This is a genomic window from Enterobacter cloacae complex sp. P15RS (assembly GCF_014895905.1).
Classification (GTDB): Bacteria; Pseudomonadota; Gammaproteobacteria; order Enterobacterales; family Enterobacteriaceae; genus Enterobacter; species Enterobacter quasihormaechei.
In genome coordinates this window covers 56,722-101,977 of record NZ_JADBQL010000018.1, presented here as the reverse complement: position 1 = coordinate 101,977, position 45,256 = coordinate 56,722, and the positions used below count along the sequence as shown (strand labels likewise).

Sequence of the window (45,256 nt, the reverse complement as noted above, 5' to 3'; positions counted from 1 at the left end):
GAGTAGTGTGGTTATTCGCTGGTTTTACGCATTTCATGTATCAAATTTATAACATTTTAAAATTGGTATTTATGTTAGTTTTTGATTTATATGGATTTCTATTGGTGTAGGTGTATTGGTTTGACCTTTGATGATTTAACTTTTTTTAAATTAATGTGAATGGGTGAAACATTCCTGCTAACACCAATGTGTTATTAATGTTACCGCAGGGATTAAATAGTTTATTAACTAACGTAATATCTTTGGAAACTAAAAAAAGCATTATATTACTTCCATGACATCGGCAAAAAATACGAAATAAAACGATCCCGATACCGAATTCTTAATTTTAAAGTTTGGAGTTTCTATTATGAGCACTAACGAACGAATTTTAAGCCCCTTCACATTACCGAATGGTACTGAACTCAAAAACCGTTTGTTAATGGCCCCAATGACAACCTGTACCGGTTATTACGATGGCACCGTGACCAGCGAGCTGGTGGAGTACTATCGCGCCCGCGCTGGCAGCATCGGCACCATTATCGTTGAGTGCTGTTTTGTTGACGATCTCGGCCTGGCGTTCCCGGGTGCAATTGGGATTGATAACGACGAGAAAATCGCCGGGCTGGCGAAAATCGCTGACGCTATCAAATCCAAAGGCTCTAAAGCCCTTCTGCAAATCTACCACGGCGGCCGTATGGTCGACCCAAAACTGATTGGGGGTCGCACGCCGGTTGGCCCAAGCGCGGTTGCCGCGCCGCGTGACGGTGCCGCGACGCCGGTTGCCCTGACCTCAGAAGAAGTGGAAGGCATGATCGGCAAGTTTGGCGACGCCGTACGCCGCGCGATTCAGGCTGGCTTTGACGGCGTCGAAATTCACGGGGCGAATACCTATCTGATCCAGCAGTTCTACTCCCCGAATTCCAACCAGCGCGACGACGAGTGGGGCGGCAGCCGCGATAACCGCGCGAAATTCCCGCTGGCGGTGCTGGACATTACCCACAAGATGGTGCGCCAGTACGCGGACGACGCGTTCATCATTGGCTACCGTTTCTCTCCGGAAGAGCTGGAAGTCCCGGGCATTCGCTTCGAAGACACCCTGTATCTGCTGGAAAAACTGGCCGCACGCGGGGTGGATTATCTTCACTTCTCCCTTGGTGCCGCCCTGCGTCCATCTATCGTCGACACGCAGGATCCGACGCCGCTTATCGAAAAATACTGCGCGATGCGTTCTGACACGCTGGCACAGGTACCGGTAATGGGCGTCGGCGGCGTGGTGAATGCTGCCGATGTGAATGAAGCGCTGGATCATGGCTACGACCTGATTGCCGTAGGCCGCGCCACTATCGCCTACCCGGACTGGACCGATCGCATCGCGGCGGGCGAAAGCCTTGAGCTGTTTATGGACAGTACCCGACGCGAAGAGCTGAACATCCCGGAACCGCTGTGGCGCTTCTCGCTGGTAGAGGCGATGATCCGCGACATGAGCATGGGTGAATCGAAGTTCAAACCGGGCACCTTCGTTGAAAAAGTGCAGGACGATGCCAACGAGCTGGTGATCAACGTCAGTCTCGAAACCGATCGCATCGCTGATATCGAGCTGGCCTCAGGCCCGAGCGAAGACGTGGAGTTTGTCACCAGCTTCGAAGAGATCCGTACCCGCATTCTGGATGCCAATACCCCGCACGTGGACGCCATCACCGGCGCAACCAGCCAGAGCGAGGCGGTGAAAAAAGCAGTCTCGAAAGCGATGCTGAAATCCAGCAAAGCGCTGGCGGCAGAAGAGGGTGCAGACCCGAATGAAACCAGAAGCGTCGACGTGGTCGTGGTCGGCAGCGGCGGTGCAGGGCTGGCGGCGGCGATCCAGGCGCATGACGAAGGCGCGAGCGTGCTGATCGTTGAGAAAATGCCAACCATCGGCGGTAACACCATTAAAGCCTCGGCAGGGATGAACGCGGCAGAGACCCGCTTCCAGCGCGTGAAAGGTATCCAGGACAGCAAAGAGCTGTTCTACCAGGAAAGCCTGAAAGGCGGCGGCAACAAGAACAACCCTGAACTGCTGCGTCGCTTCGTGGAGAACGCGCCGGAGGCGATTGAGTGGCTGGCCACGCGCGGCATTATGCTGAACGACATCACCACCACCGGCGGGATGAGCATTGACCGTACGCACCGTCCGAAAGACGGTTCCGCGGTAGGCGGGTATCTGATCAGCGGCCTGGTGCGTAACGTCAACAAACGCAACATCGAAGTGATGCTGGATACTGCCGTCAGCGACATCATCTTTGAAAATGGCGAAGTCACCGGCGTGCGTCTGACCACCGAAGAGAACGAAACCCTCACCGTGGCAACCAAAAGCGTGATTGTCGCAACGGGCGGCTTCAGCGCCAACAGCCAGATGGTGGTGAAATACCGTCCGGACCTGGAAGGGTTCGTGACGACTAACCACAAAGGCGCAACCGGCGGCGGTATCGCGCTGCTGGAACGTATTGGCGCGGGCACCGTGGATATGGGCGAGATTCAGATCCACCCAACCGTGGAGCAGAAAACGTCGTACCTGATTTCCGAATCCATCCGCGGCGGCGGGGCGATTCTGGTCAACCAGCAGGGGAACCGCTTCTTCAACGAAATGGAGACCCGCGATAAAGTTTCGGCGCAAATCATCGCGCTGCCGGAGAAATACGCTTACATCGTCTTTGACGAGCATGTCCGGGCTAAAAACAAAGCGGCGGATGAGTACATCGCGAAAGGCTTCGTGACCAGCGCCAGCTCGCCAAAAGCCCTGGCGGAAGCGCTCGGGATGGATCACCACCAGTTCCTGGCAACGCTGGAACGCTACAACGGTTTTGTGGAAAAACAGCACGACGATGATTTCGGCCGCACCACCGCGCTGCGCGCGCCCATCAACGAAGGGCCGTTCTACGCCATTCAGATTGCACCGGGCGTACACCACACCATGGGCGGTGTGACCATCAATACCGATACCTGCGTGCTGGACAGCAACCACAACGTATTGCCAGGGGCGTTTGCTGCGGGTGAGGTTGTCGGGGGCATCCACGGCGGTAACCGCATCGGCGGTAACGCGGTGGCAGATATCATTATTTTTGGTACGCTAGCAGGACATCAGGCGGCTATGCGTTCGAAAACACGGTAAGGCTCCTGTTTCCCCGGCGGCGCGGTGCCTGCCGGGGCTACATATGAGGACTCATGTAATGCCTGATAGCCATCGCGTTTACAGCTACTCCGCCGTTCTGATGGGCTCGCCCATCCTTCTGAAACTCTTTTCCCACGACGAAGCGCTCGCCTCTCACGTGTTTCGCCTGATCAAACAGTACGAAGATCTCCTTACCGTCAACCGCGCGCATTCGCAGGTGATGAACATCAACCATGCTGCCGGTCAGCATCCGGTTGCCGTCAGTCGCCCGGTGTTTGACCTGATCCGCTGCGCGAAAGCGGCCAGCCAGATGGAAGACAGTGCGTTTAATCTGGCGATCGGCCCACTGGTCAAACGCTGGAAAATTGGCTTTAAGGGGGACGTCGTGCCGCCCGCAGACGAGATCGCTGCCTTGCTGAACATCACGCATCCTGCGGACGTGGTGCTGGATGAAGCCAGCAGTAGCGTGTTTCTCACTCGCCCAGGAATGGAGATTGACCTGGGCGCGATCGCCAAAGGCTATATCGCTGACAGGGTCCGGGACCTTCTGCGCAAAGAGGGGGTTGAGCTGGGGTTAATTAATCTCGGCGGCAACATCCAGACGTTAGGCTCGCCGGAGGGCGGCTGGCGCGTCGGCCTGAAAAAACCGTTTGCCGGAGACGCGTTGATTGGGTCGATGACGGTAGAGAACCGGTCGGTCGTGACGTCAGGCACCTATGAGCGCTACTTTGAGCAGAACGGCAAACGCTATCATCACATTCTTAACCCACGCACCGGCTACCCGCTGGATAACGAACTGGACAGCGTGACGATTGTGTCGAAAGACTCCATCGACGGCGATATCTGGACCACGCTAATCTACGGCATGGGCGTGGAGAAGGGGTGTGCCGCGCTGCGCTCTCGCCCCGATATTGAAGCCATCTTTGTCACCAAAACGAAAGAAGTGGTGATCTCCTCGATGCACCACTTCCGCTTTACCCTTCTGGACGACAGCTACCGCATTACTGGCAGTACTGTTTGAGCAGCCCGACCTGTTCCGGCTGTAAACGGTAGCGATACACCGGTCTGCCGGTCGCGCCGTAGTGAATGCTGGTAAACAGGATATTAATTTGTGCCAGCCAGATCAGGTATTTGCGGCAGGAAACGCGCGAAATGTTGACCGCATTCGCCAGATCGTCAGTGGAAAATTCCATTTCCGGATGGCTGTCGATCCACTGGCAAATCGTGCGCAGCGTCTGCGGGGTTAATCCTTTCGGTAATTTTTTGCTGTCGGCCAGCTCCGGCGCGCCGCCGTGGATCAGCCTGTCGACATCGGCCTGTTCATAATACTGATGCGACCCCATCAGGCTGCGCTTGGCTTTCCAGCCGTTCAGCGCCTCTTCGAAGCGCGGAAACTGGAACGGCTTAATCAGGTAATCCACCACGCCATAGTGCATCGACGTCTGGATCGTCGCGGCGTCGGACGCCGACGAGATCATGATGACGTCGATCGGGCGGCCCGACGCGCGGATGATGGGCAGCAGATCCAGCCCGTTATCCTGCTGCATATAGACATCCAGCAGCACCAGATCGATCGGCTGGCCAGGGTTTGCGATCAGCGCCTCGGCCTGGTTGAGCGTGGACGCGACGCCGCAGCAGCTAAAACCCTCAACGCGGTTTACATACAGACGGTTGAGGTCGGCTACCATGGCGTCATCATCGACAATTAACACATTTATCACGCGATATTCCTCTCGCTATCCCAGGGGATCTGAACAAAAAATTGGGTAAATACGCCAGGCTCCGACTCGACGGTAATATCGCCGCCCAGGTTCTGGATCTGCTGACGTGCAAGGAACAGCCCAACGCCGCGGTTTTCACCTTTTGTTGAGTAGCCCTTTGTAAAAATAGCCTCCAGCCGCTCGGGATCAATCCCGGGGCCGTCATCGCTGACCTCTCCGCTCAGCCAGCCGTTCTGGTAATGGAGCAGCAGGCCGATCTCGCCTTCCGGCTGACCTTCCATCGCATCCAGGGCATTTTCGATTAAATTGCCCAGCACGGTGATCAGCACCGCAACCTGCTCTTCATTGGTGGTATCGGGAAGCTGGCTCTCCTCCGCCAGCGTCAGGGTCACTCCGGCCTCTTTGGCGCGGTTAATTTTACCCAGCAGGAAACCCGCAATGACCGGCGATTTAACCTTGCGCTGTATCGCTCCGATGTCCGTCTGATAATTCTGCGCGGTCTGGATGATGTACTCCTCCAGCTTATCGTAGCGCTTCATGTGCAGCAGGCCGAGGATCACGTGCAGTTTGTTCATAAACTCATGCGTATGCGAGCGCAGGGCATCAACGTAATTGACCATGCCATCAATACGCTGCATTAGCTGGCTGATTTCGGTTTTATCGCGGAACGTGCTGATCGCCCCGATCACCTGATTCTGGCTTTTCACAGGGACCATGTTGCACAGCAGCAGCCGTCCGTTACAGCCGATCTCCTGATCCTGGCGAGCAATGCCGGTTTTTGACACTTCCCGCAGGCTGGCCAGCAGCGGTTCACTGCTGCTTTCGGAGTGCTGGCCCGAGGTCAGGAGTAAAATTTCTCTGGCGGTGTGGTTAATCATCGTCACGCGACCGTGCATATCCACGGCCATCACGCCTTCTCGCAGGGACTGTAACATGGCCTGACGCTGCTCAAAGAGGGCGGAGATCTCGTAAGGCTCCAGCCCGAAGAGTATGCGTTTCAGCACCCGGACCAGGCCCCATATCGCCAGTGAACTCATCAGAACGCTGAACAGGATGGTCCACACGGCGTTGAGCCGTCCGCGGGCAATCTGATCTTCCACCTTATTCAGCGAAATCCCTACCACCACTACGCCGATCTGGTCGTGCCGATCGTCATACACGGGCGTAAAGACGCGCAGCGCTTCCGCGAGCGCGCCGCGGTTAACGGAGACATTCTCTTTCCCTTCCAGGGCAGGCGTCAGATCGTCGCCGATAAAATGCAACCCTAACAGCGCTTCATTGGGGTGGGAATAACGAACACCGCGCAGATCGGTGACCACGGTAAACAGCAGGTCGTTGCGCTTCGTCACCGCCTGGGCAATCGGCTGGATGATGCCGGCCTGGGGTGAGGCCATCAGGCCACGCTTGATATCGGGGCTGTCGGCCAGCGTTCGGGCAATACCCAGCGCGGTATCCTTCACGTCATCGCGCGTGGCGCGGGTGATCTGCACGGAGTACAGCGCGAACACTACCAGCAGCACAGAGCCGATAATGGCGCACACCATCAGCGTAACCAGCGTATTCAGCTTCATAGGACGCTTGCGCATCGGGGGGAAGGGCCGCAAATCGCTCATTAACACTCCGCGATGAAAAAGAAAGGGCTAATTATCGCTGATGAAGGCCATTTCATAAAGCCATGTAAAGAGAGGCGTTTCGTGAGCCTCCTCTCAGGTGACCTATATAAAACACTTTATAGTGTGTGGGTACTCATAATAAGGAGGCAGTTTATGAGCATTATGCTTACCGGTACGGCCAGGGAAAGACGGCAGGCCAGCACGACGAACATCGACAGATTATCCACGCTGGATATGCTTAACGTCATTCATCAGGATGACGCGCAAATCGCTTCTGCACTTACCCCTCACATGACGATGCTGGCCCGCGTGGTAGATAACGCGGCGGCGACCCTGAGTCACGGCGGACGTCTGATTTTGACCGGCGCGGGCGCGTCCGGACGCGTGGCGGAGCAGGCGGCAGAAGCGTTCGCGCCGGGAAAACATCCCGTTATTGCGATCACAGCAGGCGATAACGCCGCAAGCTACGCGCGCGGCGTTGCCGATCTCCAGACCATTGATTTTGGCGAGCACGACATGATGCTGGCGCTGTCCGTCAGCGGCAAAACGCCCTGGGTGTGGGGCGCGATGCGTCATGCGTGGTCTCTGGGCTCAACGGTCGCGCTCATTACGGAGGATGCTCAAAGTGAAGCGGCGCAGCTGGCGAGCATGGTCATTGCGCCCGAGCTAGGGGCTGACGTGGTTGCCGGGTATGCCAACACCAAAGCGGGCATTGCGCAAAGCATGATTATGCATATGGTTACCACCGGTCTGGCGGTACGGACCGGACGGGTGTACAGCAACCTGCGCGTCGATCTGGAAGCAAGCAGCACCAAATGGGCCGAGCGACAGATTGCCATTGTGATGGAAGCCGGGGGATGTTCCCGGGCGCAGGCGAAGGCCGCGCTGGAAAGCTGTAACCACCAGTGTAAAACGGCGGTACTGATGGTGCTGACGGGACTGGATGCGTGGAAAGCCCATGAGCTGCTGGTGCAGAATAACGGGTTTATTCGCCTGGCCTTGCAGGAAGCGCCGTAAATAAAAAAGCCCGCATTGCGGGCTTTACTGTTTGTGCGGATTAGAACTGGTAGGTCATGCCGACGCCAACGATGTCATCGGTTGCAATACCGTTGTCATTGTAGAAGGCGTCATCTTCGTCCAGCAGGTTGATTTTATAATCAACGTAGGTGGAGAAGTTCTTGTTGAAGCTGTAGGTCATGCCCACGTCGATGTAGTTAACCAGATCCATATCGCCTTTCTGGCCCTGAGGGTTGCCAGCGTAGCCTGGATAAGTCATGTCTTTACCCTTAGAGTAAACCCATGCCAGAGATGGACGCAGACCGAAGTCGAACTGGTATTGTGCAACTGCTTCGAAGTTCTGAGTCTGATCCGCGATACCGTAATCACCGTATGGGGTCATGTTGCGCGTTTCAGCGTACATCATCGCGAGATAGACATTATTGGCATCGTATTTAGCCCCAAAGGTCCATGCTTCGGCTCTTTCACCGCCAGCAAAGTGGGCATCATTCCTACCCGCACTTACCTGGTCGTTGGTACGGTCAGAGGAAGAATACGCCGCACCCAGCGTCAGGCCAAAATCGAAATCATAGGTGGAAGACATGCCGAAGCCGTCGCCGTTCTGGAAACGAACGTCATCATGGCCGTTTTTGGTGCCTTCCTGATCTTCGTTTGCATTGGCGCCTTCATTCGCGCCCTGGTATTGCAGCGCAAAATTAAGACCGTCGACCAGACCATAGAAATCATTATTACGGTAGGTCGCCACGCCGTTAGTACGACCAACCATATAGTTGTCGGTCCAGGTGTAGGAATCACCACCAAATACCGGCAGCATATCGGTCCAGGCTTCAACGTCATACACGACGCCGTAATTACGGCCGTAATCAAACGAGCCGAAATCGCCATATTTCAGGCCCGCGAATGCCAGACGGTTAAAAGAGGTATCGCCAGCGTCTTCGGTGTCGTTTGCGTAGGTTTTATATTCCCACTGGCCGAAGCCGACCAGATCGTCAGTAATCTGCGTTTCGCCTTTGAAACCAATCTGAACGTAGGTTTCATCGCCGTCGTCGCCCGCGTTGTCTGAGAAGGTGTGGCGCGCATCAACCTTGCCGTACAGGTCGACCTTGTTGCCGTCTTTGTTGTACATCTCAGCCGCATTGGCTGCGCCAGCCATTAATAAAGCGGGTACAAGCATTGCCAGAACTTTTCTTTTCATTATATATTCCCTTTAAATATAAATTGTCTGAATATATGTAATTACTCTCCGTAATTACATGGCCGATACTATTCTATGGATAGTTATTTAGGTTCAAAAATAAATGTAATTAAAATAGTAAAGATATTACAAAATATTTCTTTTTATCTCTTTATTTTTCACGTGAATTAATGCTTTGAAAATATAGCGGGTAATTATTATTAAGTATTTCGCAATTCTATTTTTTAAAGTCTTCCATTTGGATATATTATAATTTCACGCTTTCGAACTACAGGACGTCATAATGGAACATGCGCAGTGGCAGCACCGCTTTGAACGCTGGCTCAATGAAAATCATTCTACCGAGGACGCGGCGCATGATATTGCGCATTTTCGCCGCGTCTGGATGACCGCGCAGACCATCATGGCCGGGGAGGGCGCCGATCCGCTGGTCGTGCTGGCCGCCTGCTACTTCCACGACATTGTCAGCCTGCCGAAAAACCATCCCGAGCGGAGTCAGTCCTCGCGGCTGGCGGCGCGCAAAACGCGCGAGATCCTGAGCGGCGCGTTTCCGGACTTTCCGGCAGAGCGCTATGCGGCAGTTGAGCACGCTATCGAGGCGCACAGCTTCAGTGCGGGCATTGCGCCGCAGAGTACAGAGGCGAAAGTCGTGCAGGACGCTGACCGGCTGGAGGCGCTGGGCGCCATTGGCCTGGCGCGTGTGTTTGCCGTGTCGGGGGCGCTGGGCGTCGCGCTGTTTGACGCCGACGACCCGTTTGCCGGGGCGCGAGCGCTGGATGATAAAACCTTCGCGCTCGACCACTTTCAGACCAAACTCCTGCGCCTGCCGGACACCATGCAAACCGCGCGAGGCCGGGAGCTTGCGCGTCACAATGCTGATTTCCTGATCCAGTTTATGGCGAAGCTGAGTGCCGAATTACAGGGGGATTACCTCGGAACAGATAGCCAGGTGCTGAACCATTTCCGTCGCAGTCTGCGATCCTGAACTGTGGTACTCTGTTTTCTGTCTTTATTGCCCGGTTAAGAGAATGCAGGAAAATCGATCAGTGACTGTGCCCGCGCCCGAGCGGGTTGAGAAATCAACGGCAGCCGTGCAGGCACTCCTGCGTCAGCTGCTGGAAATGTACGATGCTAAAACGCTGGCAAACCAGCTGGAGGCCCATGGCGAGAGCCACTGGAGCCCGGCGATACTCAAACGGCTGCTGATAAGCGACAGGGCAGGTCACCGCCTCAGCGACGGCGAGTTCCGCTACCTGCAAAATTTGCTGCCGCGTCCTCCTGCCGCGCATCCGAATTATGCTTTTCGCTTTATCGATCTCTTTGCCGGCATCGGCGGCATTCGCCATGGCTTTGAAGCCATTGGCGGGCAGTGCGTGTTCACCAGCGAATGGAACAAACATGCCGTGCGCACCTATAAAGCGAACTGGTACTGCGACCCCGACGCGCACCAGTTCAATGCGGATATTCGTGACGTCACCCTGAGCCATAAAACCGGCATCAGCGACGAAGAGGCCGCCGAACACATCCGTAACACCATTCCGGCGCACGATGTGCTGCTGGCCGGTTTCCCGTGCCAGCCGTTCTCGCTGGCTGGCGTATCGAAGAAGAACGCGCTGGGGCGCGCGCACGGCTTTGCCTGCGATACGCAAGGCACGCTGTTCTTTGATGTTGCCCGGATTATTGATGCCCGTCGCCCGGCGATTTTTGTGCTGGAGAACGTTAAGAATTTAAAGAGCCATGACGGGGGCAAAACCTTCCGCATTATTATGCAAACCCTGGATGAGCTGGGCTACGACGTGGCGGATGCAGAGGATATGGGGCCGGACGATCCGAAAATTATCGACGGCAAACACTTCCTGCCACAGCACCGCGAACGCATCGTGCTGGTGGGTTTCCGCCGCGATCTCAATCTGAAAGGCGACTTTACGCTGCGTGATTTGCCCTCGCTCTATCCGGCGCGTCGTCCGACGGTGGCCGAGCTGCTGGAGCCCGCCGTTGATGCGAAATTTATTCTGACGCCGGTGCTGTGGAAATACCTCTATCGTTATGCCAAAAAGCATCAGGCAAAAGGCAACGGCTTTGGGTTTGGCATGGTTAATCCGCTTAATCCCGACAGCGTGACGCGCACGCTGTCGGCGCGCTACTACAAAGATGGCGCGGAAATTCTTATCGATCGCGGCTGGGATAAGGCGCTGGGTGAAAAAGATTTCGACGATCCGCAGAATCAGCAGCACCGGCCAAGACGCTTAACCCCGCGCGAGTGCGCCCGCTTAATGGGGTTTGAGACGCCACAGGGCTACCGTTTTCGCATCCCGGTGTCGGACACCCAGGCCTACCGCCAGTTTGGCAACTCGGTGGTGGTGCCGGCTTTCGCCGCCGTCGCAAAACTGCTGGCCTCTCGCATCAGCAAGGCCGTTCAGCTTCGTCAGAGTGAGGCCGTCAATGGCGGACGTTCACAATAAGGCCACGCGCAGCAAGAACATGCGCGCCATCGGCACGCGTGATACCGCGATTGAAAAACGGGTCGCTGGCCTCCTGACCGCCGTCGGGTTTGAATTCAGGGTTCAGGATGCCACGCTTGCCGGGCGTCCTGATTTCGTGATCGACGCGTATCAGTGCATCATCTTTACCCACGGCTGTTTCTGGCATCATCACGACTGCTATCTGTTTAAAGTCCCGGCGACGCGCACCGAGTTCTGGCTGGAGAAGATTGGCAGGAACGTCGAGCGGGATAAACGCGACGTTTCGCAGCTTTACGCCCAGGGCTGGCGGGTGCTGATTGTCTGGGAGTGCGCGCTGCGCGGAAAAATGAAGTTGAATGATGTGGAACTGACGGAACGGCTGGAAGAGTGGATCTGCGGCGGCGGTCAGGCCGCGCAGATCGACACCCAGGGCATTCACCCGATCACGGTTTTTCCACCCCACACGGCGTGACAATTGGCTTCGCGGGCAGCAGATATTTACCCAGCGTGACCAGCACCACGGCAAAAACAATCACACCCAGCGCCAGCCATTCAATTGGCGAAAGCACTTCGCCAGCGAAACCGGTACCCAGCAGCACGGCAACCACCGGGTTAACGTAGGCGTAGCTGGTGGCAACCGCCGGGGAGACGTTGCGGATCAGGTACATATAGGCGTTGATGGCGATAATCGAGCCAAACAGCGCCAGATACCCGACGGCCAGGAAACCAGAGAGGCCTGGCATTGCCGTCAGTTTTTCTCCCGCCAGGGTGGAGGCAATCAGCAGCACGATCCCTGCCGCGAGCATCTCAATGGCACCCGCCATCATCCCGGAAGGCAGTTCAATGCGGGAGCCGTAGACCGAGCCGAAGGCCCAGCTCATGGAGCCGATCATGATCATCACCGCAGCCCACGGATTCCCGCTCAGGTTACCGCCGCTGTTAAGCATGATGATGCCCGCAAGCCCAATCGCGATGCCCAGCCATTCGAGCTTGCGGGTGCGGATCCCGAACAGACGACTAAAGCAGAGCGTAAACAGCGGCACGGTCGCGACAACTACCGCGGCGATCCCCGACGGCACGTTCTGATGTTCGGCAACGGTTACCGCACCGTTGCCCACCGCCAGCAGCAGCAGGCCGATCAGGGCGGCGTTAAGCAGGGGGCGCAGAGGCGGAAGCCTATGGCCGCGCAGCAGCAGAAACGTCAACAGCAGCACGCCGGCTGCAAGGAAGCGAACGCCTGCCATCATCAGCGGGGGCCAGCTCTCCACGCCAATGCGAATGACAAAATAGGTGGATCCCCAGATGATATACAGGGAGAAAAGCGCTCCAATGAGCGGTAATAAATGCCGGAAACGCATAGTCCCTCACGACGGAATAAAAAGGTCGCTCATAGTTAACGCCAAAACTATCTCGCTGGCGAGCGCTTTAATTGGGCTGGTTATGTGAAATTTTTGTTGACGCGAGGTGCCAGTTTCCGGGCGGTGAGTTTTGTTCCATACTATTCACTTAATTAGCAAAAAAAGAAGGATAGAGATTTTGGCAGGAAGTAGCTTATTAACATTACTGGACGATATCGCCACCTTGCTGGATGACATTTCGGTGATGGGAAAACTGGCGGCGAAAAAAACCGCCGGGGTACTGGGAGACGATTTGTCGCTGAACGCGCAACAGGTGACCGGCGTGCGGGCGAACCGTGAGCTGCCGGTGGTGTGGGGCGTAGCGAAAGGGTCCTTTATTAACAAGGTGATCCTCGTTCCGCTGGCGCTGCTCATCAGCGCCTTTATCCCCTGGGCCATTACGCCTCTGCTGATGATTGGCGGGGCGTTCCTGTGCTTCGAGGGCGCCGAAAAGGTGCTTCATATGCTTGCGGCGCGCAAAGAGAAAGACACCCCCGAGATGCGCCAGCAGCGTCTGGAAGCGCTGGCCGCGCAGGATCCAAAAACGTTCGAGCGCGATAAAATCAAAGGCGCGGTTCGTACCGATTTCATCCTCTCGGCCGAAATTGTGGCGATTACGCTTGGGATCGTCTCCGAAGCACCGCTGATGAATCAGGTTCTGGTGCTTTCGTTGATTGCCATTCTTGTCACGGTTGGGGTGTATGGCCTGGTCGGGCTGATCGTCAAGCTGGATGATATCGGCTTCTGGCTGGAAAAAAAATCCAGCGCCATTGCTCGCGGTATCGGCAAAAGCCTGCTGGTGCTGGCCCCGTGGCTGATGAAAAGTTTGTCGATAGTGGGAACCCTGGCGATGTTCCTGGTCGGCGGCGGTATTATCGTGCACGGCGTGGCCCCGCTGCATCATGCCATTGAGCATCTGGCGTCAGGTTATGGTTCGGCGATTGCCGCCATTCTGCCGACGCTGCTTAACCTCGTGCTGGGCTTTATCGTCGGTGTCATTGTGGTGGCAGTGGTTAAGCTGATTGGAAAAGTACGCGGCACAGCGCATTAATTATTGATGCGCTGCGGATGCAAAAAGGCTATTCCTCGTCTAAATTGAAAACGTTTCACCCTGATACAGGAGGCAGGTATGGTCTTTTTGGTCAGTGATGAAGTTAAGCCTAAAAGTGGTGGTCCAGGCATGATTGTCACCGGTTATTCCAGCGGAATGGTGGAGTGTCGGTGGCATGACGGATACGGCATTAAGCGTGAGGCTTTTCGAGAAGACGAGCTTCAGCCTGCGAATAACAGGCAAGAGCGCGACAAGGCTTAATCACACAACGCCCGGCCATGCCGGGCGTTTTACTGGCAGAAGACGTATCCTGTCGGATGGCGGGCGACAATCAGGGAGTGGGTGTGCAACACGATACCTTTGTTGAAAAACAATCTTTGTTGCAGTGGCTGCATAAGCGTAGCAATCCCGGTTTGATTGTTAATCTCTGTTTTATCGTTGTCCTGATCTTTTCCACCCTCCTGACCTGGCGCGAAGTCGTGGTGCTGGAGGAGGCCTACATCTCCAGTCAGCGTAACCATCTGGAAACGGTGGCCAGCGCGCTGGACAGACAGCTCCAGTTTAGCGTCAATAAAATGCTCTATTTTCGCCACAGCATGCTTGATGCGCTGGAGACGCCGCTGGCGTTTGGGGTTCTGCAAGAAGCGGTAAAGCGGTTTGAACGCGTGAGGCGCTCTCCCGTCTGGCAAATCGCGGTCGATCCAAAACGCACGTTACCGATTAACGGCGTTTCGGATGCGTTTGTTGAACAAACAACGCTGCTCAACCGCGATGACGATTACCTGGATAAGGAGATCTCCGCCGCCCTCGAAGTGGGCTATTTGCTGCGCCTGGCATCCACGAACTCACGTCACGAGGAGCGGATATTATACGTTTCTCGCGCGGGATTTTTTCTGGAAACGGATACGCCTCCCCATCACAGCGATATTGCACAGCGCTATTACCATCTGGTGACGCAGCCCTGGTTTACGCAGCAGACCGATCGTGAAAACCGGGCGCGGGCGGTTCGGTGGTTTATCTCTCCTCCCTCGGCCTTTGCCGGAAAAAAGCCGCTCATTACGGCCAGCGTGCCGGTTTACTACGATCATGTCTGGTATGGCGTGGTGGCGATGGATTTTACCTTTGCCACCATGCGTCAGCTGCTGGTGGAGGCAATGGACGACCATACGGAAGGGGAGTACCAGCTGTATGACAGCCGCCTCAACATGCTGGCGACCACCGAGAAGCCAGCGGACGAGGTGAATCATTTCAATGAGCTGGAATTAGCGCAAATCGCGCACGCCATAGAACAGGACACCGAGGGCGGTATTCGCCTGGGAAGCCGTTTTATCAGCTGGGCGCGCCTCGATCATTTCGACGGCCTCGTCCTGCGGGTCCATACCCTGGATGAGGGGGTGCGCGGAGATTTCGGCAGCATCAGCATTGTTTTGGCCCTGCTTTGGGCGCTGTTCACCGCGATGCTGCTGATTTCATGGCTGGTGATCCGGCGCATGGTGAGTAATATGTATTCGATGCAGAACTCGCTGCAATGGCAGGCCTGGCACGATCCGCTGACCCGGCTGAATAATCGTGGGGCGTTGTTTGAGCAGGCGAAAAGGCTGGCAAAGCAGTGTGAACAGCAGTCGCTGCCGTTCTCGGTCATTCAGATCGATCTCGACTGCTTCAAGAGCATCAATGACCGGTATGGGCATCAGGCGGGTGATAAGGTGTTGACCCACGCCGCCGGGCTGATTGCCAGTACCCTGCGCGCGAATGATATTGCCGGACGCGTCGGTGGCGAAGAGTTCTGCGTCGTGCTGCCCGGCCTGACGATTGAAGAGGCGGCAGACGTCGCAGAACAGATCCGCGAGCGTATCAACAGCAAAGAAATCCTGATTAAGAAAAGTACGACCCTGCGCGTGAGCGCGTCGTTTGGTGTTTCCTGCGCCCTGGAGAAGGGCGATTACCACTTCGAAAATCTGCAATCCGCCGCCGATGCGCGGCTGTATGAGGCGAAACAGCGCGGGCGTAACCGGGTTGTCTGGCAGGCTCACGACAAAAAGTGATCGAGCCCTTCACGCCAGCCGGCCGGTCCGGTGTGCTGCGTATGGTATACCCGCGCGGGATCGTTATTTTTCAGGCTGACACCCTCCCGGTTGAAGCCTTTCACCACCACGGCGAAGCCTACGCTGTCCAGCAGCGGCGCATCGTTGGGGCCGTCGCCCAGGCCCAGCGTCGTCGGCTCTTTACCTTCGTGCAGGCGATACTGGTCCACAAGCCAGTGAACCGCCACGTCTTTGCCGCAGGCGTTGTCCAGAATGTGCCAGAAGCGTGCTCCCTGGACGATCTTCAGCCCCTGCCGGGCCAGTTCGGTTGCGAAGCGCGTCATTTGTTCATCACCGTCACGCCAGATAAGCGTCACGGACGCCTCATGTTTGCGTGCAAACGCCGAACGAGGGCGGCTCAGCCCGGTCCATTCGGCGACCACGCGCTCATCCACATCATCAAAGGTGGTAAATTTCAGGTGCAGTTCCTGACGAACCCGGTCAATAAACTGCCGGATTTCGTCATGCTTTATTTCTGAGATGAACCGGGCGGCGTTTTCCCACCGTACGTCAGGCTGGATCACCGCGCCGTTTTCCGCAATGTAAGGTAGCCCGACAAGCCCAAGCTCCTGCTGGATGTCCTGCATCTCGGACGCGGTTTTGCTGCTGCACAGAATGACCGGTATCTGCTCATCCTGTAATCTCTCCAGCCAGGGGGCGGCAGGCTGCCAGTCAAACGTGTGAAAATCCAACAGCGTGCCGTCGAGGTCAGTAAAGACCAGCAGCGTCTCCTGAAGCGAAGGCATAAACTCTCCTGGAAGATGGCGTGTTTTATGAGAAAATTCTTAAAAAAGAGAGGCGTTGTCACCCCGTTGAACCGGTAACGATCCCGACAAACCCACACCCGACGCAGGTTTATACTCATAACAAAAATTCACATGTATAAAATATTATATTCGCTCAGAGAATATATGCTTGTAAGAAAATTCCGTTGGGGATAATGTCTTACCTGCATCAGATTTCCTGGTGTAACGAATTTACAAGTGCTTCTTGCATAAGCAAGTTTGATCCCGGTCATCCCCATGACCGGGATTTTTTTCGCCTTAGCGGTTCGTCTCCGAGACGCTAAAGTCATGGATATCCAGCTCGAACGCTTCAGCCAGTTCGCGGTAGGTATGGTAATCCCGACCGTTGACCACGACGCGGTCTGAATTATCCTCCGCACGATGAACTTCGGACTCACTGATTTCATTGATGGCGGCAAGCAGGGCATCGACGTCCACCTCAACCTCACGCTTAATGGTGTCGCTGTACTCTTTGTCGGTCTTCATTTCGGGCTCCTCATTTAACCGTCTCCACAGCTAAGTATAGACCGCACACAAAAACGCCATTCGCGCCGGGCGGCGATGCCAGGGAAGGTAATTTGTTCTACACTGGCTCAAAACCACAGGAGAAATGTATGAAGGTCAACGATCGGGTAACCGTCAAAACGGACGGTGGGCCGCGCCGCCCGGGTGTGGTGCTGGCGATAGAAGAGTTTAATGAAGGCACGATGTATCTGGTGTCGCTGGAAGATTACCCGCTCGGCATCTGGTTCTTTAACGAACTGGGCCACCCGGATGGGATCTTTGTGGAAACGGCGGAATAGGGCGGCGTCGGGGGCGTTGTCTCCCCGGCTCCGGCTGCTGAAAAGCAAAATCTCTGGCCAGGCCAGAGATCAAGGTAGGGTACAACATGGCCGTGCAACTTAGCGCATATTAACGAAAATCCCATTCGTCACATTATCTGTCAGGCGTACGACATGGTAAATCACTTGCTTATTATGCGTTTTAATTTTCCTTTTAATATTTCCTTTGTGTGACGATACTGTTTTTGCCTTGATATTCATCTGGTCTGAGATCTGAATTGTCCCTTGTCCTGCCATCCACATTCTTAACATACTTGATTCAGTTCTGCTTAATGATAGGGTGGGTAAGTTAATCGCACCTACATTCTTTACTTCTTTATTCAAATAATCGCCCAGAATGTCGTCAAGCGACTCTGGTTTAATCGATTTCGAACTGATTAATAAGTTTTTACGCACCAGCAAATACTCATCGAAATGAATATTGGCGATTGCCATAAAAACAATAAACAAGGTCTTAGGATGCTGATTAATGATCTGCTTAATGTGCTGACTGTTAGCGGGGTCGTGAATGAAACAGTCCTCATTAATAAACACCACGCCGGGCTTGTGGACGTCACAAGCGGCTGCGAGTTCTTCAACGGTGTGCGCATCGTTGATGTCTCTCTTTCTTACCCCTCTGCTTGCTAAGTACCCGGTTAACCCTAGCCGGGTGTAGCTGCATAAATCCATAATGATCGTTGACATGGCATACCCTCACTCAATGCGTAACGATAATTCACCATCTGCCTGAGAGCTCATAAACAGCCATACGGGATGGAAAAAAGCTAATAAAACCTGTGAGCATGACAAAGACTTTCAGGCGAACTCACTATCCCGTAAAGTTACGTATAATTTGCCAGGAATCATCTTAAAGTAAAGTAAATATTAAGTATTGTGAGGTGGTTAGAAACATTTAAACCGCGTCAGATATATCCTGGTAGATGTTTTTCGAGATTATTTTTAGGAATATCCTCAGAAAGACATTGCAAACGCTACGGGTTATTATTTGCGTGGTAGTTCGCTGACAATATCCGCTAACAGATTGAATATCTCGCTGAATAAATGTTCGCAGAAGGGGGCGATAAGGGGCATCAATAATGACATTAATAAAAGGCCAACCGTCAATGTCACTGGAAAACCGATGACGAAAACCGACAGCTGCGGGGCCATTCGGTTGAGTAAACCCAGTGCGAGGTTAACCGTGAGCAGCAGGGTAATGATCGGCAGCGCCAGCATCAGCCCGTTGAGGAAAATCAGCCCGGCGGCCCGCACCAGCGCCAGAAAGGCGTTGCTGTTTACCGGGTTGTCGCCAATCGGCAGCGTATGGAAGGTATCCACCAGCATGGAGATCAGCCACAGGTGGCCGTTGAACGAGAGAAACAACAGCATTGCCAGCAGGTCGATAATGCGCGCCAGCACGGGCATATTCAGATGGCTGCCGGGATCAACGAACGTTGCGAAGGAGAGGCCCATTTGCAAGCCGATCAGTTCCCCCGCCGTTCGTACCGCGGCAAAGGCGAGCTGCATCGTAAACCCGACCGCCACGCCAATCATCACCTGTTGCAGGGCAATCCAGATGGCATTCGGGGAAAAAATGGGAATATCCACCGCCGGCAGGGATGGGGCAACGATAACGGTGATAACGATGCCCAGCCCAATTTTGACGCGTTTAGGCACCGACTTTTCACTGAGAATGGGGGCGGTGGAGATCAGCGCCATGATACGCAGCATCGGCCAGAAATAGATCCCGAGCCACTGAACAAACTGATCGCTGGTGAAATGCAGCATCGTCCGTCAGCCGATGATGTAAGGCAGGTTGGTGAACAGGTTGCGCATATAGTCCAGCAGCAAATTCAGCATCCATGGCCCGGCGACGATAATCGCCACGAAGACGGCAATGATCTTAGGGATGAACGACAGGGTCATTTCGTTAATCTGCGTGGCGGCCTGGAGAATACTGATAATCAGACCGGTTACCAGCGCAACCAGCAGCAGGGGCGCGGCCACGGCAATCGCGACTTTCATCGCCTCCGTGCCCATCATCATGACCGATTCAGGCGTCATTGCGCGCTCCTCAACTGTAGAAACTCTGCGCCAGCGAGCTGACCAGTAGCTGCCAGCCGTCGACCAGCACAAACAGCATGATTTTAAAGGGCAGGGCAATGGTCGCGGGCGGAACCATCATCATCCCGAGCGCCATCAGGACGCTGGCGATCACCAGGTCGATGATCAGGAACGGAATGAAAATGGTGAAGCCAATCTGGAACGCGGTTTTCAGCTCGCTCGTGACATACGCTGGCAGCAGGATGCGCATCGGCACCGCTTCCGGCCCCTGTAGCTCCCCCGTGTTCGCGAGACGGGCAAACAGGGCTAAATCCGCTTCGCGCGTCTGGCGAAGCATAAATTCACGTAATGGCTGAGCCCCCTTTTCCAGGGCGACCTGCATGGAAATTTTATCTTCGCTGAACGGCTGGTACGCCTCGGTATAAATCTTGTCGATCACCGGCGACATAATGAAAAAGGTCAGGAAAAGGGCTAAGCCCAGCAGCACCTGATTGGGCGGCGCGGAAGGCGTGCCGAGCGCGTTGCGCAGCAGGCCAAACACGATGATGATGCGGGTAAAGCTGGTCATCATCAGCAGGATCGCCGGGATAAAGGTCAGCGAGGTGATGAACACCAGCGTCTGCACGGACAGGGACCAGCTTTGACCCCCGTTCGCCAGCGGTGTGGAAACCAGTCCCGGCAGTTGCGCATACACGGAGGGCGCGAACAGGCCCAGGCCTGCCAGCGTAAGGAATAACAGACGACGCATCAGGATCTCCCGGAACGCTTGAGCAAACTCTTCATAACGGACTGGAAATCCGCAGGGGCCGGGGCGTTTGCCTCTACCGCGGCAGGCGCAGGGGGCAGCGTGTGCAGGACGTTGATGCTGGAGGCGGTCACGCCCAGCACCAGTCGCGCATCTTCCACTTCCACAATAACCACGCGTTCGCGTGGCCCGAGCGTGGTGCTGGCGCTGACCTTCAGCCCGCGCGTGCCGGCCGTTTTCCCCGCCAGACCGAAACGCTTCGCCAGCCAGGCGGCGAGAAGGATAAAGGCAATAATACCAAACAGCGCGCCGCTCACCTGAAGCAGCGGTGAGCCGGGTACGGCGGAGGGCGCGGACATTGTTGCCTGGGTTTTCATGCTTAACGGCTCAGACGACGCATACGTTCGGAAGGAGTAATGATATCGGTGATACGTACGCCGTATTTATCGGCTACCACCACCACTTCGCCCTGGGCAATCAGGTAGCCGTTGATCAGAATATCCAGCGGCTCACCGGCTAAACCGTCCAACGCCACCACGGACCCCTGCGTCAGGCGCAACAGCTCTTTAATGGTCATGCGGGTGCGGCCCAGTTCAACGGTCAGCTTGACCGGAATGTCCATAATCAGGTCGATGTCCTGCAACGTGCCGCTGACGTCACCGCCGCCTAACTGCTGGAATACCGCGTCTGCCGCGCTTTTCGTCGGCGTCGTTTTTTGCTCGTTTAACGCGTCAGCCCACAGATCGTCCAGTGCTCCGCTGTTTTCATCGGACGGATTGTTCATGTCACTCATTTGGGCTGTTCCTCATTCAGCGAATTCAAAATCGGGTTGATCAAGTGCTCTACGCGTAACGCATACTGGCCGTTAATCGTGCCGTACTGGCTTGTCAGCACGGGTACGCCATCCACATGGGCAATAATGCGGTCGGGTTTGTCTATCGGCAAAACGTCGCCGGGTTGTAATTTCAGGATCTGCGATAACCGCATGGAGATATCGGCGAAGTTGGCCACCAGCTCCAGCTGCGAATGCTGCACCTGACGCACCAGGTTCTCACGCCAGTTCTGATCTTCATGGCGTGAGTTCTCCAGCGGCGGGTTCACCAGCAGTTCGCGCAGCGGTTCAATCATGCTGAACGGCAGGCAGATGTTGAACTCGCCCGTCAGGTTGCCGATCTCCACGTGGAACGGGGTGTTCACGACGATGTCGTTCGGGGAGGTGGTGATGTTGGTAAACTTCACCTGCATCTCGGAACGCACGTACTCCACTTCCAGCGGGTTAATCGCTTTCCACGCGTCGCTGTAGGATTCCAGCGCCAGCTTCAGCATGCGGTTAATCACGCGCTGTTCGGTATGAGTAAACTCGCGGCCTTCCACTTTGGTCGGGAAACGACCGTCGCCACCGAACAGGTTATCCACCGCGATGAACACCAGGCTTGGCGAGAACACGACCAGGCCGGTACCGCGCAGCGGTTTGAGATGGATCAGGTTAAGGTTGGTTGGCACCGGCAGGTTGCGGGCAAACTCATGGTACGGCTGAATGCGGATCGCCCCGACGGTGATATCCGGGCTACGACGCAGCAGGTTAAACAGCCCCATACGGAACTGACGTGCAAAACGTTCGTTGATGATCTCCAGCGCCTGTAATCGCTCGCGCACCACGCGACGCTGGGTATTAGGATCGTAGGGACGAACATTATCGTCGCCGGTTAAACTCGGCTTCGGATCGTCACTCTTATCGCTGTCGCCGTTGAGCAGCGCATCGATTTCTGCCTGAGAAAGAATACTGTCGCCCATGTCGTTACCGCAGAATGAAGGCTGTATACAGAACGTCAGTGACTTCCTGCTTAGGTTGGCCGTTGACCAGCGGGGTCGCCAGCGTCTGTTTGATGGCATCGACCAGCTTTTGCTTGCCTACATCGGTGGCGAGCGCGGAGGCGTCCTGACGAGAAAACAGCAGCAGCAGACGGCTACGCACTTCAGGCAGGTAGTCGTTCAGACGTGCCCGGGTCGCTTCATCTTTCAGGCGCAGCGTAATGCCCACGTACAGCACGCGATCCGCATCGCCCAGGTTAACGGTGAACGTATCCAGCGGAAAGAAGACCGGTGCCGGCGGAGGCGGCACGTCAGCCTTGGCGGCCGCGCCGGAGGGCTCCTGCTGCATACGCCAGTAACTGTAGCCTGCGGTGGCGCAGGCCGCGAGGGTAATCAACACCAGCAGCGGGATCCAGATGGAACGCTTGCTTTTTTTGGTGATAGCGGAGTCTGTCATCTGATACGAGCTTCCTGTTTCGGTACAGCTTAATACGGTGATTATCCCGTGTCCGGCTTAGGTCAAAGCGTGGAAAAGACGGAGATAATCACGTTACCTCTGGCGTTTAGGCAAAGATGTCTACGGCACGGCTGCCGCGCGCGGCGGATTGCAGGGCGGCAGGGGTTGGCAATAACTCTTCGCTCTCATCGTTAAACCCGCCAGGCTGACCGGAGCGTGAAGCGTGCTGTTGCTGCCCGGATGAAGACTGCTGCTGCCCGGCAAAGCCCTCGCTGCTGACGCTGCTTTGTGCAAGCTGAATACCGTTTTCCGCAAGCTGCGTGCGCAGGATCGGCAGGGCCGCTTCCAGCGCCGCGCGAACGTGGCTGTGAGGCGAAACCATCTGCAACTGCGCCTGGTTGTCATCCAGCTTAAGCGAAATTTGCACCTGACCCAGATCCTCCGGGTGCAGACGCAGCTCCGCGGTCTGCTGTCCCTGCTTTGTGAACAGGGTGATGTGCTGGCTCAGATTCTGCTGCCATTCGTGCGTGCCCAGCGGCTGGCTTAACACCGGTGCTGTCGCAACGGTTGCGGCAGGCTGGGGGGCAGGCAGATGGCTGACGACCGGGGCCAGCGTCGCGGTTGGGCTGGAGGCTGGCGACGCCGTGCTCGCTACGTCCTGCTTCTCCGCGACGGCGGCGACAGCTGGCGTAACGGATGCCGTGGCGGGCAGCGACGTATCGCTATCCTGAACCGGCGTTTTATCCTGACCCGGTAACGCGTGGCTAAGCGGCTGTTGCTGGCCGTTATCCGTCTGGGCTAGCGCAGAGGCAACGGCGGCGCGAGGCGCGATTCCCGTCGTACTTGCAGGCGTCGTCACCACCGGGGTGGCGATCTGCTGGTGCGGTAACATCGCCATCAGCGCGCTTAACCCGGCCAGCTCTTCCTCTTCGGTTGCGGTGTCGCTGCTTGCCTTCGCGTCCGTCTGGGTCAGCACCTTCAGCGCGTCCGTATTTGCTGTGGGCTTCAAGCCCGAGACGAGGCTTTGCAGGGAGAGGGCGGTATCCTCTCCGGTCAGTGTCTCCTGGCGGGAGAGCAGCTCGGCGATTTTGGCCTGGAGCGTGGTATCACCGCTTTTTTCCCGTGCCGCTGTCGACAGCTTGCTGCCCGCTGCTTTCAGATCGGCCAGCGTCAGCGGGGCATCTTTACCTTTGCCGGTGGCCTCCGTCAGCGCGCCAGCCAGCAGAGAAAGAAAATCCTGCGCGCCCTCAGCGCCTTTTCCGGCCAGCGTGCCGCCGGACGGGTCGCTGTCGGTCATCAGCAGTTGTTGCAGTGTGATCATTCTGGTTTCCTCATTGATGCGCGCTGGGCAAACTCATCCATTTTTTTCTGATCCAGACGGTTTTCCGCCAGGGTCGAGGCTGCAATTTGCCGGTCCTGTAAGGTTTGCCAGGCCTGCAACCGCTGTTTTTTCTCGCGCCAGAAGTTCAGCGCGGTATCGACTTTTTGCGTCCACTGGTTAAGCTGCTGGCGATGCTGCTCAATCGCCTTTTCCAGCGTCTGGATAAACTGCTGATAGTTGATCCAGCGCTGGCTACCAATGCCCTGCGTCATGTCGGTGTTAAGGTTGGTGCGGTATTCATGCTGATAGTCGATTAACATCTTCAACTGTTCTTCAGCCTGCTGGCACCCGCGCCGCATTGCGCCAAGCTGCAATGCAGCATCATCAACTTCTTTTTCAGCCAGATCTTTCAGCGTTGATAACGCGCTGTTTTGCGCCATGACCTTCGCCCTCCACCTGTGTTACACCTGCGGGAAAATCAGCTCCAGTGCCTGGAGGGAATCTTCCCAGTCGGCGCGTTCAAAAATACCTTGTTGCAGAAACGCCTCCAGCTGCGGCCACAGGGCAATCGCTTTATCGAGCATCGGATCGCTGCCTTTGGCGTACGCCCCGACGCTCACCAGATCGCGGTTGCGCTGGAAGCTGGAGAGCAGTTGTTTGAAGTTACGCACGCGGGCGTAGTGCTTCTCGGTAATCAGCGCCGTCATTGCACGGCTGATCGAGGCTTCAATATCAATGGCCGGGTAGTGCCCGGCTTCGGCCAGACGGCGCGACAGCACGATATGGCCGTCGAGGATCGCTCGCGCGGAGTCGGCAATCGGATCCTGCTGGTCATCGCCTTCGGTCAGTACCGTATAGAACGCGGTGATGGAGCCCCCGCCGCTGATGCCGTTCCCCGCGCGTTCCACCAGCGCGGGCAGTTTGGCAAATACAGACGGCGGGTAACCTTTGGTGGCCGGCGGTTCGCCGATGGCGAGCGCAATCTCACGCTGCGCCATCGCGTAACGGGTCAGGGAGTCCATGATCAGCAGCACGTGCTGGCCCCGGTCGCGGAAATCTTCCGCGATCCGCGTGGCGTAGGCGGCGCCCTGCATACGCAGCAGCGGCGACACGTCGGCAGGCGCGGCGATCACCACCGAGCGGGCGCGTCCCTCCGCACCCAGAATGTTTTCGATAAAATCTTTAACTTCGCGTCCACGCTCACCGATCAGGCCGACAACGATCACGTCCGCCTGGGTATAACGCGCCATCATGCCGAGCAGGACGGATTTACCCACGCCGGAGCCGGCAAACAGCCCCATACGCTGGCCGCGTCCCACGGTGAGCAGGGCGTTAATTGGCCGCACGCCGGTATCCAGCACGTGCTCTATCGGGGTACGTTGCAGTGGGTTGAAGGGTTGAGTGATCAGCGCGCCGGTTTCGGTGGTATCGGGGGAGGGCAGGCCATCGAGCGGTTTGCCGCTCCCGTCGAGCACGCGGCCCAGCAGCGCCGGACCGAGCGGCAGCTGTTTGCCGCTTTGCAGGCCGTCGCCGCTGATGTTTTTCGCATAGACGCGGGCGCCGGGCAAAATCCCTTCCACCTCTTCAAGGGGCATCAGGAACAGGCGATGACCGTTAAACCCGACCACTTCGCTTTCCACCTCGCGCGTGTCGCCCCCGTCCTGACGCTCAATCACGCAGGTGGCGCCGAGCGGAAGTTGCAGCCCCGTGGCTTCCAGCACCAGTCCGGTGGCGCGCGTCAGGCGACCATAACGACGAACGGACGGCAGCTGCGCCATCTTCGTTTCAAAATTGTCGAGCGTATTAAGCCAGCGCGTCAGGCGAGCGGTCATCAGACGACTCCCGGTGCCGCCAGACGGCACAGTTCCTGCCAGCGGGTCGCGACGCTGGCATCCAGATCGCCCTCATCCGCCGAGACCTTACAGCCCCCGTGATGAAGTGACGGATCGCCGCGCAGCCGCCACCCGTGCAGGCTCAGCGTCGCGCCGAGGCTCTCCTCCACGCGCTGCAAGTCATCAGGATGAACGCGCAGCTGCGGTTTGCCGCTGAACAGCGGCTCCTGCTGGAGCAGGGCCTGGATCTGCTTAATCAGCGCGGCGTTATCCACCACCGGCGTCTGGCCGATCACCTGACGGGCCGCCTCCAGCGCCATCTGCATCAGGCGCGAGGCAATCACGCTGTCCAGCGCATCCAGGGTATGCTGAAATTCGCTCACCAGCTGCTGCATGCGGGCATGTAGCGGCGCCTGCTGCTGGCGCGCCTGCTCGATGCCCTGCTCTAAACCTTTCGCCAGCCCTTCCTGATAGCCCTGCGCGTGCCCGGTCTGACGGCCTTCGTTCATCCCGGCGTTGAAGCCCTGCTCGTGCGCCTGCATTTGCATCTGGGCCAGCAGCTGGGCGCGCTGTTCCTCTTCACTCAGTTCCGGCAGGCCCGCATCGGTATCGCCCTCGTCGGACGACAGCGTGGCAGGGGTGAACTCTGCGGCAGGAGGGGAGAGGTCGTCAGGCGTCCAGCGCTTCCACGACAGTTCATCAGACATAGGTGTCGTCTCCGCTGCCAATCACCATCTCGCCGGTTTCCGCCAGACGACGAACGATAAGCAGGATCGCTTTCTGTTCGTTCTCCACCTGAGACAAACGCACCGGACCGCGGTTGGCAAGGTCGTCGCGCAGGATATCTGCCGCACGCTGGGACATGTTGCGCAGGAATTTCTCGCGCAGCGGCTGCTCGGCGCCCTTGAGGGCGATAAGCAGAGATTCCGAATCCACTTCCTGGAGCAGGCGCTGAATGCTGCGATCGTCCACTTCGACCAGGTTTTCGAACAGGAACATCTCGTCGATAATTTTCTGCGCCAGTTCGCCATCGAACTCGCGTACCGCCGTAATAACCGCTTCTTCCTGCTGGGTTTTCATCAGGTTGATGATTTCCGCAGCCGTTCTCACGCCGCCCATTTTGCTGCGCTTGAGGTTCTGGCCGTCGAGCAGGTTGTTCAGCACTTCGGTCAGCTCCGCCAGCGCGGCAGGCTGGACGCCGCCGAAGGTAGCAATACGCAGCATCACGTCGTGGCGCAGACGCTCGTCGAACAGCGCCAGAATATCGGCCGCCTGGCCCCGTTTGAGGTGGACCAGAATGGTGGCGATAATCTGCGGGTGCTCGTCGCGAATAAGATCGGCGGCGCTTTGCGGCTCCATAAAGTTGAGCGTTTCGATCCCGCTGGCGGTATCGCGCGTTTCGAGAATGTCTTCCAGCAGGCTGGCGGCGCGCTCTTCGCCCAGCGCCTTAACCAGCACGGAGCGCAGGTATTCGTTGGCGTTGACGTTGAGCGCAGCAAACTGTTCTGCTTCCTGTTCAAACTCCGCCAGCACTTCGGTCAGCTGCTTGTTGGAGATCTGGCGCACGTTGGCCATCGCCGCACTGAGGATCTGCACTTCTCTCTGGGAGAGGTGTTTAAACACCTCCGCCGCGCGGTCTTCGCCAATGGTCATCAGCAGGATGACGCTCTTATCGGTGCCTGTAAGCGTATTACTCATGTTCGTTACCCATCCAACCGCGGATGACCAGCGCGACGACGCGCGGATCGTTATCTGACATTTCGCGAATGCGCTGGCTCATCACCTCTGCGCCCATGCGCTGGTTAGCACGGCGCTGCTGCATCTGTTCATCTTTGCTGAGACGAACCTCGACCGCTTCTTCCTCGTCCTGACGCGTGCTCTTCTGTTCCAGCGCGGCTTTCTCGGCTTCAGCACGACGCTGAAGCTGAGGACGGACGCCTTTACGCCACAGCAGCCACGCGACAATCAGCACCAGCAGCCAGCGGCCTGCGGACATCAGCTGATCGAAGAACGCCTGCTGTTGCCAGAACGGCAGTTCGCCACCGGTTTCATCCACTGGGTTGAACGGTGAGTTCACGACGTTGAGGGTATCGCCACGTTTTTCAGAGAAGCCCATCGCTTCGCGGGTCAGGTTTTCGATCTGCTTCATCTGCTCCGCCGTGAGCGGCAGCGGTTTACCGTCCGGCAGCGTTTTGTAGTTCACGACAACGGCTACAGAAAGGCGCTCGATATCGCCCGTGTTCAGTTTGGTATGGCGGATGGTCCGGTCGACTTCGTAGTTGGTCGTTTCGTTACGGCTGCTGTTGCGCGGGCCGGCACTGTTCGCGGTCGAGGTCGTCTGCTGATTCGTTTGCTGACCGTTCTGCTGGTTTGCCGGCGGCGTGGAGATTGGCGCGGCGTTGGCAGGCGCAGGCTGGTTAGAGAGCGCACCCGGCACCCCGCCAGGATACTGGCCGCCGACCTGTTCCGTCTCATTGATCTGACGCGAGCGTAACACGGCGCGGGAGGCATCCCCGTTCGGAGCGTACTGCTCTTCGGTCTGTTCTTTATTCGAGAAATCAATCTGCGCGGTGACCTGCGCGTGCACGTTGCTGTTGCCAACCACCGGGCCCAGAATCGCTTCGATGCGACGCTGGAGACGGCCTTCCACATCGGCGGCATATTTCAGCTGGGCGTCGTTAAGATCGCGCCCGGCGGTGTTGGACTGCGTCAGCAGATGACCGCTCTGATCCACCAGCGTGACGTTACCCGGCGGCAGACCGGCTACCGCACTGGAGACCAGGTGCGTAACGGCGCTGATCTGCCCCTCATCCAGCGCGCGGCCAGGTTCGAGGTTAACGGTCACAGAGGCGGAAGGGGACTTTTGTTCGCGAACAAACAGGGACGGCTTAGGCATCGCCAGGTGCACGCGGGCACTCTTCACCGGGCCTAAGGTTTCAATCGTACGGGCCAGCTCGCCTTCCAGCGCGCGCTGGTAGTTAACCTGCTCGCTGAACTGGCTGATGCCGAATTTTTCCTGATCCAGCAGCTCAAACCCAACCGCGCCGCCTTTCGGCAGCCCCTGCTGGGCGAGACGCAGGCGAAGCTCGTGCACTTTATCTGCCGGTACTTCAAGCGCACCGCCGTTATCGGCAAAGCGATACGGGATGTTCATCTGGGTCAGCTGGGTGACGATGGCACCGCCATCCTGGTCGGAAAGGTTGCTGTAGAGCGTGCGGTAATCCGGGCTTTTTGCCCATAAGATCATCGCGACAATAATCGCAATGGCGGCAGCGCCTGCCACAATCAACGGGATCTTAGGGTTAGCGCGAAGGCGGTTCATCCACTCAAGTGATTTATTCTGCGGCGCTGTCGATGCTGCTGTCGCACTCATTGCGCACCTCTTAAATCCTGGTGGTTTACGTTATTCGTGTAGAGAAACAAAACTGACTCCCGGGTCGGCAAACACGACAAAAGTTCCATACTGATGGCCCAGCCATTATTTGATGATTCGGGATTTTCTATGCGTCAAATAACCTGGTTTTTTAACGCTATTTACCGCCTTTATCTTATTGACAATCTGTTAGTCTTGACCCCGTAAAAAACCATCCAGGGGAGAGTCATGGCTATACAGGGCATTGAAGGAGTACTCAGTCAGTTACAGGCAACGGCGATGACGGCCCGCAGCCAGAGCGTGGCTGACCAGCCACCGGGCATTAGCTTCGCCGGTCAGCTGCATGCGGCGCTGGACCGGATCAGCGACAAGCAAAACGCGGCCCGTACCCAGGCTGAGAAATTTACCCTCGGTGAACCCGGCGTGGCGCTCAACGATGTGATGGCCGATCTGCAAAAAGCGTCGGTGTCGTTGCAGATGGGATTGCAGGTGCGGAACAAGCTGGTGTCGGCGTATCAAGAAGTCATGGGGATGCAGGTTTAAACATTACCTATCTTACGCTGGCAGCCTGATGGCTTTAATGCCACAATATTTTTTTCTTCGCATGCAGGAAAGATGATGAAAAAAGTAGCAATTGTGGCTGCGATGCTGACGTTAGCGGGATGCGTTCAGGTCGAAAACTATCAGGAAGTGGTTAAGCATCCGGCACCTTCGCAACTGGCAGGTTACTGGCAGTCGAAAGGGCCGCAGAGCGCGATGGTGAGCCCGGAGGCGATTGCCTCGCTGGTGGTGACGCAAGAGGGAGATACCCTGGACTGTCGTCAGTGGCAGCGCGTTATCGCGGTGCCGGGTAAGATCATGCTGCGTTCAGATGATTATTATAACGTGACCGAAAAACGAGACGTCTATCCGCTGGATCGCGATGGAACCACGCTTGAGTATGACGGCATGGAGCTGCAAAAGGTTGACCGTCCAACGGTGGAGTGCGCAGATTATCTGAGCAAGAATCCGCTCGAGAGTAAGCTTCCGTAACCGTGTTTAGCCGGGTGGCGGCTTCGCCTTACCCGGCCTACAAAAACTAACGGTAAAAGCAAAACGGCAATCGTATTGCCGTTTTTAGGGTTTGCTCCCTTTCCCGTACTAGAGCGCGTCTTCAATCACCCAGACGCTGACGCTTCCCCCGTTACAGAAGAACGTCCCTTCGCCGTCCGCCGCCGTGGTTACGGTTTCCTCGCGATTGCCTAAAAAATCACGCCAGGTCTTATTGCCGTAATTCTCGCCGAGGCAGATTGTTTTCTCGCCGTCATCACCATTCGACAGCACCACCACGCAGCCCGGGTGATCCTCAGTCCCGCTGCGGCTAAACGCAATGCAGTTTGGATGATCGAAAAAGAGCGTCTGCACGCCGTGGGCAAAACGCTGACGGGCGAGTATCAGCTCGTGGAGCTGTTCAATTACGGGCATATCAATGTGATACGTCTCGCCGTCACCCCCGGTGTCGTCATAGCTGGCGCCAAAAAGATCCGGGTAGAACACGCTCGGCACGCCGTTTTCACGCAGCAGGATGAGCGCGTAGGCCAGCGGTTTAAACCAGGCTTCAACCGGGGCTTCCAGCGCCTGCAAGGGTTGGGTGTCATGGTTAGCCACCAGCGTCACGGCATGGAACGGATCGGCTTCCACCAGCGTACCGGTGAAAATCTGGCTCATGTCGTAGTCGCGGCCCTGGCGTGACGCCTCGTGAAATTTCATTTGCAGCGGCGCATCAAACAGCATGGTCTTGCCGTCTACCTGATCGATGTAGTGCTGCAATTTATCCACTTCGTGAGACCAGTATTCCGCCACGATAAACAGCGGCTGCGGGGCCACCTCCTGGACGTGCTCAATCCACTCTTTATAGAACCAGGCCGGGATGTGTTTTACCGCGTCCAGGCGGAAGCCGTCGCAGTGGGTTTGCTCCATTACCCAGCGCGCCCAGTATTTGATCTCTTCCGTCACCGCATGGTTGCGAAAATCAATATTTTCGCCCATCAGGTAATCGAAATTGCCCATCTCGTCGTCGACCTGATCGTTCCAGCCTTCGCCGGTGTAGTCGTTCACGATTTTGAAGATACCGTCCTCATTGGGGTTTTCAATGTGGTCGATACCGCTGAAGCATTTGTAATCCCAGACAAACTGCGAATACTGGCCGGCACGAACGGGGAAGGTGTAGCGCGTCCAGGCTACACATTCGATGATCTCATCGCTGATTTGGGTGCGATCCTGCGCATCCACGCGCTGGACGCGGACGGGTTCCTTTTCATCGGCGCCCATTTTATGGTTAACCACCACGTCCAGAAGCACCGCAATCTGGTTGCTTTTTAAGGCGTTGATGGCCTCCAGCAGCTGGGCTTTATCGCCGTATTTGGTGGCAACGCTGCCTTTCTGGTCAAACTCACCGAGGTCGAAAAGATCGTAGGAGTCATACCCGACGGAATAGCCTCCGGACGCGCCTTTGTACGCCGGCGGTAACCAGACCATATTGATGCCGATTTCGTTCAGGTTGGGGGCTAATGCCGTGACTTCTTGCCACAATTCACCGCCGGTGGGGTAGTACCAGTGAAAACATTGTAAAAGTGTTGGGTTGCGCATGCACCATCTCCATGAGGTCGCGAAACTCAAGTATGGAGCAGGTTTGGCAGAAATGCCTGGCGAACGAAACGGTTAACGCTTGCCCGCCAGTTAAATGGCTAATTAATATCGCTATTACTTTGCGGAACCAGGACATGACCGCCCTGATTACCGTAGGTGGAGAGCACGGTTTTCTGGATGGAGGATTGCCCAACCAGTTTCGCCAGCTCATCCATTCTGGCTTGCAGCAATGTTTTTACCTGGCCTTCGTTGTCCAGAATCACCCGCAGCGTCGGGCGAAGCTGTTCCTGAATCTGCATCGAAGGTTCACTTTCCTGAGTGAGACGAGCCAGTGAGTGCACCGCATTAACATAGTCGGTTTCACAGATGATCAGATCATCCCATAGTCCCTGCCGGGCCAGTCGCAACATCAACTGGCTCTGCTCAAGGAGTTGCTGATAAAGGGCATAAAGTTGCGGTGCGTTACTCATTAGACGGCGTCCTGCATCAGTTGTGGCGTACCGGCAACCTCCTTCCACCCGTCAGCGATATTGCGCAGCAGGTTTTCCACCTCTTCGATGGCGCTGGCGTCGTTATTCACGTTGGCGTGCAGGAGGCGACGTACCATATAGGCATAAAGGGCAATCAGGTTTTGCGTAAGCTCATCACCGTTATCTTCTACCAGGCCAACCTTCAGCCCGTTTTCGATAATGTTGATGGCTTTGGAGAGCGCCAGCCCTTTTGCCGGGATATTACCGTCTGCCAGGAACAGACGCGCGCGTACCAGCGCGCTGAGGGCTCCATCAAATAGCATGATAACCAGCTGCTGCTGGCTGGCGCTCATCACCGCGCTTTCAACTTCTATCTTTGCGTAGGCTTGCGTGCCTTTTGCGCCGTACATGTTATCCCCCTCGGGTCTGATTAGCGTTTACTACTTGTTGCTGGACGTGTTCTCGAACTGCTGCGTCAGGTAACTGCTGGTGTTGTTCAGCGAGGTCATCAGTACGTCCAGCTGGGTAAACTGGGCTTTGTACTGCGCCACTCTCGCGTCGATACGTTCGCTCACGGCGTTGTATTGATCCGTTAACTTGTTCAGTGTTTTGCTGACGCCATCTTTGGCCGCCTGGATAATGCCTTTACTGGAAAGCCAGTCAGTCAGATGGGTGGCCATGGTGGTGGTGATCCCGGTGGTTTTACCGTCACCTACAACCAAATCTTTCACCGCAGACGGGTTCTCCGTCAGCGTTTTTTTCAGCTTGTCGCTGTCCAGCTCCAGCTTGCCCGTGCTTGGATCGGAGGTAATGCCCACCTGTGACAGCGTTTTATAGGCAGTTCCGCCGACGGTGTTGCTCAGCATGGTTTTCAGCTGCGTCTGGATAGTACGCAGCGTGCTGTCCCCGAGCAGGGCGCCGTTGCTGGAATCCTGCGCATCTGTACCCGCATCAACCGCCGTATATTTGGTTAACGATGCAAAGCTGTCCTGAAGGGTGTTGTAGGCATCCACCCAGGCCTTCATCGCCGTTTCCGCTTTTGACGTATCTTTCGTTATCGTCAGTGTCTGGTTACCGGTGGTGACGTCGTTCAGGTTCAGGGTGATATCTTCCAGCGCATCGCTGATGGTGTTGCTGCTGTTTTCGATATCGACGTTATTCACCTTCAGCTTCGCGTTCTGCGCGGTGACGCTTTCCGTCATGCCGTTGCTGGCGTCGGTGCTGGTGCCGTTGTAACCCATAAAGGATTGCAGGGCGCTGTCGCCGCTTACGCTGATGCTGACCGCGTTGTCTGCCCCGGTTTCGGTGGAGGTGATGGACAGACGATACTGACCGTTACCGACGTTAATAATGCTGGCGGTCACGCCGGCGTCTGCTTTGTTAATGGCATCGCGAATGCCGTTCAGCGAGGAGTTTGCCGCGCTGATATCGACGGTCACCGGATCTTTACCGTTACCGGCGGTAAACGTGATCTTGCTGTCAGCCGTGGCAATGGCCGTTTTTGCATCTGCCTGCGTATTTTTGGTCGTCAGGGTTTGCGCCTGCGCCAGCTGCGACACGCTGATGGTGTACTTCCCGGCAATTGCGCTGCCGGTAGTGGTGGCGCTGAATGCCGTGGTGCTGCTCGCTGTGCTGGTCGCCGTAAACAGATCGGCTTTATTCAGTGCGGTGTTGGCGGTCTGAAACGCTTCCAGTGAACTCTTCAACGTGCCGTAAGCGCTCAGCTTGGCGGTATAAGATGATTGTTGTTTGGAAATCGGCGTCAGCTGTTCTTTTTCGGCCTTGGTCAGACTATCCAGAATGTCTGCTAACTTAAGACCCGATCCAATCCCCAATGATGAAATACTTGCCATATTTATTCCTTAATCTATCGACACGTAGAACGAATAGTGGGGTTATCGGCCTTAATGGGGGAAAGTTTACGGTTAATTTCTTTTTTTTAATGGCGGGAATAACGGTAATAGAGAAGAGCTTTTCCGTGGCTAAAAAAATTAACGCGATCCTGAAAAAATATCTAAAGGTTGGTTTGGACCAGACGATAACACCTTTGACGGCGATGAAGCCGAAGGGTGGAAACCCAAATCTAACCAAACAGATTTGATGAACAACAGGAATCGAAATCATGGCACAAGTCATTAATACCAACAGCCTCTCGCTGATCACTCAGAACAACATCAACAAGAACCAGTCCGCTCTGTCTTCTTCTATCGAGCGTCTGTCTTCTGGTCTGCGTATCAACAGCGCGAAAGATGACGCTGCGGGCCAGGCTATCGCTAACCGCTTCACCTCTAACATCAAAGGTCTGACTCAGGCTGCACGTAACGCTAACGACGGTATCTCTCTGGCGCAGACCACTGAAGGCGCACTGTCTGAAATCAACAACAACCTTCAGCGTGTTCGTGAACTGACCGTTCAGGCAACAACCGGTACTAACTCTGATTCTGACCTGTCTTCAATCCAGGACGAAATCAAATCCCGTCTGGACGAAATCGACCGCGTATCTGGTCAGACTCAGTTCAACGGCGTGAACGTGCTGGCTAAAAACGGCACCATGGCGATTCAGGTTGGCGCAAACGACGGTCAGACCATCAACATCGACCTGCAAAAAATCGATTCTTCAACTCTGGGTCTGAATGGTTTCTCTGTAACTAGTAATGCTTTGAAAGTAAGTGATGCTGTTACTCAAATTGGTGATGGTTCTGCTGCTCCAAAAGATGTTGATTTAAGTGCGGCAGCGACTGCATTGACAACTGCTACCGGAACCACTGTAGATGCCAAATCATTGTCCCTGCATAACGTATTGGATAAAGATGGTAACGCTACAGGAAATTATGTTGTTCAAAGTGGCGATGATTTCTATGCTGCATCAGTAACTACAGCGGGCGCAGTATCGTTAAATACTACCGATGTCACTTATGATGATGGTGCTAATGGTGTTACCGATGCTGAGCAGACAGGTAAACTGGTTAAAGTTGGCACTGATGATGGTGGTAACGCTGTAGGTTACGTAACTGTGCAGGGTAAAAATTATCTTGCTGCGGCTGGTAACCTTGCAAATGGTGCAACATCTGCTGCTACAGACATTGGTGATATTGCTAACGCTAACAATACTTCCGTATACAACGGTGCTGCTTCAGCAGACCCACTGGCTCTGCTGGACAAAGCTATCGCGTCCGTAGACAAATTCCGTTCTTCACTGGGTGCGGTACAGAACCGTCTGAGCTCTGCGGTAACCAACCTGAACAACACCACCACCAACCTGTCTGAAGCGCAGTCCCGTATTCAGGACGCCGACTATGCGACCGAAGTGTCAAATATGTCCAAAGCGCAGATCATCCAGCAGGCCGGTAACTCCGTGCTGTCCAAAGCTAACCAGGTTCCTCAGCAGGTTCTGTCTCTGCTGCAAGGCTAATCGCCTGATTACGCTAAAACCCCGCTTCGGCGGGGTTTTTTCTATCTACGTACACGCGTAACCCCCCAAATAACCCCTCATTTCACCCACTATTCACCCGATTAAAACCCCTCCAGAATCGGATAATCATGCCGATAACTCAACTAACGCAGGGCTGTTTATCGTGAATTCACTCTATACCGCTGAAGGTGTAATGGATAAACACTCGCTGTGGCAGCGTTATGTTCCGCTGGTGCGTCACGAAGCATTGCGCCTCCAGGTGCGTTTGCCGGCGAGCGTGGAACTGGACGATCTGCTACAGGCGGGCGGTATCGGGTTATTGAATGCAGTTGACCGGTACGACGCTCTGCAAGGAACGGCATTTACGACTTACGCAGTGCAGCGTATTCGTGGTGCGATGCTGGACGAGCTGCGCAGCCGCGACTGGGTGCCGCGCAGCGTTCGCCGCAACGCGCGCGAAGTGGCGCATGCGATGGGGCAGCTGGAACAGGAGCTGGGGCGCAACGCGACGGAAACCGAAGTGGCGGAACGTCTGGGCATTCCTGTTGAAGAGTATCGTCAGATGTTGCTCGATACCAATAACAGCCAACTCTTCTCTTATGATGAGTGGCGCGAAGAGCATGGCGATAGTATCGAGCTGGTGACGGATGAACATCAGCAAGAAAACCCGTTACACCACTTACTGGAAGGGAATTTACGCCAGCGCGTGATGGAAGCCATTGAAGCTTTACCGGAACGTGAGCAGCTGGTGTTAACCCTCTATTACCAGGAAGAGCTCAATCTCAAAGAGATTGGCGCCGTACTGGAGGTGGGGGAGTCACGGGTGAGCCAGCTGCACAGCCAGGCCATTAAACGCCTGCGCACCAAACTGGGTAAGTTATAGGTGAGTGATTCGCCTTGGTAATGCCGCACAACGTATTGACAACCAGGAGTTATCATGACGGTGCAGCAATCTAAAAGACGGCCTTTAAGCCGCTACCTGAAAGACTTTAAACACAGTCAGACGCATTGCGCCCACTGTAAAAAATTACTCGACCGAATCACGCTGGTTCGTCGCGGTGAAATCGTGAATAAGATTGCGATTTCCCGCCTCGACACGCTGATGGATGAAGCCGCCTGGCTTGAAGAGCAAAAAGAGTGGGTAGCGCTTTGCCGTTTCTGTGGCGATCTCCACTGCAAAGAGCAAAGCGACTTCTTCGATATTATCGGCTTCAAGCAGTTCCTGTTTGAACAAACTGAGATGAGCCACGGCACCGTGCGTGAATACGTGGTTCGCCTGCGCCGCCTGGGCCAGCATCTGACCGTGCAAAATATCTCCCGCGATCTGCTGACGACCGGCTATCTGGATGAAAATCTTGAGCCCTGGCTGCCCGCCACCAGTACCAACAATTACCGCATCGCGCTGCGTAAGTACGCGCAATATAAAGTCCAGATGCCGGGCGCCCTAAAGCAGAAAGTCCACGCCGGAACAACTTCTGATATATATTAAAAAAGAATAAGATGTAGCGCAGCCGCCTTTGACGTTGCAGGCGATTTATCTACACTACTCAAAAATTCCACTGTATCGGAGTACTTATGAAATTAGCACTTCTGGGTCGTCAGGCGCTGATGGGGATGATGGCCGTTGCGCTGGTCGCGGGGATGAGCGTAAAAACGTTCGCGGCAGATAATCTGCTCAATAAAGTCAAAGAGCGCGGCACGCTGCTGGTTGGGCTGGAAGGTACCTATCCTCCGTTCAGCTTCCAGGGCGACGACGGTAAGCTGACCGGTTTTGAAGTGGAGTTTGCGCAAGAGCTGGCAAAACACCTCGGCGTAAAAGCCTCTCTGAAGCCGACCAAATGGGACGGTATGCTGGCGTCACTGGACTCCAAACGTATTGACGTGGTGATTAACCAGGTGACCATTTCTGACGAGCGTAAGAAAAAGTATGACTTCTCCACGCCGTACACCGTGTCCGGTATCCAGGCGCTGGTGAAGAAAGGTAACGAAGGCAGCATCAAATCCGCCGCGGATCTGAAAGGTAAGAAAGTCGGCGTCGGTCTGGGCACCAACTACGAAGAGTGGCTGCGCCAGAACGTGCAGGGCGTGGACATCCGCACCTATGATGATGACCCGACGAAATACCAGGATCTGCGCGTAGGCCGTATCGACGCCATTCTGGTTGACCGCCTGGCAGCGCTGGATCTGGTGAAGAAAACCAACAATACCCTGGCTGTCGCGGGCGATGCGTTCTCCCGTCAGGAATCCGGCGTGGCGGTGCGTAAAGGTAACGAAGATCTGCTGAAAGCCATTGACGGCGCCATTGCCGAAATGCAGAAAGACGGCAGCCTGAAGGCGCTTTCTGAGAAGTGGTTCGGCGCAGACGTGACGAAATAAGTCTCTGACCGACAAAAAAAGGCGCTTTTAAAAGCGCCTTTTTTATTTCTCGCGCGTCTGCGTGCATAATGAAATAACAATTGTTTGCGTGACCGGAGGAACCATGTCACTACAGAATTTAACGCGCTTTCCCCGTCTGGAGTTTATCGGCGCACCCACGCCGCTGGAGTACCTGCCGCGATTTTCTGACTATCTGGGGCGCGATATATTCATTAAGCGTGACGATGTGACGCCCATGGCGATGGGCGGAAATAAGCTGCGCAAGCTGGAGTTTCTCGCCGCCGATGCCCTGCGCGAGGGCGCGGATACGCTGGTCACCGCCGGGGCCATTCAGTCTAACCACGTTCGCCAGACGGCGGCCGTGGCGGCAAAGCTGGGCCTTCACTGCGTAGCCCTGCTGGAGAACCCGATTGGCACGCAGGCTGAGAATTACCTGACTAACGGTAACCGCCTGCTGCTGGATCTGTTCAACGTGCAGGTTGAAATGGTTGACGCGTTGACCGACCCGGCTGCCCAGCTTGATGAACTGGCGACGCGCCTGGAAGCACAGGGCTTTCGTCCGTACGTCATTCCGGTTGGCGGCTCGAATGCGCTGGGTGCCCTCGGCTATGTTGAGAGCGCGCTGGAAATCGCGCAGCAGTGCGAGGGCGCGGTGAGTCTGTCCTCGGTGGTGGTGGCGTCCGGCAGCGCGGGTACCCATGCCGGTTTAGCGGTCGGGCTTGAGCAGCTGATGCCCGACGTTGAGCTGATTGGCGTAACGGTTTCCAGAAGCGTTGCGGACCAAAAGCCGAAAGTCGTCACGCTGCAACAGGCGGTGGCTGAACAGCTTGAGCTTAAGGCGAAGGCGGAAATTATGCTGTGGGATGACTACTTTGCACCCGGCTATGGCACCCCCAATGATGAAGGGATGGAGGCCGTTAAGCTGCTGGCGCGTCTCGAAGGCATTCTGCTTGACCCGGTCTATACAGGCAAGGCAATGGCGGGCCTTATCGACGGCATTGCCCGGAAGCGCTTTAAGGATGAAGGACCCATTTTGTTTGTTCATACTGGCGGGGCGCCTGCGCTGTTTGCCTATCATCCTCATGTCTAAAAATCAGGTCGAAAAATAATAATGCAAGAAAGTATTCAACTGGTTATTGATTCGCTGCCGTTCTTACTTAAGGGCGCGGTGTTTACGTTACAGCTCAGTATCGGCGGGATGTTCTTCGGGCTGGTGCTCGGGTTTGTGCTGGCACTAATGCGCATGTCAAACATCTTGCCGGTGCGGTGGCTGGCGCGGTTTTATATCTCCGTGTTCCGCGGAACGCCGCTTATCGCCCAGCTGTTCATGATCTACTACGGGCTGCCCCAGTTCGGTATCGAGCTGGATCCGATCCCGGCGGCGATGATTGGTCTGTCGCTGAATACGGCGGCGTACACCTCGGAAACGCTGCGTGCGGCGATCTCGTCCATCGATAAAGGGCAGTGGGAAGCGGCGGCCAGTATCGGGATGACCCCGTGGCAGACGCTGCGTCGGGCGATCCTGCCGCAGGCGGCGCGCGTGGCGCTGCCTCCGCTGAGCAACAGCTTTATCAGCCTCGTAAAAGACACCTCGCTTGCGGCGACCATTCAGGTGCCGGAGCTGTTCCGTCAGGCGCAGCTGATCACTTCGCGCACGCTGGAAGTGTTTACCATGTATCTGGCGGCCTCGCTGATTTACTGGGTGATGGCGACGGTGCTGTCGGCCCTGCAAAACTATTTTGAAAACCAGCTTAACCGCCAGGAGCGAGAACCAAAATGAGTGCAATTGACGTCAAAAACCTGGTGAAAAAATTCCACGGGCAAACGGTGCTGCACGGCATCGACCTTGAGGTTGAGCAGGGCGAAGTGGTGGCCATTATCGGCCCGAGTGGGTCAGGGAAAACCACGCTGTTGCGCAGCATCAATTTGCTGGAGCAGCCCGAAGGCGGGACGATCCGCGTGGGCGATATCACCATTGATACCGGGAAATCCATCAGCCAGCAAAAAGGGTTGATTCGCCGCCTGCGCCAGCATGTCGGCTTCGTATTCCAGAGCTTTAACCTCTTTCCACACCGTACGGTGCTGGAAAACATTATTGAAGGCCCGGTCATCGTCAAGGGTGAATCAAAGGAAGACGCGACGGCCCGCGCCCGCGAGCTGCTGGCGAAGGTTGGCCTGGCAGGGAAGGAGACGAGCTATCCGCGTCGCTTATCGGGCGGGCAGCAGCAGCGTGTCGCCATTGCGCGCGCGCTGGCGATGCGCCCGGATGTGATCCTGTTCGACGAACCCACCTCCGCGCTCGATCCGGAGCTGGTCGGGGAAGTGCTGAACACCATCCGCCAGCTGGCGCAGGAAAAACGCACGATGGTGATCGTGACGCATGAAATGAGCTTCGCCCGCGATGTGGCCGATCGGGCCATTTTCATGGATCAGGGGCGAATAGTAGAGCAGGGGCCGGCTAAAGCGCTGTTTGCCAATCCGCAGCAGCCCCGCACCCGTCAGTTCCTTGAAAAATTCTTAATGCAGTAGCATTTTCGCACTCAATTTGCTCCGGATGCCGCTTCTGGGGCAAATTATCCTCCCTTAAATTCGGTTCTGTTGCTTTTTTATTCCGGCTAATGTGGTTAAGCCTTCCTCAAATTAAAGATAATCTGCCCGTGGCCGATATTTTATATAAATAATCATGCTTTATGTGTTAGGTTATATTCACCATAATAATGATTATCTATTTCAGAGGCTTCATTCACTACGTATGAGGGATATAGACTTTTTCACCTGGCGACGGGAATGCTTCCTTCGGTTCCAGGAAATGACCTGTGCTGACGAGGTATATCAGGAGCTTCAGCGACAAACGCAGGCGCTTGAATTCGATTATTATGCGCTTTGTGTTCGACACCCTGTGCCATTTACCCGCCCGCGAACCTCCGTCCATTCCAGTTATCCGCAACAATGGATGGCACAATATCAGTCCGAGAATTATTTCACCATCGATCCGGTACTGAAGCCGGAGAATTTCATACAGGGACATTTGCCCTGGACGGATGAATTATTCGCGGATGCCCAGCAATTATGGGACGGCGCCCGCGACCACGGTTTACGCAAGGGAATAACGCAGTGTCTGATGCTGCCAAATCATGCGCTCGGCTTCCTCTCCGTGTCACGTACCAGCGTAGAAGCAAACGCCATCACCAATGAAGAAGTTGAGCTGCGTTTGCAAATGCTGGTCCAGATGGCGCTCACAACGCTGTTGCGTTTTGAACATGAGACGGTGATGCCGCCGGAAATGAAATTCAGCAAGCGTGAACGGGAAATACTGAAGTGGACCGCAGAAGGGAAGACGTCGGCAGAAATTGCTATCATTCTCTCCATCTCGGAAAATACCGTGAACTTCCATCAGAAGAATATGCAGAAGAAATTCAACGCGCCGAATAAGATCCAGATAGCGTGTTATGCCGCCGCGACGGGACTTATCTGACTGCTCTCACGTTCTGCGTGTCAGACGAGGAAAAGGCTGAATGCACTGCATCCAGCCTTTTTTGTTACTGGCGGTAGGCTTGTTTAATTTGCTTAACCGTATTGGCAAAAACAGCGGATTCCGCCTGGTCTTCCATCTGCGCGATCTGTTTTTCCATTTTAATGATCACACGTCCAGCATCAGCCTGGCCCATCGCTTGTAGCATAAGCGTCAGCAGCGACTTCAGGCAGTTAACTTCCTGTGCCAGTTCCTGGTTATTCTCGGCAGTGGCAAATTCAGGTGTGCTCATTTATTTTCCTCATTATAAAACAGCGCATGAGCGCGACGATGAAAGTTAAGGCGGCGGAGTATACCACAAGCTGTGGCAAAAAATGCAGTGGTTGTTTTTTATACTTTTCCGCGGATTGATTATTGGCTGGTGCGGATTATGAAGGTAATCTGTCCAATATGTTAGCGACAATTAAATGTTTATCGCCGGTACGTCATCCGTTAATTGTTGTTACAAAAAAATGAGAGCATTTTTTAGTTTACGTTAACAAATGTTTTGGTAGCTTTTTGAATGCTGGTGCCAAAAAATAGCGGTAAAGCCCAGCGTACATGGGTTTTCTTTCCACTTACTGTACAGCCTAATTTCCAAAAACGAGACCCGAATCGTATAGCCGATTTTTTAGCGTTTTAATCTTGCATGGAAAACCGTTAATATAAACACAATTAGCAGTCAGTAGCGTTATCCCTATTCTGGAGACATTTCCTTTGATCAACGTCCTTCTTGTTGATGACCACGAACTGGTGCGCGCAGGGATACGACGCATTCTTGAAGATATAAAGGGTATTAAAGTTGCCGGCGAGGCGTGCTGTGGTGAAGATGCCGTCAAATGGTGTCGTACTCACTCAGCAGACGTGGTGCTGATGGATATGAACATGCCCGGCATCGGCGGGCTTGAAGCCACGCGTAAAATCGCCCGCATGTTTGTTGATACCAAAGTCATCATGCTGACCGTACACACTGAAAATCCGCTGCCCGCCAGAGTTATGCAGGCAGGTGCCGCAGGATACCTGAGTAAAGGCGCCGCGCCGCAGGAAGTCGTCAATGCGATCCGTTCCGTACACGCAGGGCAGCGCTACATTGCTTCTGATATTGCCCAACAGATGGCGTTGAGTCAGATTGAACCGGAAAAAACGGAATCGCCGTTTGCCAGTTTGTCTGAGCGCGAATTGCAGATTATGCTGATGATTACTAAAGGTCAGAAGGTGAATGAGATTTCAGAGCAGCTGAATCTCAGCCCGAAAACGGTCAACAGCTATCGCTATCGGATGTTCAGTAAACTGAACATTCACGGTGATGTCGAACTGACTCACCTGGCCATTCGCCATGGTTTGTGCAATGCGGAGTCGTTATTAAGTCAGTGAGTGAAGCGTTCGATTCAAAAGCATTTCTGAAAACCGTCACCAGCCAGCCGGGCGTCTACCGTATGTACGACGCTGGCGGTACGGTTATCTATGTCGGTAAGGCGAAAGATCTCAAAAAACGCCTTTCCAGCTACTTCCGCAGCAACCTTGCTTCTCGTAAAACCGAAGCGCTGGTTGCACTCATTCATAACATTGATGTCACCGTGACGCACACGGAAACGGAAGCGCTGCTCCTTGAGCACAACTACATTAAGTTGTATCAGCCGCGCTACAACGTTCTGCTGCGCGATGATAAATCCTACCCGTTTATCTTCCTGAGCGGTGATACGCACCCGCGGCTGGCGATGCATCGTGGCGCTAAGCATGCGAAAGGGGAATATTTCGGCCCCTTCCCGAACGGTTATGCCGTACGGGAAACGCTGGCGCTATTGCAAAAAATCTTCCCCGTTCGCCAGTGCGAAAACAGCGTCTACCGCAACCGATCCCGACCGTGCCTGCAATATCAGATTGGCCGCTGTCTGGGGCCGTGCGTTGAAGGGCTGGTGAGCGAAGAAGAGTACGCGCAGCAGGTGGAATATGTACGCCTGTTTTTAGCCGGGAAAGACGATCAGGTGCTCACGCAGCTGATTGCCCGCATGGAAAAAGCCAGTGCGGGGCTGGAGTTTGAGGAAGCCGCCCGCATCCGCGATCAGATCCAGGCGGTGCGCAGGGTGACCGAGAAGCAGTTTGTTTCCAATACCGGCGACGACCTCGATGTAATTGGCGTCGCTTTTGACGCCGGTCTCGCCTGCGTTCACGTGCTGTTTATTCGTCAGGGTAAAGTGCTCGGCAGCCGCAGCTACTTCCCGAAGGTGCCGGGTGGCACCGAGCTGGGTGAAGTGGTGGAGACTTTCGTCGGTCAGTTTTATTTGCAGGGCAGCCAGATGCGTACGCTGCCTTCGGAGATCCTGCTCGACTTTACGCTCGACGATAAAACCCTGCTGGCGGATTCGCTTTCAGAGCTGGCAGGCCGCCGGGTGAATGTCCAGACGAAACCGCGCGGCGATCGCGCACGCTATCTGAAGCTGGCGCGAACCAATGCCGCCACGGCGCTGACCACCAAACTTTCCCAGCAGTCGACCGTCAGCCAGCGTTTAACCGCGCTTGCGACGCTGCTCAAGCTGCCGGAAGTGAAACGCATGGAATGTTTCGACATCAGCCATACGATGGGTGAGCAGACCGTAGCGTCGTGCGTGGTCTTTGATGCCAACGGTCCGCTGCGGGCAGAGTATCGACGCTATAACATCACCGGCATTACGCCCGGTGATGATTACGCCGCCATGAACCAGGTGCTGCGTCGTCGCTATGGTAAAGCGATTGAAGAGAGCAAAATTCCTGACGTTATCCTTATCGACGGCGGGAAAGGGCAACTGGGCCAGGCGAAGGCGGTGTTTGAATCGCTCGACGTGGAGTGGGACAAAAACCATCCGCTGCTGTTAGGGGTGGCGAAAGGGGCGGATCGTAAAGCGGGCCTGGAAACGCTGTTCTTCGAGCCGGAAGGCGAGGGCTTTAGCCTGCCGCCAGATTCCCCGGCGCTGCACGTGATCCAGCACATCCGCGATGAGTCGCACGATCACGCCATCAGCGGGCACCGCAAAAAACGGGCGAAGGTGAAAAATACCAGTACCCTCGAGACTATCGAAGGCGTTGGGCCAAAACGTCGCCAGATGCTGTTGAAGTATATGGGCGGATTGCAAGGATTACTCAATGCCAGCATGGAGGAAATTGCAAAAGTGCCGGGTATTTCGCAAGGGCTGGCAGAAAAGATCTACTACTCGTTGAAACATTGAGGGCTCTGTAGCAACATAGAGCTAAATTTTACTGACAACAGACAGTTACCGTCATCATGCGATTTAATATCCCTACGTTGCTCACCCTTTTTCGCGTTGTGCTCATTCCGTTCTTTGTACTGGCATTTTACCTGCCGGTCGTCTGGGCGCCTTTTGCCTGTGCGCTGATTTTCCTGATTGCCGCCGTGACGGACTGGTTTGACGGGTATCTGGCACGCCGCTGGAATCAGAGCACCCGCTTTGGCGCGTTCCTCGATCCGGTCGCGGATAAGGTGATGGTGGCTATCGCGATGGTGCTGGTGGCGGAGCATTATCATACCTGGTGGGTCACGCTGCCCGCCGCGACCATGATTGGCCGTGAAATTATTATCTCTGCCCTGCGCGAGTGGATGGCGGAGCTGGGGAAACGCAGCAGCGTGGCGGTATCCTGGATCGGTAAAGTCAAAACCACCGCACAAATGGCGGCGCTGGTGTGGATGCTGTGGCGTCCGAATGCCTGGGTCGAGTGGGCCGGCATTGGCCTGCTGTGGGTTGCGGCAGTGCTGACGCTGTGGTCAATGCTGCAATATTTGAACGCTGCGCGCGGTGATTTGCTTGAACAGTGATCGTTTCGGCTTAATTTTCAGCAAACGATCCTGAGATGCAAAAAATAACGTTGACTCAAAACGTCATATCAGTAGAATGCAACGCATCGAACGGCGGCACAGTTAGCCGGACGATAATGAAATCAAGTGGTTAGCAGTTAACTTGATAACATGCGGGAATAGCTCAGTTGG

The 45,256-nt window shown here is 55.5% G+C and carries 47 protein-coding genes and 1 pseudogene; 23 read left to right on the top strand and 25 right to left on the bottom strand.

Annotation, left to right across the window (positions count from 1 at the left end; translation table 11 throughout):
* The first annotated feature begins 349 nt into the window (after window positions 1–349).
* Window positions 350–3,130, top strand: coding sequence for a flavocytochrome c (locus IM267_RS12275; RefSeq protein WP_131636853.1), 2,781 nt, complete (start codon window positions 350–352; stop codon window positions 3,128–3,130).
* A 58-nt stretch (window positions 3,131–3,188) separates the two neighbouring features.
* Complete coding sequence (locus IM267_RS12270; protein WP_193033484.1) at window positions 3,189–4,151, top strand: FAD:protein FMN transferase; 963 nt, start codon at window positions 3,189–3,191, stop codon at window positions 4,149–4,151.
* Here IM267_RS12270 and dcuR read toward each other — a convergent pair.
* Complete coding sequence (gene dcuR, locus IM267_RS12265) at window positions 4,132–4,851, bottom strand: two-component system response regulator DcuR (protein WP_006811173.1); 720 nt, start codon at window positions 4,849–4,851, stop codon at window positions 4,132–4,134. The two genes, IM267_RS12270 and dcuR, sit on opposite strands and share 20 nt — an antisense overlap.
* Window positions 4,848–6,464, bottom strand: coding sequence for a sensor histidine kinase (locus tag IM267_RS12260; protein WP_064910381.1), 1,617 nt, complete (start codon window positions 6,462–6,464; stop codon window positions 4,848–4,850). The genes dcuR and IM267_RS12260 overlap by 4 nt, the downstream gene beginning before the upstream one ends.
* 153 nt (window positions 6,465–6,617) lie before the next feature.
* On the opposite strand from IM267_RS12260, the gene IM267_RS12255 reads away from it, so the two are divergent.
* Window positions 6,618–7,481, top strand: a complete 864-nt coding sequence (locus IM267_RS12255; RefSeq protein WP_193033483.1) for an N-acetylmuramic acid 6-phosphate etherase — start codon at window positions 6,618–6,620, stop codon at window positions 7,479–7,481.
* A 40-nt stretch (window positions 7,482–7,521) separates the two neighbouring features.
* On the opposite strand, the gene ompC is transcribed toward IM267_RS12255, so the two are convergent.
* Entirely contained in the window at window positions 7,522–8,676 is a 1,155-nt protein-coding gene (ompC, locus tag IM267_RS12250) for a porin OmpC (protein ID WP_193033482.1), read from the bottom strand.
* A 283-nt stretch (window positions 8,677–8,959) separates the two neighbouring features.
* Between ompC and IM267_RS12245 the strand changes: the two genes are divergently transcribed.
* From IM267_RS12245 to IM267_RS12235, 3 genes are read left to right on the top strand one after another with little or no spacing between them, the layout of a single operon-like run.
* Window positions 8,960–9,661, top strand: a complete 702-nt coding sequence (locus IM267_RS12245) for a phosphohydrolase (RefSeq protein WP_063450189.1) — start codon at window positions 8,960–8,962, stop codon at window positions 9,659–9,661.
* Between the two features lie 43 nt (window positions 9,662–9,704).
* Entirely contained in the window at window positions 9,705–11,138 is a 1,434-nt protein-coding gene (locus IM267_RS12240; RefSeq protein ID WP_193033481.1) for a DNA cytosine methyltransferase, read from the top strand.
* Window positions 11,119–11,610, top strand: a complete 492-nt coding sequence (locus IM267_RS12235; RefSeq protein WP_063450187.1) for a very short patch repair endonuclease — start codon at window positions 11,119–11,121, stop codon at window positions 11,608–11,610. Before IM267_RS12240 ends, IM267_RS12235 begins: the two co-directional genes overlap by 20 nt.
* Here the strand turns inward: IM267_RS12235 and yedA are convergent.
* Entirely contained in the window at window positions 11,582–12,496 is a 915-nt protein-coding gene (gene yedA, locus IM267_RS12230) for a drug/metabolite exporter YedA (RefSeq protein ID WP_193033480.1), read from the bottom strand. The two genes, IM267_RS12235 and yedA, sit on opposite strands and share 29 nt — an antisense overlap.
* A gap of 175 nt (window positions 12,497–12,671) precedes the next feature.
* On the opposite strand from yedA, the gene IM267_RS12225 reads away from it, so the two are divergent.
* From IM267_RS12225 to dgcQ, 3 genes are all read left to right on the top strand, one after another.
* A complete protein-coding gene (locus IM267_RS12225; protein ID WP_353887284.1) occupies window positions 12,672–13,586 on the top strand; it encodes a DUF808 domain-containing protein in 915 nt (304 codons plus the stop codon).
* 78 nt (window positions 13,587–13,664) lie between these two features.
* The gene (locus IM267_RS12220; RefSeq protein WP_063450184.1) at window positions 13,665–13,847 is read left to right on the top strand and encodes a YodC family protein; all 183 of its coding nucleotides are present in this window, start codon (window positions 13,665–13,667) and stop codon (window positions 13,845–13,847) included.
* 83 nt (window positions 13,848–13,930) lie between these two features.
* A complete protein-coding gene (gene dgcQ / locus IM267_RS12215; RefSeq protein WP_193033479.1) occupies window positions 13,931–15,631 on the top strand; it encodes a cellulose biosynthesis regulator diguanylate cyclase DgcQ in 1,701 nt (566 codons plus the stop codon).
* On the opposite strand, the gene IM267_RS12210 is transcribed toward dgcQ, so the two are convergent.
* Both IM267_RS12210 and yodD read right to left on the bottom strand, forming a co-directional pair.
* Window positions 15,616–16,416, bottom strand: coding sequence for a mannosyl-3-phosphoglycerate phosphatase-related protein (locus IM267_RS12210; RefSeq protein ID WP_193033478.1), 801 nt, complete (start codon window positions 16,414–16,416; stop codon window positions 15,616–15,618). The genes dgcQ and IM267_RS12210 overlap by 16 nt on opposite strands.
* Window positions 16,417–16,713: 297 nt before the next feature.
* Entirely contained in the window at window positions 16,714–16,941 is a 228-nt protein-coding gene (gene yodD / locus IM267_RS12205) for a YodD family peroxide/acid resistance protein (RefSeq protein WP_017383339.1), read from the bottom strand.
* A 128-nt stretch (window positions 16,942–17,069) separates the two neighbouring features.
* Here yodD and dsrB point away from each other — a divergent pair, with 128 nt between their 5' ends.
* Window positions 17,070–17,258, top strand: coding sequence for a protein DsrB (gene dsrB / locus IM267_RS12200; RefSeq protein ID WP_003859583.1), 189 nt, complete (start codon window positions 17,070–17,072; stop codon window positions 17,256–17,258).
* A 99-nt stretch (window positions 17,259–17,357) separates the two neighbouring features.
* Here dsrB and rcsA read toward each other — a convergent pair whose 3' ends face one another.
* The 14 genes and pseudogenes from rcsA to fliF form a co-directional block, all read right to left on the bottom strand.
* Complete coding sequence (gene rcsA / locus IM267_RS12195; RefSeq protein ID WP_006811161.1) at window positions 17,358–17,981, bottom strand: transcriptional regulator RcsA; 624 nt, start codon at window positions 17,979–17,981, stop codon at window positions 17,358–17,360.
* Window positions 17,982–18,268: 287 nt separating this feature from the next.
* Window positions 18,269–19,064, bottom strand: a pseudogene (gene fliR, locus IM267_RS12190) (flagellar biosynthetic protein FliR).
* A 6-nt stretch (window positions 19,065–19,070) separates the two neighbouring features.
* Window positions 19,071–19,340, bottom strand: a complete 270-nt coding sequence (gene fliQ / locus IM267_RS12185; protein WP_003859587.1) for a flagellar biosynthesis protein FliQ — start codon at window positions 19,338–19,340, stop codon at window positions 19,071–19,073.
* 10 nt (window positions 19,341–19,350) lie between these two features.
* Window positions 19,351–20,088 carry a flagellar type III secretion system pore protein FliP gene (fliP, locus tag IM267_RS12180; RefSeq protein WP_003859589.1) on the bottom strand — a complete coding sequence of 246 codons (738 nt, stop codon included), beginning with the start codon at window positions 20,086–20,088 and terminating at the stop codon, window positions 19,351–19,353.
* Window positions 20,088–20,462 (bottom strand): flagellar biosynthetic protein FliO, encoded by a 375-nt coding sequence (fliO, locus tag IM267_RS12175; RefSeq protein ID WP_064910399.1) that lies wholly within the window; start codon window positions 20,460–20,462, stop codon window positions 20,088–20,090. Before fliO ends, fliP begins: the two co-directional genes overlap by 1 nt.
* Window positions 20,463–20,464: 2 nt before the next feature.
* On the bottom strand, window positions 20,465–20,878 hold the full coding sequence (fliN, locus tag IM267_RS12170) for a flagellar motor switch protein FliN (protein WP_003859592.1): 414 nt from the start codon (window positions 20,876–20,878) through the stop codon (window positions 20,465–20,467).
* Window positions 20,875–21,879 (bottom strand): flagellar motor switch protein FliM, encoded by a 1,005-nt coding sequence (gene fliM, locus IM267_RS12165; protein WP_063450179.1) that lies wholly within the window; start codon window positions 21,877–21,879, stop codon window positions 20,875–20,877. Before fliM ends, fliN begins: the two co-directional genes overlap by 4 nt.
* Before the next feature lie 4 nt (window positions 21,880–21,883).
* Complete coding sequence (gene fliL, locus IM267_RS12160; RefSeq protein WP_032103821.1) at window positions 21,884–22,354, bottom strand: flagellar basal body-associated protein FliL; 471 nt, start codon at window positions 22,352–22,354, stop codon at window positions 21,884–21,886.
* A gap of 106 nt (window positions 22,355–22,460) precedes the next feature.
* On the bottom strand, window positions 22,461–23,675 hold the full coding sequence (gene fliK / locus IM267_RS12155; protein WP_193033477.1) for a flagellar hook length control protein FliK: 1,215 nt from the start codon (window positions 23,673–23,675) through the stop codon (window positions 22,461–22,463).
* Window positions 23,672–24,115 carry a flagellar export protein FliJ gene (gene fliJ / locus IM267_RS12150; RefSeq protein WP_006811155.1) on the bottom strand — a complete coding sequence of 148 codons (444 nt, stop codon included), beginning with the start codon at window positions 24,113–24,115 and terminating at the stop codon, window positions 23,672–23,674. The genes fliK and fliJ overlap by 4 nt, the downstream gene beginning before the upstream one ends.
* Window positions 24,116–24,136: 21 nt before the next feature.
* Entirely contained in the window at window positions 24,137–25,507 is a 1,371-nt protein-coding gene (fliI, locus tag IM267_RS12145; RefSeq protein ID WP_063450177.1) for a flagellar protein export ATPase FliI, read from the bottom strand.
* The gene (fliH, locus tag IM267_RS12140) at window positions 25,507–26,214 is read right to left on the bottom strand and encodes a flagellar assembly protein FliH (protein ID WP_193033476.1); all 708 of its coding nucleotides are present in this window, start codon (window positions 26,212–26,214) and stop codon (window positions 25,507–25,509) included. The genes fliI and fliH overlap by 1 nt, the downstream gene beginning before the upstream one ends.
* Window positions 26,207–27,205 carry a flagellar motor switch protein FliG gene (gene fliG / locus IM267_RS12135; protein WP_003859608.1) on the bottom strand — a complete coding sequence of 333 codons (999 nt, stop codon included), beginning with the start codon at window positions 27,203–27,205 and terminating at the stop codon, window positions 26,207–26,209. The genes fliH and fliG overlap by 8 nt, the downstream gene beginning before the upstream one ends.
* Window positions 27,198–28,880, bottom strand: coding sequence for a flagellar basal-body MS-ring/collar protein FliF (gene fliF / locus IM267_RS12130; protein WP_063868414.1), 1,683 nt, complete (start codon window positions 28,878–28,880; stop codon window positions 27,198–27,200). Before fliF ends, fliG begins: the two co-directional genes overlap by 8 nt.
* 228 nt (window positions 28,881–29,108) lie before the next feature.
* Between fliF and fliE the strand changes: the two genes are divergently transcribed.
* Window positions 29,109–29,423, top strand: coding sequence for a flagellar hook-basal body complex protein FliE (gene fliE, locus IM267_RS12125; protein ID WP_064910407.1), 315 nt, complete (start codon window positions 29,109–29,111; stop codon window positions 29,421–29,423).
* Window positions 29,424–29,498: 75 nt separating this feature from the next.
* Window positions 29,499–29,912, top strand: a complete 414-nt coding sequence (yedD, locus tag IM267_RS12120; protein ID WP_193033487.1) for a lipoprotein YedD — start codon at window positions 29,499–29,501, stop codon at window positions 29,910–29,912.
* Between the two features lie 108 nt (window positions 29,913–30,020).
* Here the strand turns inward: yedD and amyA are convergent, their stop codons facing one another.
* The 4 genes from amyA to fliD form a co-directional block, all read right to left on the bottom strand.
* Window positions 30,021–31,508, bottom strand: a complete 1,488-nt coding sequence (gene amyA / locus IM267_RS12115) for an alpha-amylase (protein WP_193033475.1) — start codon at window positions 31,506–31,508, stop codon at window positions 30,021–30,023.
* Window positions 31,509–31,606: 98 nt separating this feature from the next.
* A complete protein-coding gene (fliT, locus tag IM267_RS12110) occupies window positions 31,607–31,978 on the bottom strand; it encodes a flagella biosynthesis regulatory protein FliT (protein WP_006811148.1) in 372 nt (123 codons plus the stop codon).
* Window positions 31,978–32,388, bottom strand: a complete 411-nt coding sequence (gene fliS, locus IM267_RS12105) for a flagellar export chaperone FliS (protein WP_063868419.1) — start codon at window positions 32,386–32,388, stop codon at window positions 31,978–31,980. Before fliS ends, fliT begins: the two co-directional genes overlap by 1 nt.
* Before the next feature lie 30 nt (window positions 32,389–32,418).
* Complete coding sequence (fliD, locus tag IM267_RS12100; RefSeq protein WP_112793143.1) at window positions 32,419–33,831, bottom strand: flagellar filament capping protein FliD; 1,413 nt, start codon at window positions 33,829–33,831, stop codon at window positions 32,419–32,421.
* A 269-nt stretch (window positions 33,832–34,100) separates the two neighbouring features.
* Here fliD and IM267_RS12095 point away from each other — a divergent pair, with 269 nt between their 5' ends.
* The 8 genes from IM267_RS12095 to sdiA all read left to right on the top strand — a co-directional run bounded on the left by IM267_RS12095 (window position 34,101) and on the right by sdiA (window position 41,241).
* The gene (locus IM267_RS12095; RefSeq protein WP_193033474.1) at window positions 34,101–35,390 is read left to right on the top strand and encodes a FliC/FljB family flagellin; all 1,290 of its coding nucleotides are present in this window, start codon (window positions 34,101–34,103) and stop codon (window positions 35,388–35,390) included.
* Window positions 35,391–35,553: 163 nt separating this feature from the next.
* Window positions 35,554–36,273: an RNA polymerase sigma factor FliA gene (locus IM267_RS12090; protein WP_003859623.1), complete on the top strand. Its 720-nt coding sequence runs from the start codon at window positions 35,554–35,556 to the stop codon at window positions 36,271–36,273.
* A 54-nt stretch (window positions 36,274–36,327) separates the two neighbouring features.
* The gene (gene fliZ, locus IM267_RS12085) at window positions 36,328–36,879 is read left to right on the top strand and encodes a flagella biosynthesis regulatory protein FliZ (RefSeq protein WP_063450168.1); all 552 of its coding nucleotides are present in this window, start codon (window positions 36,328–36,330) and stop codon (window positions 36,877–36,879) included.
* 86 nt (window positions 36,880–36,965) lie between these two features.
* Window positions 36,966–37,766: a cystine ABC transporter substrate-binding protein gene (gene tcyJ, locus IM267_RS12080; RefSeq protein WP_063450167.1), complete on the top strand. Its 801-nt coding sequence runs from the start codon at window positions 36,966–36,968 to the stop codon at window positions 37,764–37,766.
* A gap of 103 nt (window positions 37,767–37,869) precedes the next feature.
* Complete coding sequence (dcyD, locus tag IM267_RS12075) at window positions 37,870–38,856, top strand: D-cysteine desulfhydrase (RefSeq protein WP_102751014.1); 987 nt, start codon at window positions 37,870–37,872, stop codon at window positions 38,854–38,856.
* 21 nt (window positions 38,857–38,877) lie between these two features.
* The gene (tcyL, locus tag IM267_RS12070) at window positions 38,878–39,546 is read left to right on the top strand and encodes a cystine ABC transporter permease (RefSeq protein WP_112793140.1); all 669 of its coding nucleotides are present in this window, start codon (window positions 38,878–38,880) and stop codon (window positions 39,544–39,546) included.
* Entirely contained in the window at window positions 39,543–40,295 is a 753-nt protein-coding gene (gene tcyN / locus IM267_RS12065; RefSeq protein WP_112793139.1) for an L-cystine ABC transporter ATP-binding protein TcyN, read from the top strand. Before tcyL ends, tcyN begins: the two co-directional genes overlap by 4 nt.
* A gap of 223 nt (window positions 40,296–40,518) precedes the next feature.
* Complete coding sequence (gene sdiA, locus IM267_RS12060; protein WP_131636866.1) at window positions 40,519–41,241, top strand: transcriptional regulator SdiA; 723 nt, start codon at window positions 40,519–40,521, stop codon at window positions 41,239–41,241.
* Window positions 41,242–41,305: 64 nt separating this feature from the next.
* On the opposite strand, the gene IM267_RS12055 is transcribed toward sdiA, so the two are convergent.
* Window positions 41,306–41,530, bottom strand: coding sequence for a DUF2594 family protein (locus IM267_RS12055; RefSeq protein WP_003859644.1), 225 nt, complete (start codon window positions 41,528–41,530; stop codon window positions 41,306–41,308).
* Between the two features lie 464 nt (window positions 41,531–41,994).
* On the opposite strand from IM267_RS12055, the gene uvrY reads away from it, so the two are divergent.
* The 3 genes from uvrY to pgsA are packed head-to-tail and all read left to right on the top strand — an operon-like array spanning window position 41,995 to window position 45,085.
* Complete coding sequence (uvrY, locus tag IM267_RS12050; protein ID WP_102751015.1) at window positions 41,995–42,651, top strand: UvrY/SirA/GacA family response regulator transcription factor; 657 nt, start codon at window positions 41,995–41,997, stop codon at window positions 42,649–42,651.
* Entirely contained in the window at window positions 42,648–44,480 is a 1,833-nt protein-coding gene (gene uvrC, locus IM267_RS12045; protein ID WP_107533295.1) for an excinuclease ABC subunit UvrC, read from the top strand. Before uvrY ends, uvrC begins: the two co-directional genes overlap by 4 nt.
* Window positions 44,481–44,536: 56 nt before the next feature.
* On the top strand, window positions 44,537–45,085 hold the full coding sequence (gene pgsA, locus IM267_RS12040; RefSeq protein ID WP_003859652.1) for a CDP-diacylglycerol--glycerol-3-phosphate 3-phosphatidyltransferase: 549 nt from the start codon (window positions 44,537–44,539) through the stop codon (window positions 45,083–45,085).
* Window positions 45,086–45,256 lie beyond the last annotated feature (171 nt).

Excerpts from the sequence above, each read along its gene's own strand:
- IM267_RS12275 (WP_131636853.1), top strand. The coding sequence starts at position 350 with ATGAGCACTAACGAACGAATTTTAAGCCCCTTCACATTACCGAATGGT.
- IM267_RS12270 (WP_193033484.1), top strand. The coding sequence starts at position 3,189 with ATGCCTGATAGCCATCGCGTTTACAGCTACTCCGCCGTTCTGATGGGC.
- IM267_RS12260 (WP_064910381.1), bottom strand. The coding sequence starts at position 6,464 with ATGAGCGATTTGCGGCCCTTCCCCCCGATGCGCAAGCGTCCTATGAAG.
- IM267_RS12255 (WP_193033483.1), top strand. The coding sequence starts at position 6,618 with ATGAGCATTATGCTTACCGGTACGGCCAGGGAAAGACGGCAGGCCAGC.
- ompC (WP_193033482.1), bottom strand. The coding sequence starts at position 8,676 with ATGAAAAGAAAAGTTCTGGCAATGCTTGTACCCGCTTTATTAATGGCT.
- IM267_RS12245 (WP_063450189.1), top strand. The coding sequence starts at position 8,960 with ATGGAACATGCGCAGTGGCAGCACCGCTTTGAACGCTGGCTCAATGAA.
- IM267_RS12240 (WP_193033481.1), top strand. The coding sequence starts at position 9,705 with ATGCAGGAAAATCGATCAGTGACTGTGCCCGCGCCCGAGCGGGTTGAG.
- IM267_RS12235 (WP_063450187.1), top strand. The coding sequence starts at position 11,119 with ATGGCGGACGTTCACAATAAGGCCACGCGCAGCAAGAACATGCGCGCC.
- yedA (WP_193033480.1), bottom strand. The coding sequence starts at position 12,496 with ATGCGTTTCCGGCATTTATTACCGCTCATTGGAGCGCTTTTCTCCCTG.
- IM267_RS12220 (WP_063450184.1), top strand. The coding sequence starts at position 13,665 with ATGGTCTTTTTGGTCAGTGATGAAGTTAAGCCTAAAAGTGGTGGTCCA.
- IM267_RS12210 (WP_193033478.1), bottom strand. The coding sequence starts at position 16,416 with ATGCCTTCGCTTCAGGAGACGCTGCTGGTCTTTACTGACCTCGACGGC.
- yodD (WP_017383339.1), bottom strand. The coding sequence starts at position 16,941 with ATGAAGACCGACAAAGAGTACAGCGACACCATTAAGCGTGAGGTTGAG.
- dsrB (WP_003859583.1), top strand. The coding sequence starts at position 17,070 with ATGAAGGTCAACGATCGGGTAACCGTCAAAACGGACGGTGGGCCGCGC.
- rcsA (WP_006811161.1), bottom strand. The coding sequence starts at position 17,981 with ATGTCAACGATCATTATGGATTTATGCAGCTACACCCGGCTAGGGTTA.
- fliQ (WP_003859587.1), bottom strand. The coding sequence starts at position 19,340 with ATGACGCCTGAATCGGTCATGATGATGGGCACGGAGGCGATGAAAGTC.
- fliP (WP_003859589.1), bottom strand. The coding sequence starts at position 20,088 with ATGCGTCGTCTGTTATTCCTTACGCTGGCAGGCCTGGGCCTGTTCGCG.
- fliO (WP_064910399.1), bottom strand. The coding sequence starts at position 20,462 with ATGAAAACCCAGGCAACAATGTCCGCGCCCTCCGCCGTACCCGGCTCA.
- fliN (WP_003859592.1), bottom strand. The coding sequence starts at position 20,878 with ATGAGTGACATGAACAATCCGTCCGATGAAAACAGCGGAGCACTGGAC.
- fliM (WP_063450179.1), bottom strand. The coding sequence starts at position 21,879 with ATGGGCGACAGTATTCTTTCTCAGGCAGAAATCGATGCGCTGCTCAAC.
- fliL (WP_032103821.1), bottom strand. The coding sequence starts at position 22,354 with ATGACAGACTCCGCTATCACCAAAAAAAGCAAGCGTTCCATCTGGATC.
- fliK (WP_193033477.1), bottom strand. The coding sequence starts at position 23,675 with ATGATCACACTGCAACAACTGCTGATGACCGACAGCGACCCGTCCGGC.
- fliJ (WP_006811155.1), bottom strand. The coding sequence starts at position 24,115 with ATGGCGCAAAACAGCGCGTTATCAACGCTGAAAGATCTGGCTGAAAAA.
- fliI (WP_063450177.1), bottom strand. The coding sequence starts at position 25,507 with ATGACCGCTCGCCTGACGCGCTGGCTTAATACGCTCGACAATTTTGAA.
- fliH (WP_193033476.1), bottom strand. The coding sequence starts at position 26,214 with ATGTCTGATGAACTGTCGTGGAAGCGCTGGACGCCTGACGACCTCTCC.
- fliG (WP_003859608.1), bottom strand. The coding sequence starts at position 27,205 with ATGAGTAATACGCTTACAGGCACCGATAAGAGCGTCATCCTGCTGATG.
- fliF (WP_063868414.1), bottom strand. The coding sequence starts at position 28,880 with ATGAGTGCGACAGCAGCATCGACAGCGCCGCAGAATAAATCACTTGAG.
- fliE (WP_064910407.1), top strand. The coding sequence starts at position 29,109 with ATGGCTATACAGGGCATTGAAGGAGTACTCAGTCAGTTACAGGCAACG.
- yedD (WP_193033487.1), top strand. The coding sequence starts at position 29,499 with ATGAAAAAAGTAGCAATTGTGGCTGCGATGCTGACGTTAGCGGGATGC.
- amyA (WP_193033475.1), bottom strand. The coding sequence starts at position 31,508 with ATGCGCAACCCAACACTTTTACAATGTTTTCACTGGTACTACCCCACC.
- fliT (WP_006811148.1), bottom strand. The coding sequence starts at position 31,978 with ATGAGTAACGCACCGCAACTTTATGCCCTTTATCAGCAACTCCTTGAG.
- fliS (WP_063868419.1), bottom strand. The coding sequence starts at position 32,388 with ATGTACGGCGCAAAAGGCACGCAAGCCTACGCAAAGATAGAAGTTGAA.
- fliD (WP_112793143.1), bottom strand. The coding sequence starts at position 33,831 with ATGGCAAGTATTTCATCATTGGGGATTGGATCGGGTCTTAAGTTAGCA.
- IM267_RS12095 (WP_193033474.1), top strand. The coding sequence starts at position 34,101 with ATGGCACAAGTCATTAATACCAACAGCCTCTCGCTGATCACTCAGAAC.
- fliZ (WP_063450168.1), top strand. The coding sequence starts at position 36,328 with ATGACGGTGCAGCAATCTAAAAGACGGCCTTTAAGCCGCTACCTGAAA.
- tcyJ (WP_063450167.1), top strand. The coding sequence starts at position 36,966 with ATGAAATTAGCACTTCTGGGTCGTCAGGCGCTGATGGGGATGATGGCC.
- dcyD (WP_102751014.1), top strand. The coding sequence starts at position 37,870 with ATGTCACTACAGAATTTAACGCGCTTTCCCCGTCTGGAGTTTATCGGC.
- tcyL (WP_112793140.1), top strand. The coding sequence starts at position 38,878 with ATGCAAGAAAGTATTCAACTGGTTATTGATTCGCTGCCGTTCTTACTT.
- tcyN (WP_112793139.1), top strand. The coding sequence starts at position 39,543 with ATGAGTGCAATTGACGTCAAAAACCTGGTGAAAAAATTCCACGGGCAA.
- sdiA (WP_131636866.1), top strand. The coding sequence starts at position 40,519 with ATGAGGGATATAGACTTTTTCACCTGGCGACGGGAATGCTTCCTTCGG.
- IM267_RS12055 (WP_003859644.1), bottom strand. The coding sequence starts at position 41,530 with ATGAGCACACCTGAATTTGCCACTGCCGAGAATAACCAGGAACTGGCA.
- pgsA (WP_003859652.1), top strand. The coding sequence starts at position 44,537 with ATGCGATTTAATATCCCTACGTTGCTCACCCTTTTTCGCGTTGTGCTC.